The sequence below is a fragment of the Chryseobacterium sp. BIGb0232 genome, assembly GCF_024810195.1.
In the GTDB taxonomy this organism is placed as follows: Bacteria; Bacteroidota; Bacteroidia; order Flavobacteriales; family Weeksellaceae; genus Chryseobacterium; species Chryseobacterium pennae.
The window spans coordinates 173,014-230,684 of record NZ_JANUEH010000006.1; the positions used below are offsets into that span (position 1 = coordinate 173,014).

Sequence of the window (57,671 nt, forward strand, 5' to 3'; positions counted from 1 at the left end):
TTTCCCATTTTGAGTCTGGTAACGGCAGAAAATATCCTTCAATGCTCTTGCCATTACGTGGTGAATTCCAGGCATACCGTTTGCTGAAGGTGGACCTTCATAAAAAACAAACTCAGGATTTCCCTGACGAATCTCAACACTCTTATTGAAAGTTTTATTTTGTTTCCAAAATTCCGCTACATTCTCTGCTACGTCAATAAGGTTGAGGTTTTTGTATTCTTTAAATTGGCTCATTGTAATATCTCAATATTCGTTGATTAATTAAGTCTGCAAATTTACTAAAATTTGTCGGTTTATAATATATGTTTTATGTAGGTTATTTCTATTAAAAACTTCAATCTCAGAAATATAAATAGAGAAACAGCTAAAAAGGGAATAATGAACCTTAAATAAGCGAGTATTTTACCTAATGTTATCTTCGATTTTGCTGAGTGTTTTCAATGAAAAATTCAATAGAAGCGCTTTAGCCCGCTTTAAAAATGAAAAAACATTCCATTGGCTTTAGCCAAAGCTTAATATAATCTCTCGAAGATCAGACAGATTTAGCAGATGTTAGAGCAATCATCTGTGAAAATCCGTGCCATCTGTGGTTAAACAAAAAGATCTTTCAACCGGGAGAAGCAAAATAGCACGATCATTGCTTGAAATCTCGTATATTTAAGTAGAACTAAACCCAAATGCTGTATGAAAATCTTCTCCAAACTGATGGTTGTTATTTGTTTTATCAATATCATCATCACACAGGCCCAAAATAACTATCCCCAAAATTATTTCCGTAACCCACTGAATATTCCCATGCAGTTGGCCGCTAATTTTGGGGCAGTAAGAACTAATCATTTTCACATGGGACTGGATCTGAGGACAAACAGTCAGGAGAATTTATCTGTATTGGCTGCCGCAGATGGCTATGTAAGCAGAATAAAAGTGGAGCGTTATGGTTTCGGAAATGCTGTATACATCACCCATCCGAATGGCTTTACAACAGTGTATGCCCATTTGAATAAGTATTTTGATAAACTTGATGAATATGTAAAGCAGCAGCAGTACAAAGACGAAAAATGGGAACAGGATATTACTTTCCAGCCGGGCCAGTTTCCGGTTACAAAGGGGCAGCTCATTGCTTTGAGTGGAAATACCGGCGGTTCAGCTGGGCCACACCTCCATTTTGAGATAAGAGATACCAAAACAGAAGAATGTCTTAATCCTTTATTGTTTGGTTTTAATATTCCGGATTCTGTAGCACCTATTATCAGTGGATTATATTGGAATGACCGTAGGTTCAGTACCTATGAGCCCGGGGCCAATGGGATTGCTGTCAGAAAAGTAGGGAATGCCTATACCACAGATGTTGTGAGAGTCAGCTCTCCGGTGATAAGTTTTGGAATTAAAGCAGTAGATAAAGCCAACCAGGGATTTAATCTTGGAATTTATAAAGCAGAATTACTGATGGATGGAAAACTGATCTATGGTTTTAGCATTGACAAAGTGAGCTATGATGATACTCGCTATCTGAATGGCTGTATAGATTACACCAAATTCATCAGAGATAAAGTGGGAATTCAGCATTTGTCTACATTGCCTGGAATGAAGTTGGCGAATTACAGTACTCCCAATCTGTCAGGAATTATCAATCTTCAGGATGAAGGTGTTCACAATATTGAAATTGTTTTAAAAGATGTAAAAGGAAATACCAGCAGGTTAACCACAAGAGTTCAGTTAGTTAGTGCAGGCAATGGAATTTCTCCTTCTGGAAAAGTGATTTTGCCTAGTGAAGGGAAAACGTTAACCACTGAAAGTGCAGAGATCAGCTTCAGTAAAAATGCTGTATATGATGCAGTGAACTTTAGTCTGTACGAAAAAAACAGCAGTGATGGAAACGCCGTTTCCAATACCATTGTTTTACAGAATCCATACCTTCCGGTTCAAGATAATTATACTTTGAAAGTAAAACCCAACAGAAAACTTAGCAAAGACGAGAAAGATAAAGTAGTGGTTTTGTTTAATTATGGAAGTGATAAGGATGCTGTAAAAGCAAAATGGAACGGCGATCAGGCAGAAGCACAGTTTAATAGACTGGGGACTGCAGAGCTTATACTGGATAACAGTTTACCATCAGTTTCTTCAGGTTGGAAAGAAGGAGCGGTTGTAAACAGTAGTGCTTTACGCTTGAAAGGCAGTACAAAAGTTGGCGATATTGTTTCTTTCCGCGCAGAACTGGATGGAAAATGGCTGCGATTTGCCCGTGTGAAAAATGATTTTGTCTATATTTTTGATGAAAAGTGTCCAAAAGGTTCAGGTTCGCATACTTTAAAAGTGACTACGATTAATAGTGCGGGAAATACCAATGTACAGACCTTTACATTTCAAAGATAAATGATTGGGAAGGTATAATCTTTTGGGCTTTTACTGTTTCAATCCTTTAATTTTAAATAAATTTGTCCTTTAAAAATTAAAATCATTGGAATTTCACCCGTTCATCGAAAAATCGAGCACACAGGAAATAAAGGCATTTCAGGAAGAAAAACTTCAACAGCTTCTGGTTTATCTTGAAGGAAATTCACCTTTTTATCAGAGGATGTTTAAGGAAAAAAAGATTAATGTTGGAGAGCTCCGTACATTGGAAGATCTGCAAAAAATTCCTGTCACAACCAAGAATGATCTGCAGCAGCACAATCATGATTTTTTCTGTATTTCACCCGATAAGATTGTAGACTACAGCACAACTTCCGGAACATTGGGAGATCCGGTAACCTTTGGCTTGTCTGATGGAGATCTTGAAAGACTTGCCTATAATGAAGCAATATCTTTTGCCTGTGCCGGAATTCAGAAAGGAGATGTAGTGCAGATGATTACTACCATTGATAAACGTTTCATGGCTGGGCTTGCTTATTTTTTAGGATTAAGAAAAATGGGTGCAAGTGTTGTCAGAATGGGTCCTGGAATTCCTGAATTGCAGTGGGATTCCATTTTCAGATACAAACCCAAATACCTCATTACAGTTCCGTCATTTTTACTGAAGATGATCGATTATGCTGAAAAACATGGTCTGGATTATAAAAATTCAAGTGTTTATGGAGCAGTATGTATCGGAGAGAGTATCAAAAATCAGGATTTTACAGATAATATTCTTTCCCAGAAAATCAAAGAGAAATGGGATATCAAACTTTTTTCTACTTATGCTTCTACAGAAATGAGCACCGCTTTTACAGAATGCGAGTTCCAGATCGGAGGGCATCATCACCCTGAGCTGATCATTACCGAAATTCTGGATGATGAAGGAAATATAGTAAAAGAAGGTGAAAGTGGAGAACTTACCATTACTACGTTAGGAGTAGAAGCCATTCCTTTGCTGAGGTTTAAAACCGGAGATATTGTAAAAGCACATTACGAGGCTTGTCAATGTGGAAGAAATACGATGCGGCTTGGACCGGTGATCGGAAGAAAGCAGCAGATGATCAAATATAAAGGGACAACATTGTATCCGCCAGCAATGAATGATATTCTGAACGATTTTAATAATATCCTCTGTTATCAGATCGTGATTCAGGCCAACGAAATCGGACTGGATGAGATCATCATCAAATTAAGTACAGATCAGGAACATGAAAGCTTCGTGAATGAAGTAAGAGACCATTTCCGTGCAAAACTAAGAGTAAGTCCGAAAATTGAAATCATCGATTTTGACATCTTGTCTAAAACTGTTTTTAATCCAAACAGCAGAAAACCAATCACCTTTATTGATTTAAGATAAAGTTATAAGCAAAAATGAATAAAAATCCCTTTTTATAATATCTTTGTGCACCTAAAAAAAACTAATAAATTATGAGAAAATTATTATTGTTGGTCTTCATGGTGATGATGACAACAGTTTTCGGACAGGAAAAGATGAAACTTGTTTCGGGAGATTTCGAAGTATTGAGGGATCAGGCGGATGTGAATGTGGAGGTCAAGTTTGAGGATGTGTTATTCATGAAGGAAAATATTACGGAAGCTCAATATCTTGAAAACAGAAAGAAGCAGGTAATGGATAATCCTAAAAGGGGAGAAGCTGCCTGGAATGAGTGGATTGGAGAATGGGAAAAGTATAAAAAGGAAAATTATGTAGACCGTCTTCTGAAAGGACTGAATGCATCCGGTAAAAAGGAAATATTCAAAAAAGACAGCTCCGCGAAGTATACACTAATCCTGAATACAAAATGGGTATTCCCGGGTTGGCATGCCGGATTGATTGCAATGCCTACGGAAATGAGTGGAAATATACAATTGGTAGAAACAAACAATCCTTCAGTGGTTTTGGCTACAGTGGAACTTAACAAATACGACAGGTTTTCTGGTATGGATGTAACTGTCATGGAATATGGAAGGCTTGCTGCAGCATATGAATCTATAGGGAAGGTTTTATCAAGACAAATCAAAAGAAATTTAAAATAAAATAACAAAAAACGGTCTGAATTTTCAGACCGTTTTTTTATTCTTGAGTTTGTTCTTTTTCCAGCTTGATGAGGTTGGCCAGATTCTTAATTACAGTATCATGCTTTCTCACAAAAGGATTGTCTTTATTCCAGACATATCCAGCCAATACAGCACATATCTTTTTCTTTACATCCGGGTTTTCCGGTTGGTGGAAGAATAATTCCTGAAGGTTTCCGGTGTACCATTCCTTTACATAAGTGGTGAAAACGTCTACACCATATAAGATATAATCTGTGTATTCTGTTTGCCAGTCAATTTTCTCGCCATTCAGCTGTCTTAATGCCAGTTTGGCAGCAAGCATTCCTGATTCTGTAGCGAAAGCCATTCCTGATGAAAAAACAGGGTCGAGGAATTCAGAAGCATTACCGGTTAAGGCAAATCCGTCCCCGAATAGTTTCTTTACAGAACATGAATAGTCTTTCAGATGTCTTGGGTCGAAAAGAAACTCCACGTCACCAAAACGTTTTACGTAATAATCAGAAAGGGAAATCGCTTTTCTTAAAGCTTCAGCAGTATCTCCGTTTTCAGATAGTTTTTCAATATATTCAGTAGGGCCTACAATTCCTAAGCTTGTATTTCCGTTGGAAAAAGGAATTACCCAAAGCCATACTTCTGTTTCAATGATATCAAAAGAAATTAAAGTTCCTTCTTCTCCAGGCTCTCTGTTAATATCATTTACATGAGAAAAAATGGCAGAATGCGGAGCTAATTTTGAAGGTTTTTCAAGATCTAAAAGACGAGGTAGTACCCTTCCATAGCCACTTGAATCAATTACGAACTTTGCATGGATTTCCTTAGTTTCTCCATCTTTCGTTTTTACTGTTGTGATAGAGTCTGTTCCATCGAATTTAATATCAATTACTTCCGTTTCAAATTCAAGGTCTACTCCTTTATTAATCACTTCCTGAGCCAGAGTATTATCAAAATCAGCTCTCGGAACCTGCCAGGTCCAGTTCCAGCCTTCTCCGAATTTGTTGCTGAAATCAAAGATGCAGACTTCGTCACCACGAAGGAAACGGGCACCCAGTTTTTTTTCAAAGCCCATTTTATCCAGTGCAGGGAAAAGTCCGGCTTCATCAAAGTGGTCCATTACCCTTGGGATTAAGCTTTCACCGACTACCAGTCTTGGGAATTTTGTCTTTTCGACAACTTTTACGCTGACATTATTCTTCTTTAAGTAGGAAGAAGACACGCATCCGGAAGGCCCGGCTCCGATTACAAGAACGTCAACAAATTCTTTGCTCATCTTTGATTTTTTATTTTAATAATAACTTTTATCTTTGCCGCAAAATTAGTGACAAATAATTAATATTTTACAAAATTATCAACTATTACTTTTAATTGATGAAAATAAATAACTTTTTAGAACTGAAAGACTTTCAAAAAATTATCATTGAAAATGAAAAAATAGAACTGGATGAATCACTTTTATCAAGAGTGAATACAAGTTTTCAGTTTTTAAAGGAATTTTCAAAAAATAAAGTAATATATGGCGTAAATACCGGCTTTGGGCCTATGGCGCAATTCAAAATCAGTGATGAAGATACACACCAGCTTCAGTATAACCTGATTAGAAGCCACTCTTCAGGAATCGGAAACCCTTTACCTGCTCAGGAAGTGAAAGCTTGCATGCTGGCAAGAATGAATACCTTGTCGCTAGGGAATTCCGGAGTGCATGAGTCTGTTATTTATCTTCTTCAGGAACTGATCAACAGAGATATTATCCCATTGATCTTTGAACATGGAGGAGTAGGAGCAAGCGGAGACCTTGTTCAGTTGGCTCACCTTGCTTTAGTCCTGATTGGAGAAGGGGAAGTTTTTTATAAAGGAGAAAGAAAGTCTACTAAAGACGTTTTTGAAATCGAAGGATTACAGCCAATACAGGTTGAGATCCGTGAAGGGCTTGCCTTAATGAACGGTACTTCTGTAATGTCAGGAATTGGTATTGTAAATGCTTATAAAGCGAATCAGTTAACAGATATTTCCATTAAGCTTTCCTGTGCTATCAACGAAATTGTTCAGGCTTATGACGATCATTTCTCAGAAACCTTAAATGGAACAAAAAGACACTATGGTCAACAGAAAGTGGCAGAAAGGATGCGTGTGCATCTTGCAGACAGTAAGCTGATCAGAAAAAGAGCAGACTATCTTTACACCCACTTTGAAGAACAGGAAAAAGTATTCAAAGAAAAAGTTCAGGAATATTATTCTTTACGATGTGTTCCTCAGATTTTAGGTCCGGTATTAGATACATTGGAGTATACAGAGAAGGTTCTTGAAAATGAAATCAACTCTGCGAATGATAACCCGATCATCAATGTTGAAGATCAGCATGTTTACCATGGCGGAAATTTCCATGGCGACTATATCTCTCTGGAAATGGACAAGCTGAAAATTGTAGTGACAAAGCTTACTATGCTTGCAGAAAGACAGCTGAACTATCTTTTAAATGCTAAAATCAATGAAATTTTGCCTCCTTTTGTGAATTTAGGTAAATTAGGTTTCAATTTCGGGATGCAGGGTGTACAGTTTACAGCAACTTCCACTACAGCGGAAAGCCAGATGTTGTCGAACCCTATGTATGTTCACAGTATTCCTAATAATAATGACAATCAGGATATTGTAAGCATGGGAACCAACGCTGCGGTAATCTGCAGAAAAGTCATTGAAAATGCTTTTGAAGTATTAGCGATTGAAGCCATTACCATCATTCAGGCTATTGAATATCTTGGTTTTCAGAATGAAATTTCATCATCTACAAAAGAACTGTATGATGAGATCAGAAAAATAATTCCTGCCTTCTCAGATGATATGGTAATGTATCCGTATCTGGAGGAAGTAAAGAAATATTTAAAGACAATGTAATTATATGCTCAGATAAATTGTCTTAAAAAAACAAGGTAACTTAAAAAAAACTAAAACAAAATAAACACTAACGCATGAAATGTGCAATTATAACAGGAGGCTCCAGAGGAATCGGGAGGGCAATCTGTATAAAACTGGCTGAAGAGAAGAACTATCATATACTGATCAATTACACTTCCAATGAAGCTGCCGCAAAGGAAACTTTGGCGAAAGTAGAAGAATTGGGCGCTACAGGAGAAATACTTAAATTTGATGTAGGAAATGCCGAAGAAGTACAGGAAGTATTAACCGCATGGCAGGAAAACAATCCTGAAGCTGTGGTTGAGGTTATTGTTAATAACGCCGGAATTACAAGAGACGGTCTATTTATGTGGATGCAGAAAGAAGACTGGAACAGTGTAATCAATACCAGTTTAGACGGTTTCTTCAATGTTACTAATTTCTTTATTCAAAAGCTGCTTCGTAACAAATATGGTAGAATCATTAATATGGTTTCTGTATCCGGAGTAAAAGGAACAGCAGGTCAGACCAATTATTCAGCAGCTAAAGGAGCGCTTGTAGGTGCTACAAAAGCCCTTGCTCAGGAAGTTGCCAAGAGAAATGTTACAGTGAATGCAGTAGCCCCTGGTTTTATCAGAACAGATATGACTCAGGAATTCAATGAGGATGAACTGAAGGCAATGATTCCTGCCAACAGGTTTGGAGAAGCAGAAGAAGTAGCAGATCTTGTAGCGTTCTTAGCTTCTAAAAAATCTTCATACATTACTGGAGAGGTGATTAATATTAACGGCGGAATTTACTCGTAAATAATGTAACAATATATCAATGTACCAATGCTGTAATAAAAGTTAGACTGCTACATTGTTAAATTCAATATATATAAATGGAAAATAGGGTTGTAATTACCGGAATGGGAATTTATTCCTGCATCGGGACATCTTTAGAAGAGGTCAGGGAATCCCTATATCAAGGAAAATCCGGTATTGTTTTAGATCAGGACAGGAAAGAATTCGGTTTCAGATCGGGTCTTACAGGAACAGTTCCAAAACCTGATTTAAAGAACCTTTTGAACAGACGCCAGCGTGTAAGCATGGGTGAAGAAAGTGAATATGCTTATCTTGCTACCCTTGATGCTCTGAAGCAGGCCAATCTTGATGAAACCTTTTTAGATACTCATGAAGTTGGGATCCTATACGGAAATGACAGTGTTTCTCAGGCAGTCGTAGAATCTATCGATATTGCAAGAGAAAAGAAAGATACTACATTGATGGGGTCGGGAGCGATCTTTAAATCAATGAATTCAACGGTTACCATGAACCTTTCTACCATATTTAAGCTGAAAGGTATTAATCTTACAATTAGTGCAGCCTGTGCAAGTGGCTCACATTCCTTAGGGCTTGCTTATATGATGATCAAAAACGGTTTTCAGGAGATGATTATCTGTGGTGGGGCTCAGGAAACTAATAAGTATTCCATGGCGAGTTTTGATGGATTAGGTGTTTTCTCTGCAAGAGAAGATGAACCTACCAAAGCATCAAGACCTTTTGACTCAGAACGGGATGGACTGATTCCAAGTGGAGGTGCAGCTTCTTTAATTGTAGAAAGTCTGGAATCCGCGCAAAGAAGAGGAGTTCCTATTATTGCTGAAATCATAGGGTATGGTTTCTCCTCCAACGGTGGGCATATTTCGACTCCGAATGTGGATGGACCCGCTTTGGCAATGGACCGAGCTTTGAAACAGTCAGGTTTGAAAGCTTCAGATATCGATTATATCAATGCTCACGCCACTTCTACTCCCATTGGAGATGCCAATGAAGCAAAAGCGATTCATGAGATCTTTGGAAGTGAGGTTCCGGTGAGTTCTACCAAATCCATGACCGGACACGAGTGCTGGATGGCTGGCGCAAGTGAAGTTATTTACTCAATTCTGATGATGCAGAATGATTTTGTAGCTCCGAATATTAATCTTGAAAATCCTGATAGTGAGGCACAAAAGATAAATTTAGTCTCTAAAACAAAAAATCAAAAAATTGATGTATTTTTGTCGAATTCTTTTGGGTTCGGGGGAACCAATTCTGCACTAATAGTTAAAAAATTTGATTAAAAACATGGAAAGGGAAAAAATTGTTGCTATTGTTAATGATTTTCTGGTTAACGAATTTGAAGTTGACGGAGATGAAATCAGTAATGATGCCAACCTTAAAAATACACTGGGGCTAGACAGTTTAGACTATATTGACATGGTCGTAGTAATCGAATCCAATTTCGGAGTGAAATTAGGAGAAGCAGACTTCAAGAAAATGGTGACATTTGATGATTTCTACACAACGATTGAAAATAAGATCGCTGAAAAAAACGCATAGTTATTAAGTAATCTATATTCCTTACAATGTACCAATGTAATAATAGAAGAGGATACTCAGAGATATTATTACATTGGTACACTCTTATATTGGTAAATTGTTATGAACAAATGGAAAGGTAAATCTAAAGGGACGGTTCTCGGTTACAGGATATTCGTCTGGTGTATTAGAAATATCGGAATCAGAAGTTCATATTGGGTACTATACTTTGTGGCTGCTTATTATGTTCTATTCCAAAAAAAAAGCAACCAATACATTCTAAACTATTTTCAGAAAAGGCTGAATTACAGCTACTGGAAAGCTAAACGTTCAATTTTCAAAAGCTATTTCACTTTTGGGCAGGTTCTGATCGATAAAACGGCTATTTCCGCAGGGCTGAGAGAAAAGTATACCTATGAATTTGATGGGATTGAAAATCTGAGAAACCTTTTGGCAGCCAAAAAAGGAGGAGTTCTGATCAGTGCCCATATCGGCAACTTTGAGGTAGCAGAGTATTTCTTTGCAGACATCGATTTTGACTGTCAGATCAATCTGGTGACAACAGATCAGGAAGTAACTGTGATCAAGGAATACCTGGAAAGTGTTTCTGTTAAAAAGAGCAATATCAAATTTATTTATGTAAAAGAAGATATGTCGCATATCTTTGAGATCAATCAGGCTTTGTCTAATAATGAGCTGATCTGCTTTACAGGTGACCGTTATTTTGAAGGTTCAAAATTTCTGGAAGCCAATTTACTGGGGAAAAGCGCCAAGTTTCCGGCAGGCCCGTTTCTTATTGCATCCCGATTGGGAGTACCTGTGGTATATGTCTATGTGATGAAGGAAAACAATCTTCATTATCATCTGTATGCAAGAGTAGCACAGAATATTAAAAACCGGGATTCTCAGGGACTTCTGCAATCTTATGTTCAGAATCTTGAAACGATGGTGAAAAAATATCCGCTCCAATGGTTTAATTATTTTGACTTTTGGGATGATATTGATTAATTTTTCTATTTTTATTCCTTCAAAAACTAATAAAAAAACCGGAACCTATTAAAATCTATTGAGAACCCGAATTTTTAAAAGGATATTGTTCAAATAGGACTTTCCTGTTTAGAAATGACAAAATAATATCTGAATTTCTTAATTTTCCAATCTCTAATTTAAAAAGCACATTCTCCTTTGAAAAAAGAATATGACATACTTGTTATCGGCAGTGGATTGGGAGGTCTTGTTTCGGCTCTTGTTTTGGCGAAAGAAGGCCTGAAAGTTTGCGTACTGGAGAAAAATAACCAGTATGGCGGAAATCTGCAGACTTTTTCAAGGGATAAACTTATTTTTGATACTGGTGTCCATTATTTGGGAGGTCTTTCAGAAGGGCAGAATCTAAACCGTTTTTTCTCTTATCTGGAGATTATGGATGAACTGGAGCTGCAGAAGATGGATGAAGATGGATATGATAGAATTTCCTTTGGAGATGGTACGGTTGAATATCCACATGCCCAGGGGTATCAGAATTTTGTAGAGCAATTATCCGCTTATTTTCCCGATGAAAAAGAAAATATTGAAAACTATTGTGAAGAGATCCAGTATGTATGCAGTCAGTTTCCGAGATATCATGTGGTGGGAAAGGAAAATTACAATGAAGAAATCCTGCATTTAAATACCAAGAGGTTTATAGAATCCGTAACGCAGAATAAGACCCTTCAATCCGTTTTATTAGGCTCTAATTTTCTGTATGCGGGGGATTCTGAAAACATTCCGTTTTACGTTCATGCTTTAACGGTAAATTCCTATATGCAAAGTGCTTATAAATGTGTGAAAGGAGGAAGTCAGATCTCTAAGCTATTGATCAGGAAGCTTCGGCAATATGGCGCTGAAGTTCACAAGCATTCAGAAGTTTCCGGGTTTATTTTTAATGAAAATAATATACTGACATCTGTAAAAACAAAGACGGGGAAAGAATATGCTGCCAAGCAGTTTATATCAAATATTGAAATACATTCTACGATTAAATTAATTGGAGATGAAAGACTGAAAAAATCTTTCCTGAACAGGGTTTTAAGTTGGCAGCCGGTTTCATCCTGCTTCAGCGTTTACCTTGTTTTACATCCTCAGTGTTTACCGAATTTTAATTATAATATTTATCATTATTCAACAGAAGAACAGGTCTGGAATGCCTACCGCTATAATAAAGAAAGCTGGCCGGAAACCTATATGCTGTCATCCACGCCTTCAAAGCATCATCCTGAGTTTGCAGAAAGTCTGACTGCGATTTCTTATATGGATTTTGATGAGGTTAAACAATGGGAAAGTACGGTAAATACAGTAACAGATGAGCATGAAAGAGGAGAGCAGTATGAAAAGTTCAAGCTGGTAAAGATTGAGAAAATGCTTAATGCCCTCGAGAAGAAGATTCCTAATCTGAGACATGCCATTAAAGGGATATATACCTCTTCACCTTTATCATATCGCGACTATATCGGAAGCTTTGAAGGAAATATGTACGGTTACATGAAAAACTCTGATAATCCACTTAAAACAATGGTCTCTCCCCGTACAAAAATTGACAATCTGTTTCTGACAGGTCAATCTGTAAATATGCATGGAGTTCTGGGGGTAACTATAGGCGCATTTAATACCTGTGCCGAAATTCTTGGGAAAGAAACTATTGACAGCCGTTTGGATTCAATGACTTAATAAAAACCAACAGTGAAAAAAGCTAATATCCAATATCTGTCATATAAAAGGCTCCTTATTTACTTCCTTTTTTCTTTTCTCCTTATTTCATGTGGAGTATCAAAATCTGTAAATCATATTCCTGATGTAAAACAATATGCTCTGGAAATCCCTAAGGTTCACAGGATTAATGATAGTACCTTTAGCTATAATCAGAATTTTCTCACCAAAAATAAACAGCAGCTTTGGGAACTTTATATTAAAGGAAACCCTTTGCAGCTGGGCTATAATAATGGTGCATTAACCCAGGATCTGATGCAGAAACAGGAAGGTATTTTCTTTTCCAAAATAGAGGGCTTTGTTCCCTCAAAGTTTAAACAGAAACTTTTAAATGCTTTCTTAAAGTGGTATAACCGTAAAATGTATCTCAATGTAAGAGAAGATTATCAGGCAGAATTATTGGGACTATCACAATATTCATCAGATCAGTATGATTTTATAGCACCAAAGTATTTGAGAAATCTTTATCTGCACGGAGCCCATGATATAGGACATGCGATGCAGGATCTGGCGATGGTTGGCTGTACTTCTTTGGCTGTTTGGAACGAAAATACGGAAGATGGTGACATGCTGATCGGAAGAAACTTTGATTTCTATGTAGGAGATGACTTTGCCAGAAATAAACTGGTAGAGTTCGTAGAGCCGGAAGACGGAATTCCTTATATGTCTGTAAGCTGGCCGGGAATGATCGGAGTAGTTTCCGGGATGAACAAAGAAGGAGTTACAGTAACGATCAATGCCGGAAAATCCAGAATTCCTTTGACTGCAAAGACCCCAATTTCGCTGGTCACAAGAGAAATATTACAATACGCTAAAAATATTGAAGAAGCCATCGCTATTGCCAGGAAAAGGAATGTTTTTGTCTCAGAATCAATCTTAGTGGGAAGTGCTCATGACAAAAATGCAGTAATCATTGAAGTTTCACCGAAAAATTTCGGAGTGTACAGGATTCAGAATACAAGTAAAGTATTTTGTACAAATCATTTTCAGTCTGATGTGTATAAAGATGATGTAAGAAATCAGAAACAGATTGAAGAAAGTCATTCCGCTTATCGCTATGAAAAGCTTCAGGAACTTTTGCAGGAAGAGAAAAAATTAAATCCTGAGAAAATGGCTTCCATCTTAAGAAACCGTTCAGGGATAAAGGATAAAAGCATCGGCAATGGAAACGAAAAGGCATTAAACCAGCTCCTGGCTCACCATGCTGTTATTTTCTCACCCGAAAAGAAGCTGGCCTGGGTATCTTCCAATCCTTATCAACTGGGAGAATTTGTATGCTATGATCTCAATGAAATATTTTCCGGAAAGGGTTTACAACGCAATGATTTTTCAAAATCACAGCTGAATATTGGCAGAGATCCTTTTGCTGACTCACAGGAGTTTAAGGATTATGAAGAATACAGACATTTAAGTTTAAAGATCAGTAATGCTATTCATCAAAAAGAAGAACTTACAGACGGTTTTTTTGCTCATTATACATCTTTAAATCCTGATTTTTGGAAAGGATATTTCTTAGTTGGTAAATATTATTATCACAAAAGAGAATATTTAAAAGCGAAAATTCAGTTTGAAAAGACACTTACCAAAGAAATAACCACCGTTCCGGATCGAAAATCAGTTGAAAAATATCTTAATAAAACGGATAAAAAATTCAAAAAGTATTAGAAATTGTTTAAACAATTGATTGATTTTCATTTATTTAATCATTTTTTGTTTAGTGACAAAAGTGTATAAAAAACTAATTTGTCACGTGTTTTAACGAAAAAATTAAACTATACTTTGTTTACTGACTCTATTATTTAATTGTTTTTTTAATATATTAACGTTGTGTTGCGTTTTTTGTTGTGAATTTATAAGTTCGTTGCAATAAAAACGTGTAATATGATAAAAATTAAATTCTCTGTTAAATTCCTGCTTCTTTCTTCCTTTTTCAGTGCAGGGATGGTTTTCGCTCAAAATCAGGAGCAGGTTATAAAAGACTATATGAGTTCTTCAAAAGGACAGTTTCAAAGAATGAACTCTGACCTGAAATCTTTTAAAATTGTCAATATCGATCATTCAGAAAGCTTAAAAGGAGATGTTGTAGGAATACAGCAAACGATCAATGGTATTCCAATATTTGGCAGTTCTGCGAATGTTCTGATAAGGGAAGACAAAGTATTAAGTTTTGCGGATACATTTATGAAAATTTCGCCAGCCTCAATTAAAGGTAAGGAAGGTGCTAATAAAGAGAATCTTATTGCCGCTACTGCTAAAAAGTTCAATGGAAATACCATTTCAAAAAGCTCGGATGGAAAGGAGGAATCTATTAAAGCGACCACTGTTTATTTTGTAAAAAATGGAAGTCTGGTTCTCGGATATGAATTTACTATCGAAGAAAAAGAATCCAATAATACCTTGATGGTGATTATCAGTGCTGAAGACGGTTCTGTTTTATACAAGGAAAACCTTACGGTTTCTTGTAACTTCCATTCAGATGCTTATGAGCATTCTCATGCGGAACATTCGATGCTAAACTTATTTCCACAATTGCAGTATAGAATGCCGCAGAGTACCAATTTTGTTTTAGCTCCGGATAATGCCTCCTATAATGTATTTCCTTTACCTGTGGAAGCCCCCACTTTTGGAAGCAGATCATTGATTACGAATCCATGGGATTTGGTAGCCTCACCGGAAGGGTGGCATTCTGATGGAACCACTAACTATACAAACACAAGAGGAAATAATGTCTATGCCTATACAGATGAAAATGCAACCAATATTCCCCAATTTTCCCCTGATGGTGGAGCTCCCAGAGTTTTTGATTTTCCATTGGATATAACATTGCCTCCACAAAATTATACATCTGCATCAGTCACTAACTTATTTTATCTGAATAATAAGATTCATGATGTATTTTATAAGTTTGGATTTACAGAATCTGCTAAAAATTTTCAAACTAATAACTTTGGAAACGGAGGTTCTGGAAATGATGCTGTATTAGCTGAGGCGAGAGATGGCAAAGGATATAATAATGCTAATTTTGCAACGCCTAACGATGGTTTTGCACCAAGAATGCAGATGTATTTGTATGAACCTAAAAATATGCAGAACCTTTTTTATAATTCACCTTCCGCATTTGTATCAAGGACTCCTACTACTAGAACAGCCGTATTTGGCCCGGCATTAACATCAACAGGAGTTACTGCTGATATTGCTGTTACTACACCTATTGATGGATGTACTGCCATTTCGGAAGATCTTACTGGGAAAATAGCTTTGATACAACGAGGTGGGGCTAATAATTGTGGTTTTGCCCTAAAAGTTAAAAATGCTCAGTTAAAAGGAGCTGTAGGAGCGATTGTTTATAATGCACCAACTTCTGTGGTTCTTGCCGGTCAAATGGGAGGAACAGATGCTACGATTACCATTCCATCGGTTAATATAGAAAATCCTGAAGGGGTTGCTATCATCAATCAACTTGCATCTGCACCGGTTAATGCAACATTGAAGTATGATAAACTCAATTATATCTATAAGGACGGAAGTTTAGACAACGGTATTGTTACCCACGAATATGGACATGGTATTTCTTCGCGTCTTACCGGTACAAGTGTAGGTTGTTTAAATTATACAAATGATAATGAACAAATGGGCGAGGGATGGTCAGATTTCTTTGCTTTAATGTTAACTAACAGACCTGGTGATAACGCTTCTGTACCAAGAGGTATGGGAACTTTTGCTGAAGGAGATCCTACAGATGCTGTTGGAATAAGACCTAAGAGATATTCTCCGGACTTTGCAATCAATGATTATACGTATGGGAAAACCAACGGGATGAAATATAATGATACTGAAACCAATGGAACTCAGATTACCAGGGTTAATTCTCATAGTATGGGGTTTGTATGGGCTACTATGCTTTGGGATCTTCATTGGAATTATGTTGAAAAGTATGGGTATAGCAGTAATGTTTTGGATAATCCTAACAGCGGCAGTGCAAGGGTATTGCAGCTTGTTGTAGATGCTTTGAAATTGCAACCATGTCTTCCTACTTTTGTAACAGGCAGAAATGCAATCTTAGCTGCTGAACAGGCAAAGACAGAAGGTGCAGATAAATGTATGATCTGGAAAACATTTGCAAAAAGAGGATTGGGGGTCAATGCAGCCTCTGGTGGTTTGAAAGGAAGATGGGTTGGGTTTGACCAGCTAACACCGGATTTAAGTGACCAGGTAGAAGACTTTACAGTTCCAGCTGAATGTGCTACATTGGCCGTAAGTGAAGCTGCTGAAAATACAAAAGGAATTTCTATCTATCCGAACCCTGTAAAAAATGAGTTTACGATAAAAACTCCTTCAGGAATTAATTTATCAGGAATTACCACCGTGTCTATCTATGATTTGACAGGGAAGCTTATTTCCCAGGAAAATATTAATCTTAACAGGCAGACAACAGTTAATGCTAATCATCTGATCAACGGAGTGTATATTGTGAAGATTAAAAATAATTCTTCAATCGACTATAGCCAAAAGATCATTGTTTCCAAATAGAAATTTTTAAATAAATAAGTGTAATGCTCTGGAATAGCTTCCAGAGCATTATTTTTTTTCAATAATCGTTTTGTTTTTATGGTGTTTTGTGAATAAATATTCACTTTTTTTAAATTTTTACAATAAAATATGTAACATTTCTATTTATTTCCCTACTAACTGAATTGGATATTAATATTTGTTAAAAGAAAACTTATGAAGAAAATTCGACTTAGTGTTAAGCTATTGTTATTTTGTTCTCTTTTCAGTGCAGGGATTGTCTCTGCTCAAAAGTATGAACAAGTCATTAGAGATTATGTGAACTCTGCAGGATCTTTTCAAAGATCTAATTCTGAGTTAAAAGGTTTTAAAATTATCAACATAGACCCTTCAACAAGTTTAAAGGGAGATGTGGTAGGAATACAGCAAATCATTGATGGTATTCCGGTATTTGGTAGCTCTGCCAATGTTTTGATCAGAGATGGAAAAGTATTGAGTTTTGCTGATACATTTATTAAAACCTATCCTAATACCATTAAAGGGAAGGAAAGTGGCAGAAAAGATGCATTGGTTGCTCAAACTGTTAAAAGATTGAACGGTTTATCCACATCTAAGAATATTGATGGTCATGAGGAACCGATAAAAACGAACACCGTTTATTTTGCAAAGGGAGGAGATTTCATCCTTGGTTATCAGTTTAATATTGAAGAAAAAGAAACCAGCAACGTATGGAATACTATTGTAAGCACCGAGGATGGTTCTATTCTATATCAGGAAAATACAACACTTTCCTGTGATTTTCACCCTGAAAGTTACGAAAGATCTTCTGGAGAATTGTTAACAGGTCTGAATATTGAGCCTTCTGCTCTTCCTAATAATTTAGAAGTGGCAGACTTACATAAGAATACAAATTTTGTTCTATCTCCGGATAACGCTTCTTATAATGTTTTTGCATTTCCTGTAGAGGCCCCATCATTTGGAAGCAGAACACTGCTTACCAATCCTTGGGATCTGACAGCTTCACCTGAAGGCTGGCATTCTGACGGTACTACAAGCTATACCATAACAAGAGGAAATAATGCCTTTGCATATACTGATGAGGCTAATACCAATGTTGCACAATTCTCTCCCGATGGTGGTGCAAACAGAGTTTTTGATTTTCCTTTGGATGTGACACAAATGCAGCAAGCCTATACCTCGGCAGCTGTAACCAATTTATTCTATACAACGAATAAAATGCATGATGTGTTTTATAAATTCGGATTTACAGAATCTGCGAGGAACTATCAAAAAAATAATTTTGGCAAAGGCGGCGTAGAGAATGACCCTGTTCTTGCTGAATCAAGAGATGGAAGTGGTCTTAATAATGCTAATTTTAATCCTGGTGCTGATGGAACAAGCGGAAGAATGCAAATGTTCCTTTTTGTACCTAACGATGCAAGATATCTTTATTATAATGCTCCGTCAAATTATGTAGCAAGAGCTCCAAAAGCAGGAACTGCTAATTTCGGTCCACAACTTATTGGAGGAACTCCTGTCACAGGAGATCTGGCTCTTCCAACACCAGCTGATGCATGTACTGCTGTTGCTGCCGGAAGTCTTACCGGGAAAATAGCGGTATTAAATGCAGCAGGGCCTACAGGATGTGGTTTTGCTCTTAAAACCAAGAATCTTCAAAATGCCGGAGCTGTAGGAGTTATACAGTATCATCCGAATAGTGATATCCCAGTAGGACTTGGAGGAGCAGATGCTACGATTACCATTCCTACAATTATGGTTGGTAAATCAGAAGGAGAGTTCCTTGTAAGTGAATTAACCAATGGTGTTGTTGCAAATGCTACATTAAAAACTGAGGCTGTTTATAGAGATGCCAGCTTAGATAATGGTATTATAAGCCATGAATATGGGCACGGGATTTCTAATCGTCTTACCGGAACAGGAAGCTCTTGTTTATCCTACATCACATCTAATGAGCAAATGGGAGAAGGTTGGTCTGATTTCTTTGCTTTAATGCTGACTACCAGACCGGGAGATAATGCCTCTATTGCCAGAGGAATAGGAACTTTTGCTTCAGGGGAAGCTGCAACAGGAGCAGGAATTAGACCAGCAAAATATTCACCTGATTTTGGCGTAAATAATTTTACTTATGGTAGAACCAATGGAATGAAAGTAAATGCATCTATATCAGGAATTGCAGTTACTGTACCTGATGTTCACAGTATTGGTTTTATCTGGGCTTCAATGCTTTGGGATCTTAACTGGAAGTATGTAGAAAAATACGGTTATAGCAGTAATGTTTTGGATAATCCTAACAGCGGTAGTGCAAAAATTTTACAGCTGGTAATGGATGCTCTTAAATTACAGCCGTGTAATCCTACATTTGCACAGGGAAGAGATGCTATTCTTGCCGCTGATCAAGCTTCTACTAATGGAGAAAATAAGTGTATGATCTGGAAGACATTCGCTAAAAGAGGATTAGGGGTAAATGCAGCAGCAGGACAGCTTAATGGTTTGGCATTTGGGTCAAATCAGCCTTTACCAGGAATGAGTGACCAGGTAGAAGACTTTACAGTTCCGGCTGAATGTGCTACATTGGCAGTAAGTGAAGTTGCTGAAAATACAAAAGGAATTTCTATCTATCCGAACCCTGTGAAAAATGAGTTTACGATTAAGACACCTTCAGGAATGAACTTATCAGGAATTACCACCGTATCCATCTATGATTTTACCGGAAAGTTAATTTCTCAGGAAAGTATCAATCTTAACAGGCAAACGACAGTTAATGCAAGTAATCTGATCAACGGGACCTATATTGTAAAGATTAAGAACAATTCTTCAATCGACTATAGCCAAAAGATCATTGTTTCCAAATAGAAACATTAAAATAAATAAGTGTAAAAGCTTCGGGATTTTTTCCGGAGCTTTTCTTTTTAGTTATAATATCAGAGCGGGTTTAATTATTTTCAGGGTCAAGCTTATTCAGAAAAAGAAAGGTGCTTATTCCCGTAATAGCAGATAATGTGGTACTCAGGATAAAGCTTCCGATCACATATTGAAGCAGATTATTCTTGATCAGCTCAAAATTAAGATCCTGGCTAAGGAAATTACTGTCTCCATGTACAAATGGAGCACCCAGAAATAAGGAGGCTGCAATGATGAAAGGAATAAAAGGAGGTAAACTCACATTGGATGCCACAAAGGCAAGCACTTTATTCAGCTTAAAAAGAACGGATAAGCTGATGACAAGCAGGGTCTGGAATCCCCAAAAAGGAGAAAGACCGATAAAGACTCCAAGTGCAATGGAAAATGCTTTTGTCCGGTTGCTTCCGTCACTTTCCAGTACATCTTCCTTTATGAATCTTTTAAAGCTTTTTTTTTTAAAATTATTCACAAAGTTTCTCGGAATAATGTAGAAAAGGGTAATGGTCACCAAAATTGTGTTCAGAATACTGATTCTGGTGAAATCCTTGAATGGTCTGAAATGAGAAACGCGTTCTGCAGGATCATACAATACTTTTATCGGAATATTTTTTACAGGAACATGCCTCCAGGCAGTTCTTACAATGATCTCAATTTCAAATTCAAACTTAGGGGTAAAATATTTCTTTGGAATTTTATGTAAAGGGTAAAGTCTGTAACCGGACTGAGTATCTTCCAGCCTGATTCCGGTTTCAAACCAGAACCAAAAATTAGAAAACCGATTTCCGAAGCTGCTCTTTTTTGGAATTCCGTCCTGAGACATATTCCTGTTTCCAATCAGAAGAACATCTTTATTCTCCTGAAGAAGAGCTTCTACAAATACCGGGATATCATCCGGGTAATGTTGTCCATCGGAATCAATGGTTATAGCGTGGTTATATCCCAGTTCCTTTGCCTTTCTGAAGCCTGTTTTAAGTCCGTTTCCTTTTCCTTTATTCTGCGGTAAGGAAATGACTGTGATCTGAGGATATTGGTTCAGAATCTGAAGGGTGGAGTCTGTGGAACCATCATTGACCACAATAATACTTTCGGTGTAATTTAAAACACCGTCAATTACCCTTTTCAGAGTCTTTTCATTATTGTAGGTAGGTATTAAAACGCAGATCTTCCTTTCAGAAATTGCATTTTGTATTTCAGCAAGGGACATTGTTCTATTTTAAAGTGGCTCTTTCTGCCTCGGTAATGGTTTTAGACTGCCCTGCAAACCTTTTGATATAGTTTTTCAAAGCAGCATTCTGTTTACTGTAATTATTCAGGAGGAATGCTTTATCATCTTTTAAACTTCCTCTGTATCCCACGATTTTAGGAATGTTTTCCTGAACACTTAATCTGATCAGACGAAGTTCTGCATTATTAGGATTACTTTTGATAATACCCTCAAGGTTGGTGGCACCTGTTTTTACAAGCGCTTTTCTGTTTCCTTTGGATACTTTGGCTTCCATGATTTTGGCCGCTGCTTTATATCCTAAAGTTACAGGATCAGAACCGGATTGTTTTTCTGCAGCTTCAATAAAGTTTGTTGTATTAGTGCTGGAGTCATTAGCCTTGGCATAGCTGTTTCTCAGTATTTCAAGGTCAGACTGAAAGAAAAATAAAAATGCCGCTACGAAGGATAAAATAAGTTTCATGATGTTATTTTTTATAGCTTACAGACAATTTTAATGCAATAGTCTCGCCAAAGGAAGTTACATTTTTTACTTTAACATCTTCCTCGTTTTCAGTAATGTCCAGTTGAAGTTTCAGGTCAGGAGTCTCAAAAGGATTGATAATAGCCATAAATTTTACATTCGAAGCTGTTTTTAAAAATAATTTTGACCCTGTAAATTCTTCTGTAAGTTCTTTTATGATCTGCATCATACAAACTCCTGGCGTCACAGGATTTCCTGGGAAGTGGCCCTTGAAAATATCGTGATCTTTATTCAAATGGATATTAGCAATAAAGCTTCCGTTTTCTGTCTTTTCGTATGATGTTAAACTATAAAAATCTGTAAGAATGGTTTGCATGATCTTATTTTTTAAGATTAAATGTATAATATACTCCAGCCTGGAAAACTACATTGGCATGTTTTCCCTGGTAGTTATTTATGGTATGTAAAAAGCCGTGTTTTATTCTGGCTTCCACTCCAAAGTTCTTGGTAATGTCATAACCCGCCCCTGCAGTAATTCCTAAATCGAAATTATAGGATGGATCAAAGTCTTTTTCCACAACTACATCAATGGTAGGGCCTATAAGCACATTGAAATTTTTAAAATAAAACTTATTGACTAACTGGGTTCCAAAATAAGAAATTTTATATTCATCTCTGTCATTTCTTCCAATACTTTCTACTTTTGCACCTTGTCTTGAATAATTAAATTCAGGCTGCAAAGCATAAAATTTAGTAAGTCTTATATTTCCAAAAAAACCAATATAAAAATCTGTACGGGTCTTAAATTTATAAGATCCTTTTATTTCATCGTAGGAATGAGTGTTTTCATCATAAATTAAGTATTTTTCAACCCCATTGCCTTGTGTGAAATGTGAAAAATTGGCCCCTCCTCTTACTCCAAGGCTGAAAGTTACCTGTGCAAAAGACAGTCCGGAGATGAGAGCAAAAAGCAGAAAATATATTTTCTTCATGTATAAGTTATTCAGTTTCGGTTATTTGAAATAGTTTTATATTGATCTTAAAATCCTTATGATCTAAGTGTAAGCTGTCCGCGAAGATATGTTTTTTCGCATCAAAAGTAAAATCGATCTTTTCTCTGTTATTTTTAGTATAAATAATCTGTTTCAGTAGATTATTTTCTTTGTTAAAGAACAAATAATAGCTTTTATTGTCAATTTTGGAGAGATAGATGTTAGCATTTTCATTTTCAAAGCTTTCGCTCACCGGATATTGTCTTTTTAGAAGTTGCTGAAAGTCATTCTTCAGAAAATTGATGACAATTTTTTTATCCAGATCAGGAAGTACATAATTGAGTTTGAAGTTATTCTCCGAAATCTCAAAATCAATCAGTTTATTGCCAAAATCAGAAGTTAATGCGACCCGATGTGTCTTATCATTCAGTTTCTTGATGATGAGAATACCGCTTACATGATTTTTATAAATATCCATCTGGCATTTATAAACATAATCTTCGGCAGACGAAAAATAAAGATTTTCTACTGTCTTTTCATTTATCGGAACCGGTTTTACGTCTGTAAGCTGATAGGTTTTACAGGAAACAGCCGATAACAGGATTAGGCTATAAAGTAAATTCTGACGCAGGAATCGAAGCATTGATCTTTGTATTTTTAAAAACAATATTCGTAGTATCTCCGGAAGCTTCCGTCATATTTACCTGGGAAACGGTAGATTGATTTTTAGGGAAATAAAGTTCAATCTGTTTGATGTATTTTAAAAGCTGGGATGTCTTCGGTACAAATTTCGCCACATTGTAATTCCCATTTTTGAAATAGGTCACTGTAAACTCAGGGTCGTTGAACATCGTTCCGTTGGAGCTTCCGACAATCAGTTTATTGATCTTTTCAAAAGTTTTGCTTTTGGCATCTACGGAAGATTTTTTTCCCTGATCGTTGATGTAGATTTTATTGCTTTTGAAAACAATGCTGTACTGATAAGGTTTGGTATATTTCCAGCTCAGCATATTAGGGGTCTGCAATGACATTTTTCCGTAGGTAACAATACTTTTATCCAGAAAGTCCAGTTTCTTGGTTTGGGTAAAATCACTTTGCAGGGTCTTGATTTCTTTGGTGTCTGCCGAAACCTTAGATACGAATGCCTTAGCCTCCGCTCCTGACATTGCCGTATTTTGGGCAAAAAAGAAACCGGAAACCAGTAAAAATGCTCCGAAAGCAATATTTTTAATCATTTTTTTCTTGAATTTATAATAGAATCAACTGTAAAGGTTGAGTACTTTTTATCTGCCAAAAATACTAATAAATCCGCCAGCACACGATACGTTTTTTCTGAAGTGTCGTGAAGAAGGATAATGCTTCCTTTTTTCAGGCCTTTAGTTACTCTTTGATAGATTTTCTTTTCATCATCAATGATCGTGTCCAGAGAGCGGACATTCCAGCCAATACTTGTTTTATGAGTCCGTAGTATCGCTTTGGCAATACTGGGATTGGTAACTCCGAAAGGAGGTCTGTATAAGTCTGTTTGTATATTCCCAACTTTCTTTATAACCTCGTCACAGTTTTCGATCTCTGCGGTCATTTTTGAAGCAGATAAAAAACCTGTTGAATTGGAATGGGATAGGGTATGATTTCCGATGGAATGTCCTTCAGCAATGATTCTTTGAAAAGTTTCAGGATATTTCTCAATCTGTTTTCCGATGCAGAAAAAGGTAGCTTTTATTTCATGTTCTTTAAGCAGATCCAAAAACTTCGGTGTAAATTCAGTAGGGCCATCATCAAAAGTAAGGGCTACTTCCTTGATTTTTGTCCTCTTATGGGTAATACTTTTGATAAAATATCCCAGCTCAATAGCAAATGACCCCCAAACCATCACGGCAGAAAAAGCAAGAAAACAGGCGACATATACCCAAAGGCTTCCCTGAAACGCATAAATAAAAACGTTACAGAAAAGATAAAATAGGATAAATGAATAATGTCTCATAATTGAGTGTTTTTGAATTCTTGAATGACTATTTCCTTCCTTTATAGCCATAAAATGAATCCGAAATCTAAAGGTACAGATTCTTCCTTCACCAAAATGATAATCACGGCATTTTTATATCTGTTTATCTTTAAACGTTTTATGCTTTTTCCAGTAATACCAAGCTATGATCGCTACCTGCCAAATGATTGTAAAGAAGAATATTCTTTACTCTTTCTTTTCTCTCTGTATTAATCATCATTACTTCCGGGATCTGCTGATCCTTAAGAATATGACATGCTATAAATGTAGAAAAACCACTTGCAGTATTGAATTCCCCACTCAAATGTTTGTAATACAATAAAGCAGAGTCCTGAAAAAGATCCATAGCTTTAGTATAATAGGCATCAGAGTTTGCATCACCACTATAACCTAAAATGACAGCATCAATATCTTTTGCTGAAAGGTTGTTCTTCGTCAAAAATTTCTGTATAAAATCTGAAGTTTCTTCCAGATCTAATCCATTGCTGATTTTAATATCTGTAAGTTTTGCATAGGCATTTTCTGTTTTATCTTTCCCCAAAACAAAAAAGCTTGCGCCTTCGCCCCAAATAACTCCATTGGTTGTGGAATTCAAATAATCTGCGGGAAGGTCTGCCTCCTTTTTAACGGTATTATTCAGGCAGTAGAGTTCCATTGTTCTGTCAGTTTGTTCATCGGTAGAACCTACCAGAACATTTTCAGCTTCACCATCTTTGATCTGAAGCAGTGCATCCAGGAATGAAAATTCCAGCGATGAAGACGTATTTACATAGGTGAAGTTGTAGCCATGGCACTGTAATCCCAGCGCAATCTGACCTGCAACAGTATTATGGGTAGACTGAATGAAAAATGTAGGAGTTAGAAATTCCTCATGGTTATCAATCACATTTTTCAGAAACTTTTCAGAATCCTGTGAACATCCCATTCCGGTTCCTACAATAATAGCATCCGGCTGTTCTATTCCAGCTTCTTTTAAAGCATAGTGTGAAGCTACAGAACTCATTTTTACCGTTTTGGACATTCTCCTGATCATGGAAGGTGGAATGAATTCCTTGTAATTAGGTTCTATGGCTTTAATAATCTTTACCGAGTTTTCCGGCTTAAGATTCTGAAGAATATTTTCGCTTAAAGTGTCCTGAACGGAGATACAGGATGCACTGTTGATGTATACTGTACTCATGACTTTGAGAAAATTAAGGTTGAACAGTTTCCTCCAAACCCAAATGAATTGGAAAGAACATGATTGATATTCTTCTCCTTCAGCTCAGTAACCGGAGTTAAATCAAACTCTTCCATTTTTGTTTTAAAATTCAGGTTTGGGAAGATAAGGTTATGCTGCATTGCTAAAATTGAAAATACAGCTTCAATTCCGGCAGCGGCAGCCAGTGTATGTCCTGTAAATGCTTTTGTAGAGCTGAACTCAGGAACGTTATTTTCTCCAAATATCCTGATCATAGCAATTCCTTCCGATAAATCATTATTGGGAGTTGCTGTTCCATGAACATTGATATAGTCGATCTCTTCTTTTTTTAATCCTGAAGTTTTCAGTGCTTGCTGCATGGCTAAAAAGGCTCCCTCTCCGTTTTCAGAAGACGCAGTTTGGTGATGTGCATCGTTGGCATTTCCGTAACCGGAAAGATAGGCCAGCACCTTTTTGTTTTCCTTTTTTACAATTTCTTCAGACTCAAGAACTATGAAAGCAGCAGCTTCTCCAAGGTTCAGGCCTTTTCTGTCATTATCAAAAGGAGTATTGTAAGAATCGGTAAGGATCATCAGGGTATTGAAACCATTCAGGGTAAACTTTGAAAGAGAATCTGTTCCTCCAACGATCACACGGTCCAAAATTCCATTTTTAATCAGTTTTGCCCCCATCATGATGGCATTGGCTGCAGATGAACAAGCTGTGCTGATAGTGGAAACCATGCCTTTTAATCCCAAATGACCGGCTATCGCCAATGAGGAATTTCCGGCATCATGAGCATCAATATATTTTTGCTTTTCAGGAAAGTTTTCATAGGAATAGAAGTACTTTTCAGTAATATCCATTCCGCCAACGCTGGTGGAGGAGATCATTCCGGTTCTGTACCCGTTGATGTCTGATATTCCGGCACTTTCTACAGCTTCTTTGGCAGCAACCATACCTAATAAGGATGTTCTTGTGACATTGTTGTCTGCGTTAAGTTGAAGTTTTTGTACAAGTTCCTCGTTGGATAATTTTATTTCACCTGTTTTAATGGTTCCGGCATGGCGGGTTTCAAACATCTGAATATCTGAAATACCATGCTTTCCGGATTGCAATGAAATAAAATTTTCTTCCACATTGTTTCCGATGGAGGAAATGATGCCCATTCCTGTGATGGCAATTTTTTGACTCATTAATTAGTTTTCTATGAATTATTTAAACACAATGAGCGCAAAGCTTTATTTTTCAAACTGTTTTTAAGCTCGCAAGGGCGTTTCACTTAGCCAAGAAAATACAATTAGTGTTCATTGCTAAGTGAAGCGCCTTTACGACCGAAAATATTTCCGATGTTTAAAAAGCTCAGCGAACCTAGCGTTTGAAAAAAATTATTTTGTTCTGTTGTTTTCGATGAATTGAGCCATGGTATCGATAGATTGGAAAATTTCCTTTCCTTTTTTAGGATCAGCTAATTTTATTCCATAGTCTTTATCAAGAAGAACGATTAATTCTAAAGCATCAATAGAGTCTAATCCTAATCCACCTCCGAATAATGGATCAGTATCTTTGATTTCCTCTACAGAAACGTCTTCAAGGTTAAGGACTTCAATAATTTTGTGCTTCAATTCAGTTTTTAAGTTTTCCATAAAAAGTTTTAATTTAATAATGTACCGATATAACAGTTTATCAATGCGTTAATGATTTGTCATTGTTGCATTTTCAGATTGCCGGATGGTTACATTTTTATAAGGTTAGCAAATATACAAAAGCTTTATAATTTTCCTGAAATAATTCAACCCAGCCGCACAATACTTTATCAGCTTTTCCTGATTGAAGAATCTGTTCTGCATAATCATTTAAAAAATTTTCATCAAAATCATCGAGAACGAAGAAAGCATTCTCTGTCTGCATTTTGTTCTTAATGCTGATTTCACCTACACAGATGTTGGGTAAAGTGTAAACAAAGACTGCAGGACTCGGAAAGTAATTTTCCTGAGAATTGATGCTTTCCTGGTATTTGAAATCGGTATCCAGACTGGACGACCGGTTGGCAAAAACCAATGCGGTTCTGCTGTGATCTTTATCTTCTTCTAAAATCATTTCGGCAGAGAGAAAGGCCAGTTTGCTCAGGCTATCCATTTTATGAAACTTTGGATAGTTCAGCTCTGCGTTTTTATAGGCTTCTTTAGCAAACTCCGGGAATATATTGCTTTCGGATTCAAAAATAAGATTTCCGTCAACGGTTATCTTTGAATGTTCTATAGTACAGGTTTTTGTTTTCTTCATTAATGGTATTTCCATTTTTTACAAATATAAAATAATTTGAAATGACAGCGAGTTGTTATGGGGTGCATTCGAATTTTTAAATATTTATTTTTTTTATCCCTTATTGGTGAAAAAATAGTATATTCGAAAACTAAAAAACATCTATGAGAGGAAAAATTATTCTTCGGTTGGCCCTGTTATCAGTGCTGACAGTTTCTATCTATTCCTGCCGGACGGAAGATGAAGTACTTCCCCAAGAAGAGCAGTCCCAATTCAGGGCTCCTATTGAAATGTTCCTGAAATTTGAAGAGAAGGCTCAGGCTGATCCGGAATTCAAATCTCAGAACAGGCAGCAGACATCCGGTCAAACTAACCAAAAGAATGCCTCTTACAATACCTCCCCAGTAAATATTCCTATCTCTCAGGTGAGCTATAAACTGCCATTCAGAGAAACCATAGAATCATTTTTCCAAAACAATCCTGCTTTAGGGCTGGAATTTTATAAAGATTTTGGAAATCCTTTTTATAATGTATCTACCTATACTTATGGAGATAGTTCCAAGGCTATTGCCTTTCCTATTCTCCAGGGAGATCGGGTAACGGCTTTTATTCATGGTATTGTTACTCCCAACAGAGATTATGTACAGTTTACCATTGTCCAGAATAATGATCCTGTAACGCTGAGAGTATTAGCCATTCTTCAGGATGCGGTAGATAACTTATATCCCAAAAATCCTACTCCAATGGGGAAATTCGCTAAAGAGCAAAATATTAGGGTTAACGATATCGAGGAAATCACCATCATTAAATTCAATGTTTTTTCTGGTGGCGGTGGCGGTTTCGGATATATGTTCCCTGGAAGAGAGTGGTGGAAGGACTCTCCATGGAAAGAAGCTAATGGAGCACATTTGGGCAGTGGAGGAGGAAAAGCAATGTCCGGAGATGGTTCTAAACATAAGTTTCCGGATTATCTGGATCCTGAGGATGATCCCTGTGAGAAAGCAAAAAAAATGTTTAACAAACCTTATGTTCAAAAAGGGATAAACGATATAAAAGCACAGGCACTGAAAACACTTAGTGATATGAACACCGGAGAGATCGGTTTTAAGGAGAAAAAAGATGGTAGTTTAGCTCCTGCCGATGTTAATGGCAATCATAAAGTTGTATTTAATGATGTAACCGATTCATATGGCGGCTATCACAATCATACTGCAACCGGAACCCATATGTTTTCACCTCCGGATATTGTAGATGCTCTGTTTGGATTTGCGGCGGCACAAAGTGCACAAGATGGGGTCGGAAATGCCTATCTTGGCATGATTGCAGCAGAATGGTGCAATACCTGCCCTAATAATGCTCAATATATACATTATGTAATAAAGTATACAGGAACAGGGTCAGAATTGGGAGGCTACGTTTATACACCTGCACAAATGAATCAATTTGAAGATGATTATAGAAAGATTGTTAAAAACTTAAAAAACAAATACGTAAATGGAACAACATATATTAATGTTTCAGAGGATTTAAATGAAAAAGGTTTAGAAAAAATATTCTTTGAAACATTAAAAGTTATCGGAATAAATGGAAAAGTAAATTTACAACGAATAGAAGCTAATGGAAGTGTTAATAATATAACATTGAATAGTGATGGTATACCTATTGCGAAACCTTGTCCTAATTAATTATTAAAAAAATTAATATGAATACAATACAAACAAAAGCATTATTAATGTTAACATTGATAATAAACTTAATATCTTGTCAAGCTCAAATTTTACCAATAAATACAGCTTTAAATGAAATTCCTGCTGGTGCTCATTTGAAAGATATAAATAACGAATTCGTTCCATTTATAGGAACTTATAAAGCTAATTTCAATGGTAATGAAGTTACTTTATTCATTACCAAACAAGATGATAAATTAGAAGAAAGTACGCATAAAAATTATTACATGGATGCTTTAGTTATAAAATATATTGTTAAAAATTCCCTAGGAGTTATTTTACAAGACACTCAGAATAATAATAAAATTCGATTTTATAGTATTGATATACCAGCTCCAAATACAGTAGGTTTTCTTTATAGTGGGACCAACTGTAGTGTGGGATGGGGTGAAATTAATTTAAAAAAAATTAATTCAACGCAAATTTCTTGGGAATATCGTCCGGATGATATTGTAACAACTGCAAGTAAATGTCCTCCAACTTTGGATACAAAGATCTATTTACCGGAAACGAAGGATTTAATTTTCACCAAACAATAGTAGTGAGTAGATTACTTAAAATATTAGGAATATTTGCTGTGTTTTTTTGTAAATCACAACAAACTTATCCATTATTGACTTCTGTAGATAGTGTGCCTAATATGTCACATTTAAAAGATACAAATAATGAGCTTCAATCTTTTGTAGGAACATATGTATCAAATTATAATGGAAATCAAATTACTTTTTATATTACAAAAGAAAGTGATCAGTTTTTTGATTATGGGAATAAGCAAATTTATATGGATATTCTTTATGTGAGATATACAGTAAAAGATTCTTCTAGTAATATTCTTCAAACTACTCAAAATATGACATTTAAATCTGATAAATTAAATACAATTTTTAGCTTATGGGTTACTGAAAATGGAAATAAAGCATTATTAAACTATACGGGTACTAATTGTAGTGTAGGATGGGGAGATATTCGTTTAAAGAAAATCAATTCAACTCAGTTATCTTGGGAATATCGTCCGGATGATATTGTAACAACAGCAAGCAAATGTCCTCCAACTTTAGATACAAAGATCTATTTACCGGAAACGAAGGATTTAATTTTTACTAAGCAATAGTGAAATGTTTATTTAAAATATTAGGAATATTTGTTTCGTATTTTTGCCATGCGCAACAAACACTTCCTTTAAATACTGCTTTTTCAACTATTCCTAATGGTGCTCAACTAAAAGATACTAATAATGAGTTAAATCCCTATATAGGAATCTACAAAGCTAACTTTAATGGTAATGAAGTTACCATATTCATTACCAAACAAGAAAATAAATTAGAAGAAAGTGCTAAAAAAAATTACTATATGGATGCATTGATAGTAAAGTATATTGTTAAAAATTCAGCAGGAGCTACCTTACAGGATACACAAAATAATAATGTGTATAATATTGAATTATATAGCATTAGTACAAGACCTGATCAAAACTCAGTACATTTTTTTTATAGTGGAACTAATTGTAGTGTAGGATGGGGAGATATCCGCCTAAAAAAAATCAATTCAACTCAGCTATCTTGGGAGTATCGTCCTGACGATATTGTAACTACGGCCGCTAAATGTCCTCCAACTTTGGATACAAAAATCTATTTACCAGAGACAAAGGATTTAATTTTCACTAAGCAATAGTGAAATGTTTATTTAAAATATTAGGAATATTTGTTGCGTATTTTTGCCATGCGCAACAAACACTTCCTTTAAATACTGCTTTTTCAAGTATTCCTAATGGTGCTTACATAAAAGATACTAATAACGAATTAAATCCTTATGTAGGAATCTACAAAGCTAACTTTAATGGTAATAAAATTACCTTATTTATTACCAAACAAGAAAACAAATTAGAGAACACCGGCCAAAAAAGTTATTATGTAGATGCATTAATAGTAAAATACATTGTGAAAAACCCTACAGGTACCATTCTACAAGACACTCAAAATAATAATGTATATAATATTTCACTATATAGTACTAAGATAAGATCTGATAGAAATGTTGTACATTTAATCTACAGTGGAACAAATTGTAGTGTTGGATGGGGAGATATTTTCTTAAAGAAAATTAGCCCTACACAAGTCTCTTGGGAATATCGTCCGGATGATATTGTAACAACTGCAAGTAAATGTCCTCCAACTTTGGATACAAAGATCTATTTACCGGAAACGAAGGACTTAATTTTTACTAAGCAATAGTGAAATGTTTATTTAAAATACTAGGAATATTTGTTGCGTATTTTTGCCATGCGCAACAAACACTTCCTTTAAATACTTCTTTAGTAGATATTCCAAATAATGCTTATATAAAAGATACTAATAATGAATTAATTCCATATGTTGGAACTTATAAAGCTAATTTTAATGGTAATGAAATTATACTGTATATTAGTAAAGAGGACAATAAATTGGAAAAACGTTCAACAAAACAATTTTATAGAGATGCCTTAGTTGTAAAATATACTGTTAAAAATTCTTCTGGATCCATTTTGCAAGACACCCAGAATAATAATACATATAACATTGAATTATATAGTATTGATACTGACCCTACAGAAAATACAATAACTTTTTTTTACAGTGGAACGAATTGTAGTGTTGGTTGGGGAAGAATAATGTTAAAAAAAATTAGCCCAACTCAGCTATCTTGGAGTATCGTCCTGACGATATTGTAACTACAGCCGCTAAATGTCCTCCAACTTTAGATACCAAGATCTATTTACCGGAAACGAAGGATTTAATTTTTACTAGGCAATAAGAATAAGAGGCTGTCAAATGTAAGGCAGTCTCTGTTGTTCTAGAGTGTTTTATTTCCCTGCACAGAGGAAACAATTTATATCAAAAATGGGGCAGGGGATCTCAATGAAAAAGGATTAGAGAAACTATTTTTTGATTCTTTGAAAATATGGGATTGGATGAAAAAGTGAACTTACAACGGGTAGAAGCTAATGGAACAGTAAATAATATAATAATATTAAAGAGTAATGGTATGCCTGCCGTAACTCCATGCCCTAATTAATCAGTTTTAAAATGGAAATAATACAATCAAAAATAATATTAGCATTGACGTTAATTATAAATTTAATGTCTTGTAAAGCACAGACCTTGCCGCTTAACACCCCTTTTTTAAATATTCCCAATGGAGCACATATAAAAGACACCAATAATGAACTAGCTCCATATATTGGCATTTATAGAGCTATTTTTAATGGATTCGAAACTACATTATTCATTACTAAAGAAGAAAATAGGTTAGAAAAGCGTTCAACAAAGCAGTTTTACAGAGATGCTTTAGTAGTTAAATATACTATAAAAAATTCTGCAGGAGTTACTTTACAAAGCACCCAAGATAACAATCTTAATATTGCCTCTATATTTAGTATTAGTACTGAGCCTACTGAAAATACAATCAACTTTATTTTTAGAGGTACTAATTGTAACGTTGGTTTTGGAGAAATTAAATTAAAGAAGATCAACTCAACGCAAATCTCATGGGAATATAAGCCCAATGATATTGTAACAACAGCCAGTAAATGTCCTCCAACTTTGGATACAAAAATCTATTTACCGGAGACAAGGGATTTAATATTCACAAAGCAATAAGAATAATAGGCTGTCAAATGTAAGGCAGTCTCTGTTGTTCTAGAGTGTTTTATTTCCCTGCACAGAGGAAACAATTTATATCAAAAATGTGGCAGGGGGATCTCAATGAAAAAGGATTAGAGAAACTATTTTTTGATTCTTTGAAAATATGGGGTTGGACGGAAATGTGAATTTACAATGGGTAGAAGCTAATGGAACAGTTAATAATGTAACCTTAGATGGCAATGGGATACCTACTGGAACAACTTGCCCATAATATTATGATTCATCTTTAATTCGCATTGTATAATAATTTAAATTAAAAAAAATATGAAAAAGATAATAATAATTTCATGCATATTATTAAGCTTTATATCATGTAAAGCACAACAAACTTATCCTTTGTTAACTTCAGTAAATAATATTCCTACTATGTCTCACTTGAAAGATACAAACAATGAACTTCAAAAATTTGTAGGTATATACTCATCAGTTTATAATGGAGTTCAAATCATTCTATATATTACTAAAGAAAATGACAAGCTTTTTAATACTAAAGGAAAGCAAATCTACAGGGACGTTTTATCTGTAAAATACATTGCCAAAGATCCTTCTGGCGCTATATTACAAGATACTAAAAATATGGGATTACCAGACAATAGCCTTAAATATACAATTTACAGCTTATGGGTTACAGAAAATGGAAATAAAGCAGAGTTAATATATAATGGAACTAATTGTAACGTTGGTTTTGGAGAAATTAAATTAAAGAAGATCAACTCAACGCAAATCTCATGGGAATATAAGCCCAATGATATTGTAACAACAGCCAGTAAATGTCCTCCAACTTTAGATACAAAGATCTATTTACCGGAAACGAAGGATTTAATTTTTACTAAGCAATAGTGAAATGTTTATTTAAAATACTAGGAATATTTGTTGTGCTTTCTTGTGAAGCACAAACAATATATTCATTAAGACCTACCGAAATAAACCTTTTGAATAATTCTTATGAAAAAGATACTAATAATGAATTACAAGCATATGAAGGTATTTGGAGGGGAGAATGGAACAATAAAATATTTATTATTACTTTAAAAAAAATCACTAACAAATATGATAATGATGTTAAACGCTATAGAGATTATTTAGTCGGGCGGTTTATTGTAAAAGATTCTAATGAGCATACTTTATTTGATAATATTAAATCTTCAGATGATCAAGCTAAAATTCAGGGAATTAATTTTAGAAGATATGGCAATAAATATTCTTTGATTTATAATGATCCAGAGTTATGTCATATAACAGGAAATATTGCTATCAATTTTATAGATACAGTTAAAACAAAATTGGAATGGAAGTATTATCAAAATAGTGATTGGACAGATAATGATTGTTTTTATCATGGGTTGCCACAATCCCAACGTCCTGATCCTTTGCCACAAAATATAATACTTACCAAGCAATAATGAATGATCTATTTAAAATACTAGGAACTTTGGTTGCTAATTTTGGTGGAAAAACAATTACTTTCTTGATTACCAGACAAGAGCATAAAACATTTAAAATGCCTAAAACAACAGATTTTTATTATCAAAATGCATTGAATATCAATTATATTGTAAAGAACTCAAGTGGAGTGGAAGTGCAAAATAACAGTAATATTCAGTATGAGTGTGATAGGAAAGCAATAACGAGTATGTTTGTTAATAATGGTATTGTAAATTTTATTATATCAGAACTAATTGTGGCGCAGGTTGGGGTAGTATAAACCTTAAAAAAATAAGTAATACGGAGGTTTCATGGACTTATCTTCCTAATGATACAGTGTTAACAACCAAAAATTGTCCAGGAAATCCTGATATAACTATTTATCTGCCAGAAACAAAAAATCTGATTTTCACTAAACAGTAATTCAATAATTCAAAAGGTCGATATATTTAACAATGGAGAAAAAATCGTTTATATTATTTATACTCTATTTCTGTTTTTATTGTGCAGGACAAGAAATAAAGATTCCAGATAATTTTAGTGAGTATCCAATTCCTAAAGTAGAGTCTAAAGAATGGTATGATCTCATTAGTTCTAAGGATTGTTATGCTGTAAAAAAAGAGAATAATAGATTGGTAGTAGAAAAGACCAATTATTATAAAAAGAATTCTGAATTAGAAATCGAAGATGGAAAATTAATTGGAGAAAATAAAGGAGAATGGGGAGGGGAATTATATTTTGAGCCTAAAAAATACAAAGAAAAAATTGTAAAAATAAAATTTGGAAATATTGTTGATATCTTCAAATTTCAGAACAAAATTTATTTCACTGAAGGTTCAGGTATTTGGGGAAGTTTGTATGAATTAAACAAAGATTCAGTTTTTACATATAAAAAAATAGAATCATTTGGAGACGCCCTAGAAGCATTAACTGTATTTAATAATATTATTTATATTGTTTCTCATCATAGTTTTTATAAAGTAGTGAATCAAGAAGCAATACTTATTTTTAGGAATCAGTTTTGGAGAGGCCTATATCCAAATTCCGTAGCTGTATTCGATGAAGAACATATTTTTATTGGTATGCGGAGTGGAATTGCTAAGCTCAATATTGTCAAAAAAGAAGTTAGCTTTTATCGGGAAAAAAGATTTGATACTTACTAAACAATAATAAAAACCACCAGAATTGGGTGGTTTTTATTATTTATATGATAGGTAGAATTAACATTTTTCCAACACAATCGCCGCATTACAGCCTCCAAAACCAGAAGCCGTTTTCAGAATATACTTTACTGTTGCTGACTGGTTTTCTCTGATAATATTCAACGGCTGGGAAACCCCCATTTCTTCAAAATTCTTAGAAGGAAGTAAAGTGTTTTGAAGAGCACTTTCCATAGAAATGATGCTTTCCAATAATCCCGAAGCCCCTAAACAATGGCCATAGAATCCTTTCATGCTGTTAAGCGGGACGTTTTGAAGGTTCATTCTGCTGAATGCTATGCTTTCCATCTCATCGTTGTATACTGTTGCCGTTCCGTGGGCAGAAATAAAATCGATCTGTTCTGCGGAAACATTAGCTTCCACCATAGCATTTCTGATGCTTCCGTATAAGCCGTCTCCTGTTCTGGAAGGGCCGGAAATATGATTGGCATCATTGATGGCTGAATCTCCTGATACTTTAAATCTGAAATTTTCATTTTCAGAAGGGTCAGCAGTGATATAAACGGCGGCCGCTGCCTCACCAATATTGATCCCATTTCTGTTTTTATCGTACGGCTTGCAAGGCTCTGAACCAATAGCCTGAAATGAATTGAATCCGGAAATTACAAATTCAGAAATTTCATCTCCTGCGATTACAAAGGCATCTCTATATTTTCCTGCCTGAATCATATTCCTGGCAACAGCAACAGCCATTACCCCGGAAACACAGGCATTAGATACTACAATAGGCTTGGTTTTAAATCCGAAAAAATCAGCAATTTTCTGGGCTAATTGCGATAAATAGACACCTTCAGGCAGTTCAGTCTGATTTTTTAATAGACTGATATTCCCTTTTGTTGTAGATAGAATGAAAGCTGTCTCTTCAGAAATAGTATGTTTTTCAACAAGAGGTTTCATGCTTAAAAGCAGCATTTTTTCCAGTCTTGTGAAGTTTTGAGCAGTATTTCCGGTGAAGTTTCTGTCGAACTCTTCATCCAGTTTTTCAGAATTGATACAGGAAGCATAAAAAGCGTCCTGATTTTCTATAATCTGATGTAAAGCAACTCCTGATTGTCCTGCTAAAAGAGCTTCCCAATTAGAATCCACATCGAAGCCAAGGGGAGTTACGCAGTTGTAGTCTGTGATATAAATTTCCTTCTTCATGATAATCCCATTTCATCTTTCCAGGTTTGAAAAAACTCCGGGTTGTATAAACATAAACTTCCATTGCTGTCCAGGAATACCTGAATGGTTTCTCCACTGCATACTAGTTTATTTTCCTGGTTGAAAATTTCATACTTATAAATAAGCTTAGCAGAGACAGAATTGATAAAAGTCGTTACAACCCTGAATGTTTCTCCGTATTTTAAAGGAAGAAAATGTTCACAGGTGCTCTTTACAATAGGCGTTACATAGCCCGCGTTCTGAATGTCAAGATAGGTAAGACCATGCTGACGTCCAAAAGCTTCTCTTCCGTCTTCAAAATACACAATGTAATGCCCATGCCAGACAATTCCCAGCGGGTCTGTTTCATTGAATCGTACTCTTACTTCTTCGGTACAGGTTAATATATTTTCGTTAGACTGCATGTTGTTTTTTAGTTGTCAGGAAATTCCAGACAATATTAATAATAAAATCGATTAAATATTATGAAGTTTTCTTTCGTAAAAAATAGAAATGGATACTGTGGCAAGATAAAATAAAAACAGGAATACCAGTTCCTTGGCAATACCTCCGATTCCGCTGTTTCTTAGAATAATATCATAATAAGCATTCAATCCCCAGTTCATAGGTGAAAATTTGGCTACCGTCTGCATGAATTCAGGCATTAAGAATACCGGAACCCAGATTCCACCGATTGCTGCCAATACTACTACAGATGTTGCTCCAAAAGGTGCAGATTGTTCCTGTGTATCAGCAATCGTTCCCAATAATACTCCAAACCCAATGGCGGCAAGGCCGGAGAATAGAGTTACCGTAATAAGCTGGAACATTTTTCCGGATACATCAAATGCTGGGAGATCCATATAGGGAAAAAGATAAATACCTACAGCTACCATCAATAAAAACTGAATGATACAGATAATAAGATATGTAAATGTCTTTCCTAAAATATGAACGAAATAAGGGGTAGGGCTTATTCTTGCTCTTACACTTGTACCTTGGCTTTTTTCCTTTACCAGGTTGATGGATAGAGGAACTACGATGAAAAAGATTGCAAAAAGAGTCCAGGCAGGAACGTTATGCTGAACAGAATTCGGCATAATATCCATTTCCCCTTTTTTCGGGGTGATTTCCTTGAAGCTGATGAGGTTCTTATTCTCTTCAAGGTTTTCAGTTGTTCCCAGCTGATCCTGGAATGCTTTATAGATCTTTTTATTTTCGATCTCAAAAACCATTTTGTTCACTGAGTTCATCACCGAATTTTTGAATCCGGCATTAGTGGCAGGATCAAAATATAAATGAATCTCTTTAGCTTTCGGAGCTTCTATTTTTGTTTTTGCAGAATCACCTTCTAAACCAAATGAGCTTACAATAGCCTGAACTTTGGAATCGATATTAGAATTTAAATCCTTCGTAAGATCTTCAGGAATGACAATAGCCATCTGATAATCTCCTGCAAATACAGCATCCTGAGCCGATTTTTCGTTATAATTAGTCAGTAACTGGAATGTTTTACTGTTTTCCAGCTCCCCTTTTATATTTTTGGAAACCTCAGATTTGTCGTTATCAATAAAAATGATCGGAATTTTTGAACCTTCAAGATTTTTAAAGGTAGAATCCTGAATCAGGGTAATCGTTACAATCAAAAGTAATGGCATTACAAAAATAATGACAATTCCTCCGATATCTCTTTTTAGCAGAAGAATTTCCTTAATAAAGCTTCTCCACAGTTTATACAACAACATCTCTTAATTCTTTTCCGGTTAATGAAATGAAAACATCTTCAAGGTTTTCTGCATGGGCAATCTGAGAAACAAGCTCTTCGGGAGTTCCTACTGCGTGAATTCTTCCTTTATCAATAATAGCAATCTTGGTACAGAATTCTTCGGCCTCAGAAAGATGGTGGGAAGTATAAATGATGCACGTTCCGCTTTTATTCAGTTCTAAAAGGAAATCTATGATAACTTTTTTAGATTGTACATCTACTCCTACTGTAGGTTCATCCAAAAACAATACTTTCGGATTGTGAAGGGTTCCGGCGATGAGGTTGCAGCGACGCTTCATTCCTCCTGAGAATTGTCCTACCTGCTTATTGGCAAATTTTGAAAGCCCCATGATTTCCAGGGAATCATCAATGGCTCTGGTAAGTTGTTTATGCTTTAATCCGTATAAGCTACCAAAGAACATCAGGTTTTCTTTTGCGGTAAGGGTAGGATAGAGTGCATATTCCTGTGGAACAATTCCCATAATCTGTCTGATCTTGAAATTGTCTTTTTGTGGAGACATTCCATTGATGGTAAATTGTCCTGAAGTAGGTTTTATTAACCCTGAAAGCATAGAAATCAAAGTAGTTTTTCCAGCTCCGTTGGGCCCAAGAATTCCGTAGATCTCGTTTTTGTCGATATTCAAGGAGATATCATTCACAGAAAACTCGTCGGAATTTTTGTATTTTTTATATAGATTTTTAATCTCAATCATATTTTCTGCCATATCAGATCGCTTTTCTCAGTTTTTTATAGAAAGCTTCTTCTAAATCTGCAATATGAAGCATTGCTTTTGATAAAGTGTTGTAGATGTCGCTCTTAGCATTTCTGTTTTTGTACACTCTGGCAATATCTACTGCAAAATCTCTCCAAAGATCCCCAATAGAGGTAATTTCTTTTGAAAGTTCTTTTAGTTCATCATTTTTAAGGATAACAGCCGCTTCCTGAAGAAATGCTCCATAAATAAACCTGAAACCTCCGCCTCCGGTTCCAATTTCTTCCTGCATTCTGATCAACTGGCCGAGGTAATGGTTGGTTACTTTTGTTCCTTTCTTCTCTGCCCATTTCGGGATACTTTTAGCAACCCATCTCATAGCTTTTATTCCGATAAGTGGTACCGGAGCCAGCATATTTTTACAGGTATCCTTAATCCCTTTTTTAATAGCTTCTTCCAAATGAACATCTTCAGGAATATAAATAGGGTAGTACATATGTCCTTTTGGAGGAAGTGCTCCTTTGGCATATCTTACTTTTTCAAGTTCTGCTTCGGTAAGAGTTGTGGTATAATCCATCACCGGATCACTGATAAGAAATTTTCCATCTTCTTTCCCATATACAACCAGGTTGTGGGCATTGAAGTGGAATTTATATTCTTCAGGGAAATAGGTAAGGTTGAAAACTCCTACCTGAAGTCCTGTAGGGATATTTTGTGCTAAGTTTCTCTCCAGTGCTTTTTGAGCATCCTGGGGATTCGAGAATTTTTCTCTTTTGATTTTAATTCCTAATCTTTTCGCTGCTTTACTGAAAATAGCACCCGGCATCGGACGATAGCTGAAGCCCGGAGCAAAATTCACTTTTAAAAAAGGAAGATAGACAAAAAACAGTCCAGAACCGATTCCGAAGATCATAGGTTCGCTTAGTTTCAGTCCTCTGTTAAGCAGTAAATTAGAAGCAACACCGTTTTCGCAATGCGCAGTCTGATGGTGTTCAAAGTTTAATTTCATTTGCAGTTTATATCTTTTTCATAGGTGAATAAAATGGGGTATATGACCTTATTTATTTCCCGTCGAAGTTTTTTAGTTCATTCACTGAAATCCCAAATGCATCGGCATATTTTTTCAGTGCAGTTTCGCTCAGTGTTTTAAATACTTTGGGTTTGAAATGTCTTTTTACCCTCCATTGCCACATTCCTACATAAGAGGCCAATACTCCCAGATCCATTTTATTATGTTCCATAAAATAAACGATAGGGCTTACGATATTATTGGCAACGTTCTGTTTGGCTTCTTCAATTCTCTCATGTATCAGTTCCATGGACTCGTCCAAAGCTGCTTTTTTGGCATCCCAGCCCGTACTGTTGGCTGTTGTATAATTATCATTTTCATCCGTTACATACAGAACTTCTGTCATGTTAGCGGATTTCAGATTACTTTCGTCTTGAGGCAGGTCTTGTTTTTTCATCTGAATGTTTAATTTTTTAGATTCCAGATGAAATGAGATTCACCTGTTTTGATTCTTTTAATCAGGTGGCTAAAATAGTGAAAATACATAATATGAAAATTATGCCAAACCTGATCATGATATTGTTATGAAATAGAGGTGATATCAGTGTTTTGGTCAGGGCTTACACTTCAGTACTTATGAATTTATTTTCCCGTTTATATAAGGCATGAATTAATTTTATCTTCATCGTTCAGGCTCAGATAGTATAAAAAAAACTGTTTTTCTCAGTTTTTAAAACAAGGATGTTTAACTATCGGGATGTAATGAAATCTTAAGAAATACTGTTAATACTTATAATGGAAGCTGTAACAAGTACCCCATATTATAAGACTAATGGATTTGAAATTTGGATTAAAAAATAACGATTAAATACTAACTATGAAAAAAATTTTTATTTCTGTTTCGCTTTTCTGCATGCTTAGTGCTATGGCTCAGAAATTCGATACTCAGAAATTAACTGATGCTCAGGGTTATACTTATGAAACAGTAAAGAATGACCAGGCAGGAGTAAGAGTCTACACTCTGAAAAACGGATTGAAGGTTTATCTGGCAAAAAATGAAGATGCCCCAAGAATCCAGACTTATATTCCGGTAAGAACGGGATCTAATAATGACCCAAGTGATAATACGGGACTTGCTCACTACCTAGAGCATATGGTCTTCAAAGGAACTTCGCATCTTGGAACCCAGGATTGGGCAAAAGAAAAAGCTTTATTACAGCAGATTTCCGATCTTTATGAACAGCATAAAGCAGAGAAGGATCCGGCAAAGAAAAAAGAGCTCTATAAAAAGATAGATGAGGTATCTCAGGAAGCTTCAAAATTTGCCATTGCGAATGAATATGATAAAGCTATTTCTTCATTAGGTGCCACAGGAACCAATGCACATACCTGGCTGGATGAAACTGTTTACAAAAACAATATTCCATCCAATGAGCTGGAAAAATGGTTAAGGGTTGAAAAGGAACGTTTTTCAGAACTGGTACTTCGTCTTTTCCATACAGAATTGGAAGCCGTGTACGAGGAGTACAACAGAGCTCAGGATAATGACGGACGTTTGGTAAACTATGCTTTGATGGAAGCCCTTTTTCCAAAACATCCCAACGGACAGCAAACCACTATCGGTACTTCTGAACACCTGAAAAGCCCTTCAATGGTTGCTATACACAAGTATTTTGATACCTACTATGTGCCTAATAATATGGCGGTAGTATTGGTTGGAGATATAGATTTCGATAAAACTATAAAGTTAGTTGACCAATATTTCGGATCTTTCAAATACAAGGATATTCCGATGAAAAAGATGGTGACGGAAGCTCCAATGAATCAGGTTGTTTCCAGAACAGTAAAAAGCCCCTCTACTCCAAGAATGACAATGGCATGGAGAACGGATTCTTATGGAACGCAGGAGGCTAGACTTGCAGATGTAGTCGCTGAAATTCTAAGCAATAGAGGAGATGCAGGGTTGATCGACCTTAATATCAATCAAAAGCAAAAAACTTTAGGTGCAGGTGCTTATGAATCTCCATTCAAAATGTATGGAATGTTTGCATTATCTGTTACACCTAAGGACGGGCAAAGTTTTGATGAAGCTAAAAAATTGTTATTGGACCAGCTTGATCTGGTTAAAAAAGGACAATTCCCGGATTGGCTTCTTAAAGCTATTGTAAATGATAAGAAAGTTCAGCGTATGAAAGGTTTTGAAACAGCTGACGGCCTGGCTACTGAGCTTTACGACTCTTATATTAAGGGGAGAACCTGGGAGCAGGAGCTGGATGAGATCAATCAATACGAAAAGATTACTAAGGCTGATGTTGTAAAGTTTGCCAATGATTTCTTTAAGGATAACTATGTGGTTGTTTACAAAGAAAAGGGTGTGAATGATAAGCTTGTTCGTGTAGAAAATCCGGGAATTACACCTATTAAACTGAACAGGGAAGCTCAATCGCCTTTCCTTAAAGATATTTTAAATACTAAAGTTGCTGAAATTAAGCCTGAATTCATCGATTATAAAACTGCGATTCAGACTTCAAAGATAAAAGACAAAACGGTAAATTTTGTAAAGAATAAATACAATGAAATTGCTCAGATAAGTTATGTTTTCCCTTTCGGAACAGATAATGATAAAGAACTTTCGCTGGCAGGTACTGTTTTCGAATACCTTGGAACGGATAAATATACTCCGGAGCAACTGAAGGAAGAGTTCTATAAGCTGGGGGTTTCTTATAGATTCATAACATCGAATGATCAAACGACTATTACTTTATCCGGGCTTGAAAGCAATATGAAGAAAGGCGTAGAATTAATGAATCATTGGTTATCAAATGTAAAGGCAGATAAAGCTGTTTACAGCCAGACGGTAAAAACAATTCTTGAGGCGAGAGAAGCAGGTAAGAAAGATAAGGTGAGAATTATGGGAGCACTTTCCAACTATGCAAAATATGGAAAGGAGTCCAGAATGATAGATGTTATCTCCAAAGCACGCCTTGAGAGCATTGATGCTACAGAATTAATGAAAAAGGTAAAAACGCTGAACCAATATCCTTACCAGATACTGCTTTACGGAAAAGATCAGGCAGGTATGGAAAATGCTGTAAAACCTTATATCACCAATACAAGTCTGCAGCCTGCAAAAGCTAAGGAATATGCAGAACCTGCTACAACAGGAAAAGTATACTTCACAAACTATGATATGGTACAGATGGAAATGGCTAAAGTAGCAAAAGCAAGCCCTGTAAACCTAAACAATTTCGGAAAAGCAAATGTGTTCAATGAATACTTCGGAAGAGGCTTATCTTCTATTGTTTTCCAGGAGATCAGAGAAAGTAAATCTTTAGCTTATTCTGCTTATGTTTCTTATGCTAACGCTTCAGAAAAAGGGCATGCTAACTATATTACCAACTATATTGGAACACAGTCTAACAAACTTCCTTTAGCTGTAAATGCAATGAGTGAGCTAATGGCTGAATTACCACAGATTCCAACACAGTTTGAAAATGCAAAAGGGTCAGCATTGAAACAGATTGCATCCAACAGAATCAACAGAACGAATATTTTCTTTAGTCAGTTGGCACTTAAAAAGCTAGGTGTTGATTATGATATCAGAAAAGATACATACGCTGAAATTCAGGGGCTGACATTGCCTCAGCTTACAGGATTCTACAACACTGAGGTGAAACCTGTACAATACAATACGGCGATCATCGGTAAAAAAGAAAACCTGAATATGGAATCCATCAACAAGATGGGAGAGTTCCAGGAATTGTCTCTTGAAGAGATTTTCGGATACTAATATTTTAGTTTTAATAATAGGTGAAGTGGAGCAGAAATGCTCCACTTTTTTGTTTGAATATGGTATTTGTCTGATAGTGAATGTTCCACAGAATTGTAGAATGTTTCACGTGAAATATAAGGCTGTTTAAGCATAAATGTTACGAATAATTCCACAAATAGGTGCAATCATTTATAAGGTGTTGGGTTATTGTTTTTAACTCAAGAGCTTGCAAAAGGATTATCCATTGTGGATATTTTCGATCGCAAAGGCGTTTCACTTAGCAAGGGAAGAAAGAAATATCTTTGATCAGTTTGTTGGGTTTTAATTCAATAGAGGAGGGCTAAAAGCTTTCCTAAATAAAAAATAAAATTACTTTGGCTTTAACCAAAACCTATTTACCGGGGACACAATACTCTCTCTCTCAAAAATAGTCAGGAATCTTGGCTGGGTGAAACGCCCTTGCGAACTTAAAAAAATAGAAATAAGCACTTTCTTTGCGACCGTAGCGTTAAAACAATAAAGAAAAAATATCAATCATTGTAAAACAAAAAGCTGCACAAAACGTACAGCTTTTAAAGTCTTTTTCTTTCTTTTTATGATTTTACCTCCTGAATAAACAGGTTAATCTCCGCTCTTATCAACAATTCATCATTGTTGAACGTTTCGCAGAAGATATGGCAGATATTTTCAAACTGGGAAATCAGTGATGCTTTTGAAATGATCTTGTCATTTACTTTGGGAAGCCCGAAAACCTCAATCTTTTTAATATTAGTAATAAAACCTATCACCTTGGTATTGGCTTCAGGATTTTCAAAGAAGCTTTGTCCAAGGATGGATGAACAGGTCTGTGCCAGGTTTTCAATTAAACCTGCTTCTACAAATTCATTATTATGAACAAATATATTGTTTTCTTTTATTTCAAAGGAAGTCACTACTTTTTCCTTGGTCAGTTCCAGAATATAGTCTGCCATAAGCATCGGTTCACGATGCGGTAAAAAGTTGTGAATATTGATGATATTTTCTTCCCTGATTTCCATTAAAAGTTATTTTACAGCAGTTTTCATTTGAGATTTTGCAATTACTTCATCATTTAATTTCGTAACGATGTCTACCAGAGTTACTCCCATTACTTCATTGAGGATGGTTACCTCCGATTTCAGCTGATCTCCAACTTTAGGCAATATTTCAGCTTCAAAAGATTTGATGGCTCCAATGTATCCTGTAGGAGCGTCTTTTCCAAGCAGATAATACTTGTACCCTGTATGAAGTGCTACACTCTGTGCCTGATGCTCAATCAGCCCGGAAGCCTGAAAAAATCCGTCTTGAACAAATAGATTACTGTCTTTAATTTCAAATCCGGAAATAAGATGGTTTTCAGAATATTCCGAAAGCTCATGGACCATGACAAATGGGGCACGTTGTGGAATAAGGCTTTCTACAAAATTTTTATCGGATGTTGGCAGTCTGTTTTCCATTAGCAAACGGTTAATAAAGAGCAAGAATAGGCAAATCTTCCGCTTTCAGGAACGCAAAGAAGAATTTTTTCTCCTTTTTTCAATGTTCCGGAGTTCATCAGTTGCTCTAAGGCGATAAAGATAGATCCGGCTCCGATATTTCCTACCTCAGAAAGGTTGTAGAACCATTTTTCAGCAGGGAAATCCATTCCTTTTTTAGCAAATTCTTCTTTTAACCCGTCTTTGAAATACCCCGAAGAGATATGAGCCAATACGTGGTCAATTTTTTCAGGATCCAGATTATGTTTATCGAAAGAGGCCCTTAAGCTTTCAGCACCTTTTACAAGAATGTATTTATCCAGAATCTTTGTATCCTGTTTGATAGCGAAAATAGATTGCTTCAGCCATTCGTCAGACGGATAATCTGCCCATGATTTTAAGCTTCCGTCTTCCTGTTTGTCACATCCTGCATACATACATGCTTCAATCTCATGAGCGTAAGAATAGAAATCGATAAATTCCACTCTTAAAGAAATTCCGTTTTCTCTGGGTTTATTTTCTAATAAAAAAGCACCTGCTCCGTCAGAAAGCATCCATCTAAGGAATTCTCTTTTGAAGGCAATGATAGGCCTTTCTTCTAATAATATTAAATTTTCAGCTTCATGATTGAATTTATCTGCCGTCATCCATGCAGACATTCTTTCAGAACCTGCACATACTGCGCTTTCCTGTACTCCGGCTCTTACCGAAAGGAATCCGTAGTTAAGGGCATTCATCCCTGAGTTGCAAAGTCCGGTAGCTGTGTTGATCTCAATAGATTTTCCGATGTTCAGCTCACCATGAACCATAGAAGCATGTGAAGGCTGGATCTGATCCGGAGACGTAGTTCCTACGGATAAGAGCTTCATATCTTCTTTTTTGAAATTTTCATCAAAAAGTCCTTCGATTGCATTTGCGGTAAGCTGTGCATTGGAATGCGTAGGGTTTCCTTCTGTATCTAAAGCGTAGTATCTGGTAGTAATTTTATTATTTCTTAAAATAAGTGATTTGGCTTTAGAAGGTGCGTCATTGATAAGCCCAAGATATGTCTCCATTTCATCATTTGATACCGGTTCATTGGGTAAATATTTTGAAGCTTTTGTTATAAATACGTCGTACATTCTATTTTAAATTAATTCCTTGTAAATATCTTTTTTGTTTTTGTCTTTTAAACCAAAATATAGGGGTTGTAAGCAGGTGTAACACCAAAACGACAGGTGAGATGATCCATATCGCAGCCATCAAATATACCTTAAAGAATTTTATCAGCAATGGGCGTTTCTCTTTTTTCTTGATAATCAGATTAGACCACACCGTGAAAATCTTGTTTCCTACCTTTTCTACACGTACTAAAAACGGGCGGATTTCAATGGCTCCGTTTTTTACAAGATCAGGTTGCAGATTTTCGAAATCATTGTTTTTGAAATGTCTTTCAATGATCGTTCCGTATTTTACTGATCCTGTAATTTCTTCATCTGAAACTCCTGCTGCCGGAAGCATTCCTGATTTTTCCTTTTGTCCTGTAGTCAGCCAGCGGAGAATAGTAAGTACACTGGTGTAATTATCATGTCTGTCTACCAATGCGATGTTTCCTACAAGTTTGGCTTTCAGGTCTCTGAGGTATACTTTCAGTTTTTCCTGAGAAAGCATCCACATATTCCGGGTTCCGGAAATAGTGACTATAGGAGTGTCTTTAAGGATGCGTTCTGCATAGCCACTCTTCAAAAATGAAATGATCGGAATAGAGGGTGTGAGATACCATACCTGATATCCGAACAGGATGAGGTCATACCTCTTGTTCAGTATTTCTTCTGAAGGGGGTACAATTTCTTTAGGGATTTGTAAATAAGATTCCGGGAAAGTGTTGAAAAAAACATCACCTGGCCAGGGAAAAGGAAAATCTTCCTTTAGCTGAATATTATAATAGGTAATATCATATTCCTCCTTTTGAACTTCAAAAGGCTTGGCTATATTTCTCACGATATCTTCCAACTGGCCGGTTTGGGAATAATATATGACAAGTATATTTTTTTTCATGGAATCTTTTTAGTGTTTACAAAAATATGTTTTTCATATTTATTATTTAGTTTTAAATATTTTTAATGATTCAGAACTAAATTTTAATGTATAATTTTCATTTTCTATCCCCGAGTTTTTGCTGTTGATAAAAATGATGGTTTCAGGAAGAACCTGAATTTCATTAAGATCAAAACTATCATCTGAAATCAGAAGGATATCAATGCTTTTATTTACTTCAGACAAATCTTTTATATAATGTATCTTTCTTCTTTTTACAAGATAATTATGGGCTGCTGTTGCTCTTTTTTCATCATTCCTGATCCAGGAAAAAACTCGTCTGCTTGCCTGGTAAAGAGTAAGTAATATATCTTTTTGACCAAAATCATCTGAAATATGCAGGATATTGGCATCTGTGGCAATATGTTTATTCAGTTCAAAGTAAACCGATTTATTAGCCTTAAAATCTTTCTTTACTTCTGTTACCACTTCATTATCCTTATATAAATAGCTTAAGAACAACTGCTTTTTAAAATAATTTTCATCCTCAATCTCTTCTCTCAGTTTAGCAAATTCATCTCTGTAATAAGCATTGATCTTTTTTGTTCTTTCAGAATAGTTTTTACCAAAAGCTACATCATCTTTACTGATTCTGTCACCCACTTTTACAGTGATGCTTCCATCGTAGATAATGAAATCCCCTTTTGGGAGAACTTCAGAATTTCCGTGGATATATAAAGGAAGAACATCCAATTCAAACTGTTCTGCAAGATAGAAGGCTCCTTTATGAAATCTTTTAACATCATTGGTGTAGGAACGTTCCGCTTCAGGGAAAACAACAAGAGAATAGCCCTGTGCAATTTTTTCCTTCAGTTTATCCATCCCATTTTCAATGCCCTGAGAAACCGGATAGAAGCCTAATGCCCTAACCAGTTTACCAAACACCGGAGATTTGTACACCCAGTCATTCACTAAATAAATGATTTTATGAGTGGCCATTGCAATCGCCAGTGTATCTAAAAAAGAAGTATGGTTAGCAATAATGACAGCTGGTTTACTAAAATCTTCATTGGGATTTTTAATGACCTTCTTCTTTACAAATGGATTCGAATATAGCACGGAAGTTAAAAACTTAGCTAAAATAAGTTTGATGATATCCAGAGTTTTCCCATTTGAGTTTTTCACAAAGAAACTTCCCACAGCAGAAAATAGCATTCCTCCAAGCCCATAATATAAAAAGCTGATGACTGACACGATCAATAATCTGAATGTAATTGGAGAAAGTCCTTTTTTTGCCCTGTTGGTAATCAATAATCTGAACCAGAACGGATATAGAGTAGAAGTAATGATAATCACAGAGAACATTCCAATCAATGCTACCAAAGCTAATGAATGTAAAGCCGGATGTTTGGCAAAAATCAGAGATCCGATAGACAAAATGGTTGTAAATACTGCCAGAATAATAGATGTTCTATACGTTGGAAGTTCATTTTTTCCTGTTGTATGCTCTTTTTGCATAGCCTGGGTAAGGAAAATACTGAAGTCATCTCCAACTCCAAAGACCAATGTACATACTACAGTACTGAAAATATTCAGTTCCAGTCCCATAAAATATAGAAGCCCGGCTGTCACTACCCCAGTTAGAACAATAGGAAACATGGTAAGAACCGTTAGTTCAAAATTTCTGAAGAAAACGATAATTGTTAAAACAATAGCCAGAAGAGAATAATTGATCAGTGTATTGAAATCTCTTTTTAATAAACCTAAAAAGTTTTCATTCATCTGCTGACGGTCAATTGCCAGGGCATTATGCTTCTTTTCAATATCCTTGATAAAGGCATCTCTTTTATTCTCGTCAACCTTTACCACATTCGAAACCGTATAAAAATCTTTTTCATGGCTCATAAACTCTGAAATCTGGAGTGCCTTCACCTTTTCATAGTCCCTGATGGTTAACGTAGAGTAGTTTTTATTTAAAATTTCATTGAAATTGTCAAAAGCCGAACTGTTGAACCCGAATTTATTTCCGTTACTGACTAATTCAGAGACTGTCTGGCTCTTTTTGCTGTCATTCCAGAAGTTTTTCCATTCAGTAATTTTCTTTTGCTGATCTTTTTCAGACAGAACAATACCTCCAATTGAATTGTAACTTAATATTTTACCTTCTTTTTTCTCTTGCTCAAGGAATGTATTTAACTGGGAATTTCTTGCCAAAGCCTGCTCTTCAGAATTTCCGTAAGAGATCGTATAGATAGATTTTGAAGTAATATCCGAAAGCTTTTGCAGTTTTGCCTCACTGATCTTCATTTCCTTCGGAATATAATTCAGGTCACCAATATCTTCATTAAACCCAACATGCCTGAATCCAAATAAACATGCTAAGATGACTATAGAACATCCTATAATCAAAGGTTTATTTTTTTCGTACGGATAAGATCCGATCTTATCAATGAAATTGGTGTTATGATTTTCTTCAGTATGCTTAGGCTGATAAAGTTGGGGAACAATAATTAATGCGGTAACAGAAGATAAAATAACTGTAATGGCTGCAAAAAGTCCCAGATCCTTTAATGCTTCTGACCGTACAAATACCAGACACAAAAAAGAAACTGCAGTTGTCGCACTACTCAATATTATGGGTTGGGTAATTTCCTTATAGAGTTCTTCAATATTGTTATTGTGCTTGTAATGGGTAAGAATGTGCAGGGCATAATCTATGGTAATTCCGATAAGAATAGCTCCCACACTTAATGAAATGGCCGAGATTTTATCCTTAATAAAATACAATACCATTAAAGCCAGCAGAACTGAGAAGACTGTCGGAAGGAATACAATGATAGGGGTAAAGAAGTTCCTGAAATAATAAATCAGCAGGACCAAAAGTACTGTCATTGAAATGACAACTGTATTCTGAATGTCTTTTTTGATCTGTTTGGCATTGGCTACAGCAATCACCGGAGATCCGAAATAGCTGATCTCTGTTTTTCCTTTGAACTGTTTATTAAGATTATCTTTTATTGTATCAAGTTCATCAACGAAGGTTTCATTAGCCTTGGTATCATTGCTTTTGTTTTTAGGATCTATAAACAGCAAAAGGTTTTTTCCATCCTTGGTTACAATATAGCTGTCTTCCAGTTTAAAATCCTTGCTGATGTTTAAGGCATTTAATTTTTTGATTCCTAAAAAGGTCAGCCCAAGAGGGTCTTTTTTGATAAATTCCTTAGTGACAAGGCTGGTAGGTGAAGCCAATGAAATATAATTATCTTCTATTCGCCTGGCAATACTATCCTTCCCAAGCTTTTCCTGAATCTCTTTGTAGTCGTTTTCATTGAGAAATAAAGGCAGATTCTGACTGACGAAGTCAAAGGTTTCTGAAATTTCATTATCATTTACTTTCCCCTGAACAGTACCTATGTATCTTTGTAAAGGCTCTATTTTCCGTAAAAAAGTATCAGCAGTTTCAGAAAGCTGGAAGCTGTCTTCGCTGGATTTATTTTCTATGATAACGATGATCTTATCCGAAAAGTTAAGCTGCTTAAGCACTTTTGCTGTAAGATCCGATTTTTCATTTTTAGGGATGATCTGATTGATGTCCTCTTCAAAATTAATCTTTGAAGCAAAAAAAAGACATAAAGCGGCAATTCCTAAGGCTGTAAATACAGAAAGGATTTTATTTCTGGAAATCAGATAATATAAAAATATAAAAAAGCGATGCATTGCATTTGGATCAAGTCTGCAAATTTAAATTTTTAAGAGTTACATCAAAATAGTTAGGGATAAGTTTTGTCTGAAAATCAATAAAATATTCTAGGCAGAATGAAAAATTATTCTACTTTTGCAAAAGTTCCCTTTTGATGAAATGTATTTTAAACCACAATTATTATTCAAAAAATAAGAATCTGTTTTTGATATGTTGACAAAAAATGATGAAAAAATAAACGGATTCCTATTTGTTGCAGTACTCCCGTTTCTGCTGTTTGCGATGTCTTACTATGGCTTTGAATCTTCCTATGTAAGATTGAAGACTATGGATAAGGCTCCAGACTTTATGTTTGCTTCGGTATATGCTTACAGAGTAATACCCAATTATCTGAGTGTACATGTTACAGAAGCAGTAACATTCTTTGTAAACAATTATCTTCCCTTTCTTAAGAGTTTTCTTTTAAAGCAGGGAACACTCTTTTATCATAGCATTTTTCTGATCAACAGTTTCTTTTTTGTGCTGTCTTCGATCATTTTACATATGATTTTTAAACTAAAATCTGTAGGAACTCTTTTGTCTTTGAATATCAGGAGACTGATCCATTTGCTGGCCATATTCTTTATCGTTATCGTGCAGTATGTGCCTACCAATTGTGATTCTATTGCCATTTTCTTTTATCTCTGGGGAGCATTGCTTACCCTGAAATATTTGCAGAACAGGAATATTTCGGACTTTATCCTTTTATGTGCAGTTGTATGTATTTCAACATTGGCAAGAGAGACTTCATGCCTGAATATTTCTTTTTTTGCTGCAGTCTGCATTGATTTTAAAAAACTTAAAAATCGTGATTTTACATTCATCAGAGAACTTGTGTTTTTGGTGATTGCCTTTATCATTCCTTATGCCGGGCTTAGAATGATGATCCATCAGGACGTATCTTTTGTGGAAGGAATTTATTTTCTGGATAACTTCAGCAGTCCTTTTAATATAAGCGGGCTTTTATTTGGGATGATAAGTGTATATTTCAGTTATATATTGTGTAATAACGAAGGAAAAATACTGATCAGAAAGTACCTTTTCTTTTCCCTGCCTTATCTGATAATGATTGCGATGGTGGGACTCTTCTGGGAAGTAAGGTTATTTATTCCTTTAATTCTCACAGGGTTTATATTTACTTCGTATCAATTTAAAAACACCATAACCGCCTAATGAATTTATTACACCCTTATTATATCATTGCAGTCATTTATATGCTGATTTTCAGTTTTCAGGAAGTGTATTCCGGGAAAACGAATAAAAAGGCGCTTTATATTTTGGCGGTATTTCTTGTCATTATTGCAGGATTTCGTGATGATGTGGGGCCGGATTATGGAAGTTATGTGGGAATCTATGTCTATTCTGATACGAAAGATTATCTGAGTATTTTTCTTGCAGCTCTTTCAATAAAGGGGCCTCAGGTGATGGAGCAGGAGTGGCTCTATGTGTTGATCAATAAGATTCTGATCAATATTTTTGATGCTCCTTTCTACATGCTGACCTTTGTAATAGCAGCATTGGTAACTTTTTTTAAAACAAAATTTGTTGAAGAAAATACCCATTATCCTTTTACCTTTTTGGTTTTTGTCTTTATTCCTGGCTTCTTTATTGGAGAGAGTGGACAGATCAGGCAAAACTTAGGGTGTTTCATGGCATATTGGGCAATACGGTATATTAAAGAACGGAATTTATGGATGTATCTTTTATGGATCTATCTTGCAGCAGGTATTCACAATGTTTGTTATCTGATGCTTCCAATGTATTGGATCGCCAGAGTTCCGTTGAATAAGTTCTGGATGCTTCTTTTTATTCTGGTATCAGTATTTCTTTCTCCGTTTGAAGTATACCGATACTTTGGGGATATACTAGGGAATTTTGCCTCCGAAAGTACCCTGGTGGAAGGGTTCAATGGTTATGTGGATGAATCTGTAGAGCGACTGAACGGAGGTTTCGGAATTCCGGAGGCGATGCTGGCTATCTGTACCGCTTTCCTGTTTATTTTTGATACAAAAATGAAAGAAAAATATCCCTATTACGAGTATCATCGGAATTATACCGTAATAGGAATCTGTTTCTATTTTATTTTTAGAAATAACCCGATTTTCTCGTCCAGATTAACGGGGACTTTCCTTGCATTTTCCTATATTTTAATTCCCAATACGATGTTTGTGGTTTCTAAAGGGATGAGAGCCGCTATACACAGCTTCATTGTAGCTTTGGTCATTTTTAACTTTGTGGTATTCTCCAGCTTTAAAAATATTACAGCAGGTAGATTTACAATAGATCTCTATCACAACCATATTCTTCCGTAAGAAGTTTTATATTTTATGATTTATGGCTGAACAGAAAAATAGAATATTAGTTTTAGACGGTTTAAGAGGACTTGCAATTTTGTTGGTTTTTCTTTTTCATGGATATTATATTTGGAGCAAACATTATCCTTTCGGGGATTTGTTCAAAGACAATCTGCTGGTAAAATATGGAGATCTGGGTGTGCAGTTGTTCTTTCTGATATCCGGGTTTGTCATTCTGATGTCTATGGAAAAAACAACAGGCTTTATTCAGTTTATCAAAAACAGATGGGTGAGGCTTTTCCCCAGCATGCTGATATGCTCCTTAATTATCTATATTACGGCTGGATTCTTTTATGAAAGACCTTTGGGGATTCCTGAGCTTAAATCTTTGCTTCCCGGAATTCTATTCGTAGATGAGGGATTGCTGGAGCGTATTTTTAAAACCGACTTTCCTGTTCTGGAATCATCATTCTGGTCCTTGTATATTGAAGTAAAGTTTTATGTGATTTTTGGTGCGCTTTATTATATGTTTAAAAGGAACCTGGCATTGTTAGGGATCTTTATCATTTATTTGGTGGCTGTGTCATATCAGATCCTGGAATTCCATCACTTGCTTCCTCCGGAATTGTTGAAATGTAAAGCCTATATTGGAAATTTCGTCTATTTTGGATGGTTTGTATCTGGTGCACTCATGTATATTTACTATAAAGAAAGAGATAAAAGATATCTGTATGCTTTTGTAATTGCCACAATATGTGCTATGTTTTATATGTACAGGCTTCAGGATATGACCAGAAACGTGTATCTTATTATTTTGGTTCTTGTTTTTGTAGGAGCGTTATTCTGGAAGCGAATGGAGCGTTTCTTTTCTATGAGGCTGTTTACTTTTGTGGGGTTTGTGAGTTATCCTGTTTATTTATTGCATGAAAATATGATGATTTCATGGATGCTGAAAATAGATAGATTTATTACGGTCCCTTACTGGCTTTTACCCATTATTTCATTTTCACTTGTAATTCCTGTAGCATATGTGGTTGCAGAATATCTTGAGCCTCCGATTCAGAAAAAATTAAAATCAATGCTTAAAAATATTAAATAAGAAACGGTATCATTACCGTTTTTTTTATTTCTTTTGGATTTAAAAAGAGTAAATTTTATATTCCTGAAAGGTTTGTTTTACTATTGGATTATTTCTCAGATAAAATATTCTTATTTGGATGTTAAACGGTTGTTTAATAGATTATTGTCGATTTATGTCACCTGAATCTGTTTTTTCATATATTTGTGAAAATTCTTTCCCTAGCTGAACAGATTTTTTAAACTAAAAACACAAATAAACCATGATGAACACCAATTCAAGTGAATTTATTCACACTTACTTTTCCTATTGTATCCGATACCATCTTTTCGGAAAAAAATAATCAAGTTTTAACACATTTATTCAAACAACAACGTTATGAAAGCAAAATTTATTTCCAAAATTTTGGCAACAGCATTCTGCGTGGTGTCAACTCATGCTTTTTCGCGGGAATTTTCGCCTCCGGAAACGTATGGGAAATCTTTAAATTCCAGGCTTTACCCCCCTGTTACTCCTTTTACTTATGATCTGGATCCGCTGATCGTTATCAATCAGAATATCAATCAGAAAGGGTTGGTTGTGATGAGCGGAAAGCTTACAAAACCCTTTACCAGTGATCATATAAAACTGTCGATCCGATATCAGGATGCACAGGGCAATTGGGTTACCGGATGGTGTAAGACTTTGTATTCCTATAACCAGTACAATGAAATTCTCACGGCGCGTTTTGAACTTCCTGCTTCTGCTCAAAGTTCTTATAAGGTAAAAGTGGAACTGAGTTCGGATACTAATCTTAGCAATTTCAATAGTGTTGTATGGGACAAAAGTATAAGCCATTATAAGCTTAGTGATTATGTTGCTTCTAACTGTGATCTGGATGAAAATGAATATACAATGCTCTTAACGCCTAAGAAGGATGGGTCACTGATTACAAACAGCAGTGGAAAAGTGGTTGGAGTGAAAGACAGGGTGACATCTGCTTATTCCTGGAATAAACTGAGTAATGTCCTGATGGATAATAAAAAAAATGATGTTGTATTTGCACCCACTCATCCATCAGATCTGATTGCAGATGCAAATGGCAGTAAAGCTGTAAAATTGGTCAATACAGGAGCGGTTAGTGATACATTAGGGGCTACTCCTGAATTTATATACAATGAAGCTGCAGGGCATCCTATACCTTATCTGTATAGTTATGATGATCCTGTGTATATGTTTGCCGGTAAATTCTCAGCTAACGGACTCTTTGTGAAATTTAGCCAATGGCCAGGAGAACCTAATGGTCCGGGATATTTTAACTGGAAAAGTCCAACCTTTATAGAAAGCAGGTATTTTAACATGTACAACAGGACGTGGAAGAATTTGGCTGAATTTATTCCAGATCAGGAACCTGTTGTGATTGTTTCGAGTATTACAACCGGATTAAGAATTTATAAAAATGATGGGACTTATATAGATCTTACTCCCAACAGTACAAGCAATTATGGAGCTCCTTATTTCGGATATACAAACAATGTGGCAAGAAGGGGACCTGGATCTGAAAACCTTATTATTTCTAATACTTCAGAGATGACTTTATACGGTGTGGGAGCGTTAAGAAATGATGTTACTACATCATATCAGCCTAAAAGGACTATGCAGGATGTTGAAAAAGAAGTATTCAAATTCATTAAATATACTGGTGTTTTTGGCTCTACTACGGCTTATGATGATACTTCGGAGTGCTCACTGGGTTGTTTTACGGTAAATACAGGAGCTGTTTCAGATTATAGTGTTGCAGACTGGACTAAAGCTCCTAACAGTTATATTTTTACTGGAAAAGATAAGACAGGAAATAGTGCTGACGGTCTTTATATTCCGGTTAAAAAGGCATTTGCTATGTGGCAGAAGGATAAATACATTGGTGGGTCCGATATTCCTGCAGGACAGGTTACAGCCGATGTTTTATGGGAGGACGCCCATGGTTTGATCAAATCAGGCATTAATTATAGCCTTGAGATGATTGGCTCTGGAGAAGATACTATGATAAAAGTTCCTGTTAATAAGGCTAAAAAAGGAAATGCTGTTATTGCATTAAAAGTTGGTGGTGAGGTTTATTGGTCGTGGCATATCTGGGTTACAGATGATCCTACTAATGGTTCTGCTTATAAGAGTTTCGCAGGGCTAAAAAGACAAAAGAAAGATGGAACTGTAGAGTTGATTCCGGATTCAGATTGGGGATGGATGGATAGAAACTTAGGGGCAATGAGTAATTCTTTAACTTCAGGAAACTGGAATAAAAATGGTGGATTGCTCTATCAGTGGGGTAGAAAAGATCCGATTCCTCCTTTAACAGCTAAGGGAAATGATTCTTATGAAGTGTCAGGTTCAATAGGACGAATAAGACATAGAAATGCCCAATATACGGCAAACTCAGTTAAAATTGACGCACTTAGAAAATTTGTTCCATTGGCCAGTGCGAATGTGAAAAATAACCTGTCACTTGCCGTTAAAAATCCTTTAAGCCTAATCTATGTGGGGAATAATAGTGCAGATATCGCATATTATGACAGTGCTAAGACGCTCATGTTAAATTGGTTTGGAAAATCACCTGATTTTGGTAGCAATCGCCTTTCCG

At 35.6% G+C, this 57,671-nt stretch carries 52 protein-coding genes (2 of these 52 only partly in view); 28 read left to right on the forward strand and 24 right to left on the reverse strand.

Going from position 1 to position 57,671, the window contains the following annotated elements; translation table 11 throughout:
* Nucleotides 1-234, reverse strand: partial view of an isoleucine--tRNA ligase gene (ileS, locus tag M2372_RS15460; RefSeq protein WP_123321103.1) — the 5' end (the start) only. Its footprint begins 3,162 nt before the window's first position; the window shows 234 of its 3,396 coding nt (coding positions 1-234); its start codon is at nt 232-234; its stop codon lies off the left edge, out of view.
* Nucleotides 235-684: 450 nt separating this feature from the next.
* Between ileS and M2372_RS25540 the strand changes: the two genes are divergently transcribed.
* The 3 genes from M2372_RS25540 to M2372_RS15475 all read left to right on the forward strand — a co-directional run bounded on the left by M2372_RS25540 (nt 685) and on the right by M2372_RS15475 (nt 4,431).
* Nucleotides 685-2,373: a M23 family metallopeptidase gene (locus tag M2372_RS25540; RefSeq protein ID WP_123321104.1), complete on the forward strand. Its 1,689-nt coding sequence runs from the start codon at nt 685-687 to the stop codon at nt 2,371-2,373.
* 85 nt (nt 2,374-2,458) lie between these two features.
* Nucleotides 2,459-3,751, forward strand: a complete 1,293-nt coding sequence (locus tag M2372_RS15470) for a phenylacetate--CoA ligase family protein (RefSeq protein ID WP_123321105.1) — start codon at nt 2,459-2,461, stop codon at nt 3,749-3,751.
* 71 nt (nt 3,752-3,822) lie between these two features.
* Nucleotides 3,823-4,431 (forward strand): hypothetical protein, encoded by a 609-nt coding sequence (locus tag M2372_RS15475; protein WP_123321106.1) that lies wholly within the window; start codon nt 3,823-3,825, stop codon nt 4,429-4,431.
* Nucleotides 4,432-4,468: 37 nt separating this feature from the next.
* Here the strand turns inward: M2372_RS15475 and M2372_RS15480 are convergent, their stop codons facing one another.
* Nucleotides 4,469-5,719, reverse strand: coding sequence for an NAD(P)/FAD-dependent oxidoreductase (locus M2372_RS15480; protein ID WP_123321107.1), 1,251 nt, complete (start codon nt 5,717-5,719; stop codon nt 4,469-4,471).
* A 98-nt stretch (nt 5,720-5,817) separates the two neighbouring features.
* On the opposite strand from M2372_RS15480, the gene hutH reads away from it, so the two are divergent.
* The 9 genes from hutH (at nt 5,818) to M2372_RS15525 (ending at nt 19,805) form a co-directional block, all read left to right on the forward strand.
* Complete coding sequence (gene hutH / locus M2372_RS15485; RefSeq protein ID WP_185018922.1) at nt 5,818-7,338, forward strand: histidine ammonia-lyase; 1,521 nt, start codon at nt 5,818-5,820, stop codon at nt 7,336-7,338.
* A gap of 74 nt (nt 7,339-7,412) precedes the next feature.
* The gene (fabG, locus tag M2372_RS15490) at nt 7,413-8,144 is read left to right on the forward strand and encodes a 3-oxoacyl-ACP reductase FabG (RefSeq protein ID WP_115969948.1); all 732 of its coding nucleotides are present in this window, start codon (nt 7,413-7,415) and stop codon (nt 8,142-8,144) included.
* 77 nt (nt 8,145-8,221) lie between these two features.
* On the forward strand, nt 8,222-9,442 hold the full coding sequence (locus M2372_RS15495; RefSeq protein ID WP_123321109.1) for a beta-ketoacyl synthase: 1,221 nt from the start codon (nt 8,222-8,224) through the stop codon (nt 9,440-9,442).
* Between the two features lie 4 nt (nt 9,443-9,446).
* On the forward strand, nt 9,447-9,701 hold the full coding sequence (locus M2372_RS15500) for an acyl carrier protein (RefSeq protein ID WP_047377388.1): 255 nt from the start codon (nt 9,447-9,449) through the stop codon (nt 9,699-9,701).
* Between the two features lie 102 nt (nt 9,702-9,803).
* Nucleotides 9,804-10,688, forward strand: a complete 885-nt coding sequence (locus M2372_RS15505; protein WP_123321110.1) for a lipid A biosynthesis acyltransferase — start codon at nt 9,804-9,806, stop codon at nt 10,686-10,688.
* Nucleotides 10,689-10,865: 177 nt separating this feature from the next.
* Nucleotides 10,866-12,383: an NAD(P)/FAD-dependent oxidoreductase gene (locus M2372_RS15510; protein ID WP_123321111.1), complete on the forward strand. Its 1,518-nt coding sequence runs from the start codon at nt 10,866-10,868 to the stop codon at nt 12,381-12,383.
* Between the two features lie 12 nt (nt 12,384-12,395).
* On the forward strand, nt 12,396-14,087 hold the full coding sequence (locus tag M2372_RS15515) for a C45 family peptidase (RefSeq protein ID WP_228455784.1): 1,692 nt from the start codon (nt 12,396-12,398) through the stop codon (nt 14,085-14,087).
* A 216-nt stretch (nt 14,088-14,303) separates the two neighbouring features.
* On the forward strand, nt 14,304-16,952 hold the full coding sequence (locus M2372_RS15520; protein WP_123321112.1) for a T9SS-dependent M36 family metallopeptidase: 2,649 nt from the start codon (nt 14,304-14,306) through the stop codon (nt 16,950-16,952).
* 195 nt (nt 16,953-17,147) lie between these two features.
* Nucleotides 17,148-19,805 (forward strand): T9SS-dependent M36 family metallopeptidase, encoded by a 2,658-nt coding sequence (locus M2372_RS15525; RefSeq protein WP_123321113.1) that lies wholly within the window; start codon nt 17,148-17,150, stop codon nt 19,803-19,805.
* 79 nt (nt 19,806-19,884) lie between these two features.
* On the opposite strand, the gene M2372_RS15530 is transcribed toward M2372_RS15525, so the two are convergent.
* The 11 genes from M2372_RS15530 to M2372_RS15580 form a co-directional block, all read right to left on the reverse strand.
* Nucleotides 19,885-21,057: a DUF2062 domain-containing protein gene (locus tag M2372_RS15530; protein ID WP_123321114.1), complete on the reverse strand. Its 1,173-nt coding sequence runs from the start codon at nt 21,055-21,057 to the stop codon at nt 19,885-19,887.
* A gap of 4 nt (nt 21,058-21,061) precedes the next feature.
* The gene (locus tag M2372_RS15535; protein WP_123321115.1) at nt 21,062-21,538 is read right to left on the reverse strand and encodes a hypothetical protein; all 477 of its coding nucleotides are present in this window, start codon (nt 21,536-21,538) and stop codon (nt 21,062-21,064) included.
* 4 nt (nt 21,539-21,542) lie between these two features.
* Entirely contained in the window at nt 21,543-21,914 is a 372-nt protein-coding gene (locus M2372_RS15540; protein WP_115969963.1) for a 3-hydroxyacyl-ACP dehydratase, read from the reverse strand.
* 4 nt (nt 21,915-21,918) lie between these two features.
* Nucleotides 21,919-22,530 (reverse strand): outer membrane beta-barrel protein, encoded by a 612-nt coding sequence (locus tag M2372_RS15545; protein ID WP_123321116.1) that lies wholly within the window; start codon nt 22,528-22,530, stop codon nt 21,919-21,921.
* A gap of 7 nt (nt 22,531-22,537) precedes the next feature.
* The gene (locus tag M2372_RS15550) at nt 22,538-23,173 is read right to left on the reverse strand and encodes a hypothetical protein (RefSeq protein WP_115969967.1); all 636 of its coding nucleotides are present in this window, start codon (nt 23,171-23,173) and stop codon (nt 22,538-22,540) included.
* The gene (locus M2372_RS15555) at nt 23,139-23,765 is read right to left on the reverse strand and encodes an outer membrane lipoprotein carrier protein LolA (RefSeq protein WP_115970029.1); all 627 of its coding nucleotides are present in this window, start codon (nt 23,763-23,765) and stop codon (nt 23,139-23,141) included. The genes M2372_RS15550 and M2372_RS15555 overlap by 35 nt, the downstream gene beginning before the upstream one ends.
* On the reverse strand, nt 23,762-24,514 hold the full coding sequence (locus M2372_RS15560; protein ID WP_123321165.1) for a polysaccharide deacetylase family protein: 753 nt from the start codon (nt 24,512-24,514) through the stop codon (nt 23,762-23,764). Before M2372_RS15560 ends, M2372_RS15555 begins: the two co-directional genes overlap by 4 nt.
* A 139-nt stretch (nt 24,515-24,653) precedes the next feature.
* Nucleotides 24,654-25,715 (reverse strand): beta-ketoacyl synthase N-terminal-like domain-containing protein, encoded by a 1,062-nt coding sequence (locus M2372_RS15565; protein WP_123321117.1) that lies wholly within the window; start codon nt 25,713-25,715, stop codon nt 24,654-24,656.
* Complete coding sequence (locus M2372_RS15570) at nt 25,712-26,911, reverse strand: beta-ketoacyl synthase (protein WP_123321118.1); 1,200 nt, start codon at nt 26,909-26,911, stop codon at nt 25,712-25,714. Before M2372_RS15570 ends, M2372_RS15565 begins: the two co-directional genes overlap by 4 nt.
* Before the next feature lie 192 nt (nt 26,912-27,103).
* Nucleotides 27,104-27,361 carry a phosphopantetheine-binding protein gene (locus M2372_RS15575; protein ID WP_089695129.1) on the reverse strand — a complete coding sequence of 86 codons (258 nt, stop codon included), beginning with the start codon at nt 27,359-27,361 and terminating at the stop codon, nt 27,104-27,106.
* Between the two features lie 97 nt (nt 27,362-27,458).
* A complete protein-coding gene (locus tag M2372_RS15580; RefSeq protein ID WP_228455785.1) occupies nt 27,459-28,016 on the reverse strand; it encodes a 3-oxoacyl-ACP synthase in 558 nt (185 codons plus the stop codon).
* A 128-nt stretch (nt 28,017-28,144) separates the two neighbouring features.
* On the opposite strand from M2372_RS15580, the gene M2372_RS15585 reads away from it, so the two are divergent.
* The 11 genes from M2372_RS15585 to M2372_RS15635 all read left to right on the forward strand — a co-directional run bounded on the left by M2372_RS15585 (nt 28,145) and on the right by M2372_RS15635 (nt 35,975).
* Nucleotides 28,145-29,665, forward strand: coding sequence for a hypothetical protein (locus tag M2372_RS15585; protein ID WP_123321120.1), 1,521 nt, complete (start codon nt 28,145-28,147; stop codon nt 29,663-29,665).
* A gap of 17 nt (nt 29,666-29,682) precedes the next feature.
* Complete coding sequence (locus tag M2372_RS15590; protein WP_123321121.1) at nt 29,683-30,246, forward strand: DUF6705 family protein; 564 nt, start codon at nt 29,683-29,685, stop codon at nt 30,244-30,246.
* Between the two features lie 2 nt (nt 30,247-30,248).
* A complete protein-coding gene (locus M2372_RS15595) occupies nt 30,249-30,818 on the forward strand; it encodes a DUF6705 family protein (RefSeq protein WP_148060814.1) in 570 nt (189 codons plus the stop codon).
* Entirely contained in the window at nt 30,818-31,378 is a 561-nt protein-coding gene (locus M2372_RS15600) for a DUF6705 family protein (RefSeq protein ID WP_123321123.1), read from the forward strand. Before M2372_RS15595 ends, M2372_RS15600 begins: the two co-directional genes overlap by 1 nt.
* Nucleotides 31,378-31,938 (forward strand): DUF6705 family protein, encoded by a 561-nt coding sequence (locus M2372_RS15605; protein WP_123321124.1) that lies wholly within the window; start codon nt 31,378-31,380, stop codon nt 31,936-31,938. The genes M2372_RS15600 and M2372_RS15605 overlap by 1 nt, the downstream gene beginning before the upstream one ends.
* Nucleotides 31,938-32,414 (forward strand): hypothetical protein, encoded by a 477-nt coding sequence (locus M2372_RS15610; RefSeq protein ID WP_123321125.1) that lies wholly within the window; start codon nt 31,938-31,940, stop codon nt 32,412-32,414. The genes M2372_RS15605 and M2372_RS15610 overlap by 1 nt, the downstream gene beginning before the upstream one ends.
* 355 nt (nt 32,415-32,769) lie before the next feature.
* Entirely contained in the window at nt 32,770-33,342 is a 573-nt protein-coding gene (locus tag M2372_RS15615; RefSeq protein WP_123321126.1) for a DUF6705 family protein, read from the forward strand.
* Nucleotides 33,343-33,651: 309 nt separating this feature from the next.
* Nucleotides 33,652-34,227, forward strand: a complete 576-nt coding sequence (locus M2372_RS15620) for a DUF6705 family protein (protein WP_148060815.1) — start codon at nt 33,652-33,654, stop codon at nt 34,225-34,227.
* On the forward strand, nt 34,227-34,790 hold the full coding sequence (locus M2372_RS15625) for a DUF6705 family protein (protein ID WP_123321128.1): 564 nt from the start codon (nt 34,227-34,229) through the stop codon (nt 34,788-34,790). The genes M2372_RS15620 and M2372_RS15625 overlap by 1 nt, the downstream gene beginning before the upstream one ends.
* Nucleotides 34,790-35,092 (forward strand): hypothetical protein, encoded by a 303-nt coding sequence (locus M2372_RS15630; protein ID WP_123321129.1) that lies wholly within the window; start codon nt 34,790-34,792, stop codon nt 35,090-35,092. Before M2372_RS15625 ends, M2372_RS15630 begins: the two co-directional genes overlap by 1 nt.
* A 175-nt stretch (nt 35,093-35,267) precedes the next feature.
* The gene (locus tag M2372_RS15635; RefSeq protein WP_123321130.1) at nt 35,268-35,975 is read left to right on the forward strand and encodes a hypothetical protein; all 708 of its coding nucleotides are present in this window, start codon (nt 35,268-35,270) and stop codon (nt 35,973-35,975) included.
* Nucleotides 35,976-36,032: 57 nt separating this feature from the next.
* Here M2372_RS15635 and M2372_RS15640 read toward each other — a convergent pair whose 3' ends face one another.
* Genes M2372_RS15640 through M2372_RS15665 form a run of 6 tightly spaced genes read right to left on the reverse strand, consistent with a single transcriptional unit; the run spans nt 36,033 to nt 41,119 of the window.
* Complete coding sequence (locus M2372_RS15640; RefSeq protein ID WP_123321131.1) at nt 36,033-37,175, reverse strand: beta-ketoacyl synthase N-terminal-like domain-containing protein; 1,143 nt, start codon at nt 37,173-37,175, stop codon at nt 36,033-36,035.
* Complete coding sequence (locus M2372_RS15645) at nt 37,172-37,600, reverse strand: thioesterase family protein (protein WP_123321132.1); 429 nt, start codon at nt 37,598-37,600, stop codon at nt 37,172-37,174. Before M2372_RS15645 ends, M2372_RS15640 begins: the two co-directional genes overlap by 4 nt.
* A gap of 51 nt (nt 37,601-37,651) precedes the next feature.
* On the reverse strand, nt 37,652-38,920 hold the full coding sequence (locus tag M2372_RS15650; RefSeq protein WP_115969989.1) for an ABC transporter permease: 1,269 nt from the start codon (nt 38,918-38,920) through the stop codon (nt 37,652-37,654).
* Nucleotides 38,907-39,665, reverse strand: a complete 759-nt coding sequence (locus M2372_RS15655) for an ABC transporter ATP-binding protein (RefSeq protein ID WP_123321133.1) — start codon at nt 39,663-39,665, stop codon at nt 38,907-38,909. The genes M2372_RS15650 and M2372_RS15655 overlap by 14 nt, the downstream gene beginning before the upstream one ends.
* A gap of 1 nt (nt 39,666) precedes the next feature.
* A complete protein-coding gene (locus M2372_RS15660) occupies nt 39,667-40,662 on the reverse strand; it encodes a BtrH N-terminal domain-containing protein (RefSeq protein ID WP_123321134.1) in 996 nt (331 codons plus the stop codon).
* A 52-nt stretch (nt 40,663-40,714) separates the two neighbouring features.
* Complete coding sequence (locus tag M2372_RS15665) at nt 40,715-41,119, reverse strand: hypothetical protein (RefSeq protein WP_115969992.1); 405 nt, start codon at nt 41,117-41,119, stop codon at nt 40,715-40,717.
* Nucleotides 41,120-41,539: 420 nt separating this feature from the next.
* Between M2372_RS15665 and M2372_RS15670 the strand changes: the two genes are divergently transcribed.
* On the forward strand, nt 41,540-44,452 hold the full coding sequence (locus M2372_RS15670) for an insulinase family protein (protein ID WP_123321135.1): 2,913 nt from the start codon (nt 41,540-41,542) through the stop codon (nt 44,450-44,452).
* A 575-nt stretch (nt 44,453-45,027) separates the two neighbouring features.
* On the opposite strand, the gene M2372_RS15675 is transcribed toward M2372_RS15670, so the two are convergent.
* From M2372_RS15675 to M2372_RS15695, 5 genes are read right to left on the reverse strand one after another with little or no spacing between them, the layout of a single operon-like run.
* Entirely contained in the window at nt 45,028-45,471 is a 444-nt protein-coding gene (locus M2372_RS15675) for an ABC transporter permease (RefSeq protein ID WP_115969994.1), read from the reverse strand.
* Between the two features lie 6 nt (nt 45,472-45,477).
* Nucleotides 45,478-45,909, reverse strand: a complete 432-nt coding sequence (locus tag M2372_RS15680; protein WP_123321136.1) for a hypothetical protein — start codon at nt 45,907-45,909, stop codon at nt 45,478-45,480.
* On the reverse strand, nt 45,909-47,048 hold the full coding sequence (locus M2372_RS15685) for a beta-ketoacyl-ACP synthase III (protein ID WP_123321137.1): 1,140 nt from the start codon (nt 47,046-47,048) through the stop codon (nt 45,909-45,911). The genes M2372_RS15680 and M2372_RS15685 overlap by 1 nt, the downstream gene beginning before the upstream one ends.
* A 1-nt stretch (nt 47,049) precedes the next feature.
* Nucleotides 47,050-47,964, reverse strand: coding sequence for a dialkylrecorsinol condensing enzyme DarA (locus M2372_RS15690; protein WP_123321138.1), 915 nt, complete (start codon nt 47,962-47,964; stop codon nt 47,050-47,052).
* A gap of 42 nt (nt 47,965-48,006) precedes the next feature.
* Nucleotides 48,007-51,660, reverse strand: a complete 3,654-nt coding sequence (locus M2372_RS15695; RefSeq protein ID WP_123321139.1) for an MMPL family transporter — start codon at nt 51,658-51,660, stop codon at nt 48,007-48,009.
* A 193-nt stretch (nt 51,661-51,853) separates the two neighbouring features.
* Between M2372_RS15695 and M2372_RS15700 the strand changes: the two genes are divergently transcribed.
* The 4 genes from M2372_RS15700 to M2372_RS15715 all read left to right on the forward strand — a co-directional run.
* The gene (locus M2372_RS15700; RefSeq protein WP_123321140.1) at nt 51,854-52,855 is read left to right on the forward strand and encodes a hypothetical protein; all 1,002 of its coding nucleotides are present in this window, start codon (nt 51,854-51,856) and stop codon (nt 52,853-52,855) included.
* A complete protein-coding gene (locus tag M2372_RS15705; RefSeq protein WP_123321141.1) occupies nt 52,855-53,994 on the forward strand; it encodes an EpsG family protein in 1,140 nt (379 codons plus the stop codon). Before M2372_RS15700 ends, M2372_RS15705 begins: the two co-directional genes overlap by 1 nt.
* A gap of 22 nt (nt 53,995-54,016) precedes the next feature.
* The gene (locus tag M2372_RS15710) at nt 54,017-55,075 is read left to right on the forward strand and encodes an acyltransferase (RefSeq protein WP_123321142.1); all 1,059 of its coding nucleotides are present in this window, start codon (nt 54,017-54,019) and stop codon (nt 55,073-55,075) included.
* Nucleotides 55,076-55,432: 357 nt separating this feature from the next.
* Nucleotides 55,433-57,671, forward strand: partial view of a T9SS type A sorting domain-containing protein gene (locus tag M2372_RS15715; protein WP_123321143.1) — the beginning only. 2,474 nt of this gene lie beyond the right edge of the window; only the first 2,239 of its 4,713 coding nucleotides appear in the window; the start codon lies at nt 55,433-55,435; its stop codon lies beyond the right edge, outside the window.

What these genes read in the sequence shown, in the direction of transcription:
- M2372_RS25540 (WP_123321104.1), top strand. Translation starts at nt 685, where the DNA reads ATGAAAATCTTCTCCAAACTGATGGTTGTTATTTGTTTTATCAATATC.
- M2372_RS15475 (WP_123321106.1), top strand. Translation starts at nt 3,823, where the DNA reads ATGAGAAAATTATTATTGTTGGTCTTCATGGTGATGATGACAACAGTT.
- M2372_RS15480 (WP_123321107.1), bottom strand. Translation starts at nt 5,719, where the DNA reads ATGAGCAAAGAATTTGTTGACGTTCTTGTAATCGGAGCCGGGCCTTCC.
- hutH (WP_185018922.1), top strand. Translation starts at nt 5,818, where the DNA reads ATGAAAATAAATAACTTTTTAGAACTGAAAGACTTTCAAAAAATTATC.
- fabG (WP_115969948.1), top strand. Translation starts at nt 7,413, where the DNA reads ATGAAATGTGCAATTATAACAGGAGGCTCCAGAGGAATCGGGAGGGCA.
- M2372_RS15495 (WP_123321109.1), top strand. Translation starts at nt 8,222, where the DNA reads ATGGAAAATAGGGTTGTAATTACCGGAATGGGAATTTATTCCTGCATC.
- M2372_RS15500 (WP_047377388.1), top strand. Translation starts at nt 9,447, where the DNA reads ATGGAAAGGGAAAAAATTGTTGCTATTGTTAATGATTTTCTGGTTAAC.
- M2372_RS15505 (WP_123321110.1), top strand. Translation starts at nt 9,804, where the DNA reads ATGAACAAATGGAAAGGTAAATCTAAAGGGACGGTTCTCGGTTACAGG.
- M2372_RS15520 (WP_123321112.1), top strand. Translation starts at nt 14,304, where the DNA reads ATGATAAAAATTAAATTCTCTGTTAAATTCCTGCTTCTTTCTTCCTTT.
- M2372_RS15525 (WP_123321113.1), top strand. Translation starts at nt 17,148, where the DNA reads ATGAAGAAAATTCGACTTAGTGTTAAGCTATTGTTATTTTGTTCTCTT.
- M2372_RS15530 (WP_123321114.1), bottom strand. Translation starts at nt 21,057, where the DNA reads ATGTCCCTTGCTGAAATACAAAATGCAATTTCTGAAAGGAAGATCTGC.
- M2372_RS15535 (WP_123321115.1), bottom strand. Translation starts at nt 21,538, where the DNA reads ATGAAACTTATTTTATCCTTCGTAGCGGCATTTTTATTTTTCTTTCAG.
- M2372_RS15540 (WP_115969963.1), bottom strand. Translation starts at nt 21,914, where the DNA reads ATGCAAACCATTCTTACAGATTTTTATAGTTTAACATCATACGAAAAG.
- M2372_RS15545 (WP_123321116.1), bottom strand. Translation starts at nt 22,530, where the DNA reads ATGAAGAAAATATATTTTCTGCTTTTTGCTCTCATCTCCGGACTGTCT.
- M2372_RS15550 (WP_115969967.1), bottom strand. Translation starts at nt 23,173, where the DNA reads ATGCTTCGATTCCTGCGTCAGAATTTACTTTATAGCCTAATCCTGTTA.
- M2372_RS15555 (WP_115970029.1), bottom strand. Translation starts at nt 23,765, where the DNA reads ATGATTAAAAATATTGCTTTCGGAGCATTTTTACTGGTTTCCGGTTTC.
- M2372_RS15560 (WP_123321165.1), bottom strand. Translation starts at nt 24,514, where the DNA reads ATGAGACATTATTCATTTATCCTATTTTATCTTTTCTGTAACGTTTTT.
- M2372_RS15565 (WP_123321117.1), bottom strand. Translation starts at nt 25,715, where the DNA reads ATGAGTACAGTATACATCAACAGTGCATCCTGTATCTCCGTTCAGGAC.
- M2372_RS15570 (WP_123321118.1), bottom strand. Translation starts at nt 26,911, where the DNA reads ATGAGTCAAAAAATTGCCATCACAGGAATGGGCATCATTTCCTCCATC.
- M2372_RS15575 (WP_089695129.1), bottom strand. Translation starts at nt 27,361, where the DNA reads ATGGAAAACTTAAAAACTGAATTGAAGCACAAAATTATTGAAGTCCTT.
- M2372_RS15580 (WP_228455785.1), bottom strand. Translation starts at nt 28,016, where the DNA reads ATGGAAATACCATTAATGAAGAAAACAAAAACCTGTACTATAGAACAT.
- M2372_RS15585 (WP_123321120.1), top strand. Translation starts at nt 28,145, where the DNA reads ATGAGAGGAAAAATTATTCTTCGGTTGGCCCTGTTATCAGTGCTGACA.
- M2372_RS15590 (WP_123321121.1), top strand. Translation starts at nt 29,683, where the DNA reads ATGAATACAATACAAACAAAAGCATTATTAATGTTAACATTGATAATA.
- M2372_RS15615 (WP_123321126.1), top strand. Translation starts at nt 32,770, where the DNA reads ATGGAAATAATACAATCAAAAATAATATTAGCATTGACGTTAATTATA.
- M2372_RS15620 (WP_148060815.1), top strand. Translation starts at nt 33,652, where the DNA reads ATGAAAAAGATAATAATAATTTCATGCATATTATTAAGCTTTATATCA.
- M2372_RS15630 (WP_123321129.1), top strand. Translation starts at nt 34,790, where the DNA reads ATGAATGATCTATTTAAAATACTAGGAACTTTGGTTGCTAATTTTGGT.
- M2372_RS15635 (WP_123321130.1), top strand. Translation starts at nt 35,268, where the DNA reads ATGGAGAAAAAATCGTTTATATTATTTATACTCTATTTCTGTTTTTAT.
- M2372_RS15640 (WP_123321131.1), bottom strand. Translation starts at nt 37,175, where the DNA reads ATGAAGAAGGAAATTTATATCACAGACTACAACTGCGTAACTCCCCTT.
- M2372_RS15645 (WP_123321132.1), bottom strand. Translation starts at nt 37,600, where the DNA reads ATGCAGTCTAACGAAAATATATTAACCTGTACCGAAGAAGTAAGAGTA.
- M2372_RS15650 (WP_115969989.1), bottom strand. Translation starts at nt 38,920, where the DNA reads ATGTTGTTGTATAAACTGTGGAGAAGCTTTATTAAGGAAATTCTTCTG.
- M2372_RS15655 (WP_123321133.1), bottom strand. Translation starts at nt 39,665, where the DNA reads ATGGCAGAAAATATGATTGAGATTAAAAATCTATATAAAAAATACAAA.
- M2372_RS15660 (WP_123321134.1), bottom strand. Translation starts at nt 40,662, where the DNA reads ATGAAATTAAACTTTGAACACCATCAGACTGCGCATTGCGAAAACGGT.
- M2372_RS15665 (WP_115969992.1), bottom strand. Translation starts at nt 41,119, where the DNA reads ATGAAAAAACAAGACCTGCCTCAAGACGAAAGTAATCTGAAATCCGCT.
- M2372_RS15670 (WP_123321135.1), top strand. Translation starts at nt 41,540, where the DNA reads ATGAAAAAAATTTTTATTTCTGTTTCGCTTTTCTGCATGCTTAGTGCT.
- M2372_RS15675 (WP_115969994.1), bottom strand. Translation starts at nt 45,471, where the DNA reads ATGGAAATCAGGGAAGAAAATATCATCAATATTCACAACTTTTTACCG.
- M2372_RS15680 (WP_123321136.1), bottom strand. Translation starts at nt 45,909, where the DNA reads ATGGAAAACAGACTGCCAACATCCGATAAAAATTTTGTAGAAAGCCTT.
- M2372_RS15685 (WP_123321137.1), bottom strand. Translation starts at nt 47,048, where the DNA reads ATGTACGACGTATTTATAACAAAAGCTTCAAAATATTTACCCAATGAA.
- M2372_RS15690 (WP_123321138.1), bottom strand. Translation starts at nt 47,964, where the DNA reads ATGAAAAAAAATATACTTGTCATATATTATTCCCAAACCGGCCAGTTG.
- M2372_RS15695 (WP_123321139.1), bottom strand. Translation starts at nt 51,660, where the DNA reads ATGCATCGCTTTTTTATATTTTTATATTATCTGATTTCCAGAAATAAA.
- M2372_RS15700 (WP_123321140.1), top strand. Translation starts at nt 51,854, where the DNA reads ATGTTGACAAAAAATGATGAAAAAATAAACGGATTCCTATTTGTTGCA.
- M2372_RS15705 (WP_123321141.1), top strand. Translation starts at nt 52,855, where the DNA reads ATGAATTTATTACACCCTTATTATATCATTGCAGTCATTTATATGCTG.
- M2372_RS15710 (WP_123321142.1), top strand. Translation starts at nt 54,017, where the DNA reads ATGGCTGAACAGAAAAATAGAATATTAGTTTTAGACGGTTTAAGAGGA.